Raw genomic sequence first — 57,671 nt, 5'->3', positions numbered from 1 at the left:
AGGCCCGGTCGCCATCGCGGCGGATCACCGCCACCAGCGTATTCAGGGCGTTGAACAGGAAATGCGGGTTCACCTGCGCATGCAGCAGTTTGATTTCCGACTGGGCCAGCAGCTGTTTATGGCGCTCATATTGCCCGGCCATGATTTGCGCCGACAGCAGGCTGGCAATCCCTTCCCCCAGCGTGCGGTTGATGGTGCTAAACAGCTTGGTCTTGGGTTCATACAGTTTGATGGTGCCAATCACTCGCTGATTTTCACCACGCAGTGGGATCACCAATGTCGAACCTAGTTTGCAATTGCCGTTGATGGAGCAGCAGTAAGAAAGCTCGTTGCCGTCGGCATACACCACCTCGTTGTTATCGATAGCGCGATGGGAGTGGACCGAGGAGATCGGCGTGCCCGGCAGATGGTGGTCGTCACCAATGCCGATAAAGGCCAGCAGCTTGTCACGATCGGTGATCGCCACGGCGCCGATGCCCAGTTCCTGATAGACCACCCGCGCCACCTTCATGCTGTTTTCCTGGTCAAACCCCTGGCGCAGAATACCCTCGGTACGTTCGGCAATCTTCAACGCCTTGGAGGAGAAGGCACTGGTGTATTTCTCAAACATCGCCCGCCGATCAAGCAGGATCTGCATAAACATGGCGGCACCGATAGTATTGGCGATCAGCATCGGCAGGACGATATGCTCCACCAACAGCACCGCTTCGGGGAACGGACGCGCAACGATCAGGATAATCGCCATTTGCAGCACTTCCGCCACCAGCGCAATCCCGGCGACAAACAGCGGGTTGAACAGCAGATCGATACGCCCACGCCGCATGGCAATGCTATGCACAATGCCGCCAACCAGCCCTTCGGCCACCGTGGAGATCGCACAGGCAACGTCCGTCATGCCACCCAGTGTATAACGATGTAAGCCGCCTGTTAGGCCAACCAGGAAACCAACGGAAGGCCCACCCAGCAGCCCGCCCAACACGGCACCGATAGCGCGGGTATTGGCGATGGAGTCCTGAATATGCAGGCCAAAATAGGTGCCCATAATGCAAAACACCGAGAAAATGACGTAGCACAGTAGCTTGTGCGGCAGGCGGATGGTCACCTGCATCAGCGGAATAAACAGCGGCGTCTTGCTCAGCAGATAAGCAATGACGAGATACACGCACATCTGCTGTAGCAGCAGTAACACCTGGTTAAATTCGTACATAAAAACGGCTCATCCTGAACAACGGGGGCGATCAAATAAGTGCCGGGTATCCGGTCTGGTTTTAGGCGGGCAATTAAATCACGTGGGATCGAAAAAAACAGTGATGCAGGCAAACATTCAGGAGGGAAAAGCAGGCCGGCCCCCAGCTAGAGACCGGCTTGGGTGATTTATGGCAGCACTTTGGCCGACAGGATCACGATAGGTTTGCTCGGGACATTCTGGTAAGGACCGACGTTGCCAGTGGGTACCTGGGAGATTTTATCTACCACGTCCATCCCTTTAACGATCTTGCCAAATACCGCGTAGCCAAAATCACGCTGGCCATGATCGAGGAACGCATTGTCTGCCACGTTCAGGAAGAACTGGCTGGTGGCGCTGTCTTTATCGGCGGTACGCGCCATGGAAATGGTGCCACGCAGGTTACGCAGGCCGTTGTCGGCTTCGTTTTTGATCGGTGCATTGGTGGTTTTCTGCTGCATATCCGCAGTAAAACCGCCGCCCTGAACCATGAAACCCGGGATCACGCGGTGGAAAACGGTGTTGTTGTAGTAACCGCTGTTCACGTAGTCAATAAAGTTCTTGGTTGAGACCGGTGCCTTCTGACTGTCGAGCGCCAATTCGATATTCCCTGCCGAGGTGGTCAGCATGACGTGGGTTTCACCGGCGGCAAATGCGGCGGGTGCCATGGCTGTCAGTGAACACAGCGCAACGAAGGTCACTAAAGTACGTTTGAACATGAACGGGTCCTTTCTTTGAGATACAAACAACGGAAAGCGCTTTGATTCTAAAGAGCTGCGCCCGGCAGCGCCAGCCATTTACCTATATTTACTCAATTGCCGGACGTTTCTGAGTGCGCCCGGTTTTTTCCTGCCGACAGTATGATCCCCGTACTGATTTTTGCCAAGCCGATCACGCATTATTTGCCCATTTTCGCCCTTCATCGTTTTTTGCGACACAAATCCCGGTTTGGTTCTGCAATCCAGCTAGGCTAAATAAATGAGAGCGCTCTCATTTGCGCTGATAACAATAATACTGGAGAGCAATGATGAAGAAGATAGTGCTGTGCTGTGCCGCGGGGATGTCCACCAGCATGCTGGTCAAACGCATGCAAACCGAAGCGCAAAAGCGCGAACTGGCCGTGGAGATTGTGGCGGTAGCGGCTGCGGATTTCGAAGCCGAGTTGCCAACCGCCAGCGTGGTGCTGCTAGGGCCACAGGTGAAGTACGAACTGGCCCGCTTCAGCCAGCTTGCAGAGCCGCATGGCCTGCAGGTTGCCGTCATCGACATGATGGATTACGGCACCATGCGCGGTGACAAGGTATTAGACAAAGCCCTCAGCCTGATCGCCTGACGCCGCGGAGAACCCCATGAGCCTATACGCTTCCCTGATGCGCGTGGTCGAAAGCCATATCGCACCACTGGCTGGCCGGATCGGTAGCCAGCGCCATATTATTGCCATTCGTGACGGTTTTATCAGCGCGATGCCATTTTTGATCGTCGGCAGTATCATGCTGATCGTCGCCAACCCGCCTTTTGATGCGACCACCACCTCCAGCTTCGGGCAAGCCTGGTTAGGGTTCGCCAAAAAGCACTGGGACACCATCACCATGCCGTTCTTTATGACCATGGGGTTGATGAGCGTATTTGTCTCTATTGGTACCGCCTACAGTCTGGCAAAACACTACGGAATGGACGCCCTGACCGCCGCGCTGCTGTCGCTGATGGCATTCCTGCTGGCCTCTGCGCCACAGGTCGACAACAAGATGTCCCTAGATTTTCTGGGTGGCCAGGGGGTATTCACTGCCCTGATCTGCGCCATTTGGTCAGTCGAACTGATCCGTCTGCTGAAAAAGTACAACATCACCATTCGCATGCCGGAACAGGTTCCCCCTGCCATTGCCCGTTCGTTTGAACTGCTGTACCCGGTGGTGGGCATTCTGTTGACGGTCTACCCCGTCAGCCTCCTGATGCAGAGCGAATTCCAGCTGCTGCTGCCCGCCGCGATTATGCAGGTGTTCCAGCCGCTGATTTCCGTCGGCGATACGTTGCCAGCCATCCTTTTGGCGGTGCTGATTGCCAACCTGCTGTGGTTTGCCGGTATTCACGGTGACAACATCGTGACCGGCCTGCTGAACCCGATCTTTATGGCTAACCTGGCCACTAACGCCGCGCTGGTCGCCAACGGTGCCGCCATGACCCAAACGCTGACCGCGCCATTCTGGTCATTCTATGTCTGTATCGGCGGTTCTGGATCCACGCTGGTGTTGGCCTTCCTCTACCTGCGCAGTCGCTCCATTCATCTTCGCACCATCGGTAAGCTGAGCGTGGTTCCGGCGGCTTTCAATATCAATGAACCGCTGCTGTTCGGTTCGCCGGTGGTGATGAACCCAACGCTGTTTATCCCGTTGATTGTGGTGCCGATGGTTAACGCCACTCTGGCTTATTTCGCCTTGCACTGGGACATGGTGGAGAAAATGGTGGCGATGGCCCCCTGGACCGCTCCGGCACCGCTGGGAGCGATGATCTCCGCCTCCTGGGATATCCGTGCCGCCATATTGGTGCTGGTGCTGATGGTGATAGACCTGGCGATCTGGCTGCCGTTCTTCAAGGTGTATGAAAAACAACTATTGGCGCAGGAACACGAGCAGGCCGAGGCTGAACGTGAAGCCAGCAACGCCGCCGCCGCGCAGTAACAGGAGAGATAACGTGACTGAACTGATGGCTGAAGTCAGCCAGGATTTTGAAAGCACCATTATGGAGCTGCTGGTATTTGCCGGTAGCGCCCGCAGTAGCGCGCTGATGGCTTTGCAACAGGCCCGTGCCGGTGATTTCACCGGCTCCGCCGAACATATGGCCGAATCCAAGCAGGCGGTGAAGCAGGCCCACCGTATTCAGACCCAACTGATCGGCATGGACGAAGGCTGCGGCAAACTGGCCATCACCCTGATCACCGTACACGCGCAGGATCACTTGATGAACGCCATGGTCATTCAGGATCTGGCCGATGACATGATCGAACTTTATCGCCGTCAGGCACTGCAGGAGGCCCGCTCATGAGTTCATTAAAAATCGCCATTATTGGCGGCGGCAGCAGCTACACGCCGGAGCTGGTGGAAGGCCTGATCCTGCGAATTGAAGAGTTGCCGGTGACCGAGCTGGCGTTGGTGGACGTTGAGCCTGGCCGGGAGAAGGTCGAGATCATTGCCGCATTAACCCAGCGAATGTTGGCTCGTAACGGCCTGGAGCAGGTGAAGGTCAGCGTGCATTTCGACCTGGACGAGGCCATTCGCGGTGCCAGTTTCGTCCTCACCCAGTTCCGCGTGGGTCAGTTGCCTGCCAGGGCCGCCGACGAGCGCCTGGGGCTGAAATACCAACTGATCGGCCAGGAAACTACCGGCGTTGGCGGTTTTGCCAAGGCGCTGCGCACCATCCCGGTGATGCTGAATATCGCCCGCAAGGTTGAACAACTGGCACCCGATGCCTGGATCATCAACTTTACCAACCCGGCTGGCATCGTGACCGAAGCCGTTTCGCGCTATACCAAGGCGAAAATCATCGGCCTGTGTAACGTGCCGATCAGCATGCATCACATGATCGCCAATATGCTGAAGGCCCCTTACGCCGAGGTGCAGCTGCAATTCGCCGGGTTGAACCACATGGTGTGGGTCCACCAGGTGCTACAAAACGGCGAGGACGTGACCGGCAAAGTGATCGACATGCTGTGTGACGGTGCCGCGCTGACCATGAACAACATCAAGGAAGAGCCTTGGCCGCCAGAGTTCCTGCGCGCCGTTGGGGCGATCCCCTGCCCTTATCACCGCTATTTCTACCAGACCAAAGAGATGCTGGAAGAAGAGATTGCCGCCGCAACCGAACGCGGTACCCGTGCCGAACAGGTAATGAAAGTAGAGAAGGAGTTGTTCGAGCTGTATGCAGACCCGCATCTCGACAGCAAGCCCGAGCAGCTCAGTTTCCGTGGCGGTTCCTTCTATTCCGAAGTGGCGCTGGAGCTGATCCGTGCCATTCACAACAATCTCGGTACGCAATTAGTGGTCAATACCGCAAACCGTGGCGCTATTCGCGGTTTGCCAGACGATGCTGTGATAGAAACCAACTGTATCGTCGATGCCCAGGGCGCTCATCCGCTGACGTTTGGCCAACTGCCGGATTCAATGCATGCGCTGACCCAGCAGGTTAAAGCCTATGAACGGCTGACGATAGAAGCCGCCGTGCATGGCGATCGCCGCAGTGGGCTGCTGGCACTGGTCACCAATCCCCTGGTCGCCAACGCCCAAATTGCCCAGCCGCTGCTGGAAGAAGTGCTGGAGGTGAATAAAGCCTATTTGCCGCAGTTTAACGCATAACCATCAACATTGGGTTCGGCTCGCCGGGCCCACTTATCTCCTGTAATCTGATCAAGTGGGGGGATAAGCCCGTAATCAGGAGCAGCAAAATGGTGACACTGGAAGATGTCGCAGCGATAGCGGGTGTATCCCGCGCGACTGTGTCACGCGTGGTCAACGGCGATAACAAGGTCAAAGCGCTCACCCGCGAGAAGGTCAAACGGGCGGTGGCCGAACTGGGCTATACCCCCAACCCGGCGGCCAGGGCGTTGGCATCCAGCCAAAGTAACACCTTGGGCCTGGTCACCACCTCATACCGAGGCGGCTTCTTTGGTGCCCTGATGGATTTCGTCCAAACCGAAGCCGAGTCCAACGGTAAACAGCTGTTGGTGACCCAAGGCCGCAATAGTGCGGAAAATGAACTGCTGGCGATCCAACGCCTGTTCAGCCTGCGTTGCGACGGCGTGATCCTGCATGTGCGCTGCCTCAGCGACGATCGGCTACGCCAGTTGGCTGCCGAACAGCGCTCCTTTGTGTTGCTGGATCGCCTGGTCCCGGGCCTGGAAGATCGCTGTGTCACCTTCGATCACATTTACGCCAGCCAGCTTGCTACCCAGCAGTTGATCGATGCCGGTCATCGGCGCATTGCCTGTATCAGTGGCCCAGCCCAACGAGCCTCCAGCCAACAGCGGTTACAAGGGTTCCTCAATGCGATGCAGGCCGCCAATCTGCAACCGCTAGGCTGCCCGGAAGGGGTGTATGACCTGGAAAGCGGCTACCAGTGCGCTGACCAACTGCTGCGCAGCAAAGCGCTGCCTACGGCGATTTACTGCTGCAACGAAGAAATGGCGATTGGTGCCCTGCTGGCGATTAATGAGCGGCATTTGCGCGTACCACAGGATATCTCGCTAATCTGCTACGACAGCGGCGAGCGAGCGCCGTTTGTCCGCCCGGCGCTCACCAGCGTGCATTTCCCCATTACCGAGATGGCGCAATATGCCGCTCGCCTGCTGATAGATCCACAGACCGCACCGGTGAGCTTTGAGCCGACCATCATCCAGCGCGATTCGATCGCCACACCGGTAGCTGATCACATAAAAATCTAAAAACCTTTCATCCCTTGCATCAAAAAATCGATGCTCGTCACATAAACTCCCGTTGTCTATGCTAGGATCCGCCTCCTGGTGGCCTGATCGGGATCTTTTCCAGTTTTTACCAGGAAAAACCTGCGGCCTTATGCCAGCTTTAAACCCCAGGGATCTCAGGTTTCGGTCTGACGGCCCACGGGTATAAACCACAACAAAGATAATCAGGCCTATATACATGAATGACAGCAACCGCATCCGGCTAACCTGGATCAGCTTCTTCTCTTATGCGCTGACCGGTGCATTAGTGATCGTCACAGGGATGGTGATGGGAAACATCGCAGAGTATTTCAATCTGCCGGTTTCCAGCATGAGCAATACCTTTACCTTCCTTAACGCGGGTATTTTGATTTCAATCTTCCTCAATGCCTGGCTGATGGAAATCATTCCGCTGAAACGTCAGCTGATCTTTGGCTTTATCCTGATGCTGCTGGCCATCGCCGGGCTGATGGTAGGCAAAAGCCTGACCCTGTTCTCGCTGTGCATGTTTGTGCTCGGCGTGGTCAGCGGTATCACCATGTCGATCGGCACCTTCCTGATCACCCATATGTATGCTGGCCGTCAACGCGGTTCACGCCTGCTGTTTACCGACTCCTTCTTCAGCATGGCCGGGATGATCTTCCCGATCATCGCCGCAATGCTGCTGGCGCGTAGCATTGGCTGGTACTGGGTTTACGCCTGCATTGGGGTGTTGTACCTGGCCATCTTCGTGCTGACGCTGTGTTCCGAGTTCCCGGTTCTGGGTGACAAAGGGGAGAAAAGCAGCGAGCCGGTGGTGAAAGAGAAATGGGGTGTCGGCGTGCTGTTCCTGGCTATCGCCGCGCTGTGCTACATTCTTGGCCAGTTGGGCTTTATCCAATGGGTACCGGAATACGCCACCAAAACCTTCGGCATGAATATCGACCAGGCAGGCAAGGTGGTCAGCAATTTCTGGACTTCTTACATGATCGGTATGTGGGTGTTCAGCTTCGTGCTGCGCTTCTTTGACCTGCAACGCATCGTCACCGTGCTGGCTGCGCTGGCAACGGGTGCCATGTACCTGTTTATCAGCACCGATAATCCTGAGTACCTGAGCTACTACATCATGGCTCTGGGCTTCGTCTCCAGCGCGATCTACACCACGCTGATCACGCTCGGTTCGCAGCAAACCAAGGTTTCCTCACCGAAACTGGTCAACTTTATCCTGACCTGCGGCACCATCGGCACCATGCTGACCTTCGTAGTTACCGGCCCAATCGTTGCCAGCAGCGGAGTCCATGCCGCGCTGACTACGGCCAACGGCCTGTATCTGGCCGTGTTTGTGATGTGTCTGCTGCTCGGTTTTGTGACCAAGCACCGCAACCATGGGCATACCACGCACTAACTGCTGCTAGTTTTCCCCATGAGGGTTCTGCCAACGCAGAACCCTTTTTTTTATGTCTAACGCCTGAAGTCGACCTGCTCTTCCTGCTCCAGATACAGCGTAGTTTGCGCAGGCTGGGTGGCCGCGATGACCGCACCAGCACGGATCGAATAGCGTACCGGCGTCTGGCGGCGTACTGCGTCAAAACCGCTGTCTGCGGGTAAGATCACCAAATCGGCACTATTGCCTGCACACAAACCGTAATCCGTCAGATTCAGGGTTCGTGCGCTGTGGGTGGTGATCAGATCCAATCCGTCATCGATCTGGCCATAGCCCATCAGTTGGCAGACGTGGAGCCCCATATGCAGCACCTGCAACATATTAGCGGTGCCCAGCGGATACCAGGGGTCAAACACGTCGTCATGACCAAAGCAGACGTTGATGCCCGTCTCCAGCATCTCCTTCACCCGGGTGATGCCACGCCGCTTAGGATAGGTATCGAAACGTCCTTGCAGGTGAATATTCACCAACGGGTTGGCCACGAAGTTGATACCGGACATTTTCAGCAGCCGGAACAGCCTTGAGGTATAGGCCCCATTGTAGGAATGCATCGCGGTGGTGTGGCTGGCAGTGACCTTGCCGCCCATCTCCAACTTCAATGCCAGCGCGGCCACGGTCTCCACAAAGCGGGACTGCTCGTCGTCAATCTCGTCGCAGTGCACGTCCACCAGCCGATCATATTTCTGTGCCAAGGCAAAAGCCTTGTACAGCGACTCCACGCCGTATTCGCGGGTGAATTCAAAATGCGGGATAGCCCCGACCACATCCGCCCCGAGCCGTAATGCCTCCTCCAGCAAGGCTTCCCCATTGGGATATGACATGATCCCTTCCTGAGGAAAGGCCACGATCTGCAGAGTGATCCAAGGAGAGACCTCCTGCTTGACCTCCAGCATGGCGCGCAGCGCGGTCAGTGTAGGATCGGATACGTCAACATGAGTGCGCACATGCTGCACGCCGTTGGCGATTTGCCATTTCAGCGTCTGCCACGCGCGCTGCTTTACGTCTTCATGGGTGAGCAGTGCTTTGCGCTCTGCCCAGCGTTCAATGCCTTCAAACAGCGTGCCGGACTGGTTCCATGCGGGCTGCCCGGCGGTTTGCGTAGTATCCAGGTGGATATGCGGCTCGATAAACGGCGGCAGCGCCAGCCCGCCTTCGGCATCCAACACGTCGCTGCGCCACTCCAGACCCTCAGGCTGTGGAATGATATGCGCGATCCGCCCCTGCTCAATAGCCAGTTGCCATAGCCCCTCATGCCCGCTCAGGCGCAGGTTATCGATAAACTTGACCGGATTGTTCGCCATTTTTTTACCTCTGCTCGGCTCACCATTTCTTTCATCATACTGGGCAATGACGAGCTGACAAAATCGCCGCTTGGCACCTCCCCCCTTTAGCTACTCCCCAAGGAGTACTTTCCCCATTAACTGGCTCGATTCAGCTAAAGTTGAGTAAAAACCGCAACTTATCAAATATCGATAAAAATCATAGATATACCACCTTAGAGGTATATAAAGGCTAACTTGACCTGCATCAATAAATTGCCTTCTGGGAGGAATAAGGTACATCCAGGAAATCAGAATTTTGAGGCAATAATGAGCAGAGTCCAACTCGCGGTCATCGGCAATGGCATGGTCGGCCACCGCTTTATCGAAGATCTGCTGGAAAAGGCAGACAAAGACCAGTTCGACATCACCATCTTTTGTGAAGAGCCGCGCATCGCCTACGACCGCGTGCATCTCTCCTCCTATTTCTCCCACCACACTGCCGAAGAACTTTCGCTGGTCCGCGAAGGCTTCTACGAAAAACAGGGCGTCAAAGTGCTGGTGGGCGAGCGCGCGATCACCATTAACCGCGCAGAGAAAGTGATCCACTCCAATACCGGCCGCACGGTATATTACGACAAGCTGATCATGGCGACAGGCTCCTATCCGTGGATCCCGCCGATCAAAGGTTCAGAGACGCAGGACTGCTTCGTTTACCGCACAATTGAAGATCTTAACGCTATCGAATCCTGCGCCCGCCGCAGTAAACGTGGCGCAGTGGTGGGCGGTGGTCTGCTCGGCCTGGAAGCGGCTGGCGCACTGAAAAGCCTGGGCGTGGAAACCCACGTGATCGAGTTCGCGCCGATGTTGATGGCAGAACAGCTCGATCCGATGGGCGGCGACCAATTGCGCCGCAAGATCGAACGCATGGGTGTCAAAGTCCACACCGGCAAGAACACCACCGAAATCATCAACGGCGGCAAAAGCGCACGCAAAACCATGCACTTTGCCGACGGCAGCGAGCTGGAGGTCGACTTTATCGTCTTCTCCACCGGCATCCGTCCGCAGGACAAACTGGCTCACCAGTGCGGGCTGGCTACCGCCCCACGCGGTGGCATTGCGATTAACGATAACTGCCAGACCTCCGATCCGGACGTTTACGCCATTGGTGAATGCGCCTCCTGGCAGCAGCGCACCTTCGGCTTGGTAGCGCCGGGCTACAAGATGGCTCAGGTCGCCGCCGACCATCTGCTGAGCCGTGAAAACAGCTTCCAGGGTGCCGATATGAGCGCCAAGCTGAAGCTGCTGGGGGTCGATGTTGGGGGTATTGGTGATGCGCACGCCCGTACCGAAGGCGCCCGCAGCTACGTCTATCTGGATGAAAGCAAAGAGGTATATAAGCGCCTGGTCGTCAGCGCGGACAACAAAACGTTGCTTGGTGCGGTGCTGGTCGGCGATACCAGCGACTACGGTAACCTGCTGCAGCTGGCACTCAACAACATCGAACTACCGGAAAATCCGGACAGCCTGATCCTGCCAGCCCATGCCGGCAGCAAGCCTGCCATCGGCGTAGATTCGCTGCCAGAAACCGCACAGATCTGTTCCTGCTTTGACGTCAGCAAGGGCGATATCATCAAAGCGGTGAATATGGGCTGCCATACCGTGGCGGCGATCAAGTCCGAGACCAAGGCCGGTACTGGCTGCGGCGGCTGTATTCCACTGATCACCCAGGTGCTGAATGCCGAACTGAGCAAACAGGGCATCGAGGTTAACCATCACCTGTGCGAACACTTTGCCTATTCCCGCCAGGAGCTATATCACCTGATCCGGGTTGAAGGCATCAAGACCTTCGACGAGCTGTTGGCGAAATACGGTAAGGGTTACGGCTGCGAAGTCTGTAAACCGACCGTTGGTTCACTGCTGGCCTCCTGCTGGAACGAGTATGTGCTCAAGCCGCAGCACACGCCGCTGCAAGACACCAACGACAACTTCCTGGGCAACATCCAGAAAGACGGCACCTACTCGGTGATCCCACGCTCTGCCGGTGGTGAAATCACGCCGGAAGGTCTGATCGCCGTCGGCCAGATTGCCAAAGAATACAACCTGTACACCAAGATGACCGGCTCGATGCGTATCGGCATGTTCGGTGCGCAGAAAGACGATCTGCCCGCCATCTGGAGCAAGCTGATCGCCGCCGGCTTCGAAACCGGCCACGCCTACGCCAAGGCGCTGCGGATGGCGAAGACCTGCGTCGGCAGTACCTGGTGCCGCTATGGCGTGGGTGACAGCGTTGGCTTTGGCGTACAGCTTGAACACCGCTACAAAGGCATCCGTACTCCGCACAAGATGAAGTTTGGCGTTTCCGGCTGCACCCGCGAGTGTGCCGAGGCGCAGGGGAAAGACGTTGGCATTATTGCCACCGAGAACGGCTGGAACCTGTATGTCTGCGGCAACGGCGGGATGAAACCGCGCCATGCCGACCTGCTGGCAGCCGATCTCGACAACGAAACGCTGATGCGTTACCTCGACCGTTTCATGATGTTCTACATCCGCACCGGCGATAAGTTGCAGCGTACCTCGGTCTGGCTGGAAAGCCTGGAAGGCGGCATCGATTATCTGCGCAAGGTGATTATCGACGACAAGCTGGGCATCAACGCACAGCTGGAAACCGAAATTGCCCGCCTGCGTGAAGCGGTGATCTGCGAATGGAAAGCAACTGTCGAAAATCCTGCATCGCAGGTGCGTTTCGCTCACTTTATTAACAACAGCCAGCGCGATCCTAACGTTCAGGTCGTGGCCGAGCGCGAGCAACATCGCCCAGCACGCCCGGATGAACGCATTCCCGTCACCTTGCTGGAAACCGAGGAGAACAACGCATGAGCCAGTGGATCACCGTTTGCCCCATCGCCGATATTCTGCCCGCGACCGGCGTCTGTGCGCTGATCGGCACCCAGCAGGTGGCGATATTCCGCCCCTATGCCGACGAGCGGCTGTTTGCCATCAGCAATATCGACCCGTTTGCCCAGGCCAGCGTGCTTTCTCGCGGCCTGATTGCCGAGCATCAGGGTGAATTGTGGGTCGCCAGCCCGCTGAAAAAACAGCATTTCCGCCTGCATGACGGTTTCTGTCTGGAAGATGAGAGCCGCTCCGTGGCCAGCTTCGCCAGCCGGGTAGTCGACGGCCTGGTTCAGGTGGCGGCTAAGTAATCCTTCGCCCCTCACCGTAACCCTCTCCCAAGGGGAGAGGGTGCTGCACAGGGCAAGCGGTTAGCCCATGCAGCTACGGAAAGTAGGGAGTAAGAACCACAAAGGCAAGGTTCAACTAGCTCGATCGGTCCCCTCTTCCTGTGGGAGAGAGTTAGGGTGAGAGCGTCTCTTTTTGCCTAACTGACCGGTATTACCCTTACAAACACACTTTTTATTATTTATTTCCAGGGAAATCTATGTTCACCGACACCATCAACAAATGCGCTGCCAACGCGGCACGCATCGTCAAACTGGCCAAAGAGAGTCCGCTTGGCTTTTGGATCAGTTCCGCTATGGCCGGGGCCTATGTCGGCCTTGGTATTATCCTGATCTTTACCCTCGGCAACCTGGTGGATCCGTCCATCCGTCCGTTGGTCATGGGTGCCACCTTCGGTATTGCACTGACACTGGTGATCATCGCCGGTTCAGAGCTGTTCACTGGCCACACCATGTTTCTGATGCTGGGCGTCAAGGCCGGTACCATCAAGCACCGCCAGATGTGGGCCGTACTGCCACAAACCTGGCTAGGAAATCTGCTCGGTTCGGTGCTGGTCGCGCTGATGTATTACTACGGCGGTGGTAGCCTGCTGCCGATTGATACCAGCCTGGTGCATACCGTAGCGCTGGCCAAAACCACCGCCCCTGCAGAAGTGCTGTTCTTCAAAGGCGTACTGTGTAACTGGCTGGTTTGCCTGGCGATCTGGATGGCGTTGCGTGTTGAAGGCGCGGCCAAGTTCATCGCCATCTGGTGGTGTTTGCTGGCGTTTATCGCTTCCGGTTACGAACACTCGGTGGCTAACATGACGCTGTTTGCCTTGTCCTGGTTCGGCCACCACAGCGAAGCCTATACCCTTAGCGGTATCGGTCATAACCTGCTGTGGGTGACTCTGGGCAACATGTTCTCTGGTGCCGTGTTTATGGGCCTCGGTTACTGGTATGCCACGCCACGTGCCCAGCGTCCACAGGCTGAGATTTCAGCTGCTCGCCAAACCGCATAATGCTTTTGGGTGTGAACGATGGCCCCCGTTTACCACTTCCCCGAGGATTGCCGATGGATTACTTACCCATTTTCTGCCAACTGCAACACAAAGCCTGCCTGCTGGTCGGCGGCGGGGAAGTCGCTGAACGTAAGGCTCGCCTGCTGCTGGAGGCCAGTGCGCAGTTAACCGTCAACTCGCTTGAGTTCAGTGAGCAATTCCTGATCTGGGCCGAACAGGGCCAGGTGACGCTGGTAGAAGGTGAGTTTTCTGCCGACTTGCTGGCCGAGAAATGGTTAGTGATTGCCGCAACCGATCGGGTGGAAGTCAACGCCCTGGTCTATCAGTGCGCCAACCAACGGCAGGTGTTCTGCAACGTGGTGGACGACCCCAAACGCGCCAGCTTTATCATGCCTTCGATTATCGATCGTTCGCCGATTATGGTAGCCGTTTCTTCCGGGGGCAAAGCCCCGGTGCTGGCACGTCTGCTACGGGAAAAACTGGAAGCCATTCTGCCGCAGCACCTGGGCCAACTGGCTCAGTTGGCGGGTTCATTGCGCCAGCGGGTGAAGCAGGAGTTTGGCAGCATTGGCGCTCGTCGCCGCTTCTGGGAAAGGTTGTTCGTACACGACAGGCTGGCGCAGTCCCTGGCCAACGGCGATACCCCGCAGGCCAACCAGCAGGTTGAAAAGCTGTTCGCCGATCGTCCTGAAGAACAGGGCGAAGTGGTGCTGGTAGGTGCAGGTCCCGGTGATGCTGGCCTGCTGACGCTGAAAGGTCTGCAACAAATCCAACAGGCTGACGTGGTCGTTTACGACCGCCTGGTCTCTGAAGAAATTATGGCCCTGGTGCGCCGCGATGCCGAGCGTATCTTTGTGGGCAAGCGTGCCGGATACCATTGCGTACCACAGGAACACATCAATCAGATCCTGGTGGAACAGGCCAGGCGAGGCATGCGTGTCGTCAGGCTGAAAGGGGGCGATCCCTTCATCTTTGGCCGTGGTGGCGAAGAACTGGAAACGCTGGCCGAAGCGGATATTCCCTTCTCGGTAGTACCAGGGATCACTGCGGCTTCGGGGTGTTCGGCCTACAGCGGCATTCCCCTCACCCACCGCGATCACGCGCAAAGCGTGCGTTTGGTGACGGGGCATGCCAAAGCCGACGGCGGATTGGACTGGGCACAGCTTGCCGCCAAGCAGCAAACGCTGGTGTTCTATATGGGGTTAACTCAGGCGGCAGAAATCCAGCAGCAGCTGATCGCTCACGGTATGGCTGCCTCGATGCCCGTGGCGCTGGTCGAAAACGGCACCTCAACTCACCAACGAGTGATCGAAGGCCAGCTGGCACAACTGGGTGAGCTAGCAAAACAAGCTGAGAGCCCAAGCCTGATTATCGTTGGCAGCGTCGTCAGCCTGCGCAGCAAGCTGAACTGGTTTGCCAGCCGGAAAACACCGGCAGACCTGAGCAAAATAGCATAAAAAAAGCGACCCTTTGGCCGCTTCAGATTGGGAGCAATGTTGCTAAGCTTGTAGTTTCGATCCTAGGGGCGCCGCATGCTGCGCCCCTACCTGGGAACGGGTTGAGACGGTGTCTGCCCCCATTAAGGATGCGGTACAAAACCTACGGCTTCATACACCTTCGCCAAGGTTTCCTGCGCACGAGCACGGGCTTTCGCCGCGCCATCACGCATCACCTGCTGTAACAGAGCCTCATCGTTGCGGAAACGGTGATAACGCTCTTGCAGCTCGACCAACATACCAGACACGGCCTCTGCTACTGCGCCCTTCAGGTGGCCATACATCTGGCCCTCAAACTCGGCTTCCAACTGGGCAATGCTCTTGCCGGTCACACCGGACAGGATATCCAGCAGGTTGGACACCCCCGCTTTATTGGCAACGTCGTAACGAATGACCGGCGGATCCTGGGAATCGGTCATCGCACGTTTGATCTTCTTGGTCACCGCCTTCGGATCTTCGAGCAGACCAATCACGTTGTTACGGTTATCGTCCGACTTGGACATCTTCTTGGTCGGCTCTTGCAGCGACATCACGCGCGCGCCAGATTTCGGAATAAACGGCTCCGGCACCTTGAACACGTCGCCATACAGCGCGTTGAAGCGCTGGCCAACGTCACGGCTCAGTTCCAGATGCTGCTTCTGGTCTTCACCGACCGGCACCTGATTGGTCTGGTACAGCAGAATGTCTGCCGCCATCAGCACCGGATAACTGAACAGACCGGCGTTGATGTTTTCCGCATAGCGCGACGACTTGTCTTTGAACTGGGTCATGCGGCTCAGTTCACCGAAATAGGTGTAGCAGTTCAGCACCCAGCTCAGTTGCGTATGTTCCGGCACATGAGACTGCACGAAGATGGTACTTTTCTCTGGATCGATACCACAGGCCAGGTAAAGCGCCAGCGTATCCAGGGTGGCTTTACGCAGCTGTTGTGCATCCTGACGCACGGTGATGGCATGCAGATCGACGATACAGTAGATGCAATCAAACTCGTCCTGCAGCTGCACCCACTGGCGCAGCGCCCCCATGTAGTTGCCGATAGTCAGTTCACCGGACGGCTGCGCGCCGCTGAAAACGATGGGCTTACTCATAGTTAAATTTCCCGATCTTCTAAAGATGACAGCCCAAGTGCGGGCAACAAATCGGCGAAGCGCTCCAACACGCGGTCGGGGTGGCTCAGGGCGATCGCTTCACCGTAGTTATATCCGTAAGTCAGACCGACGCTCGGGCAACCTGCCGCCTGCGCCGCCTGAATATCATTGCGCGAATCCCCGACGAACAGCACTTCACCGGCCCGCAGGCCAAGCTTGCCGAACACCAGATATAGCGGGGCAGGATGTGGCTTTTTCTCCACCACGTCGTCACCGCCGATGATCAGCGAGAAAAAGTCGATAATGCCGAGCGACGTCAGCAAAGGGGCCACAAAGGGTGTCGGTTTGTTGGTGACCAGCGCCAGCGGGTAGCCAAGCTTGGCCAACTGAGCCAGCGTATCTATTACCTGTGGGAACAGGCGGCTACCGCTTTCTACGGTTTGCCCATAGAAATGGTCGAAACGTTGACGCATTTGCAAACACCGCTCCGGCGTGGCTTCCACCTCTGCCCAGCGCAGCGCACGCTGGACCAGCACATCGGCACCGTTACCAATCCAGGTGCCAACACGGGCCTCACCGGCCTGCGGCAGACCCATTTCCGCCAACGCCATATCAATGGCCGCCGCCAATCCCGGCGCACTGTCTACCAGCGTACCGTCAAGATCGAAGGCCAGACCACGGATGGCGCTAAAATCAGCCATGACTCACCTTTGCCAGCTCACTGCGCATCTGATCGATCACCGCACGGTAATCCGGTTTGCCAAAGATGGCGGAGCCTGCCACGAACATGTCCGCCCCCGCTGCTGCGATCTCTGCAATGTTGTCGACCTTCACGCCGCCGTCCACTTCCAGGCGAATATCGCGGCCGCTTTCGTCGATCAGTTTGCGAACCTGACGCAGCTTGTCCAACGTGCCATGGATAAAGGATTGACCGCCAAAACCGGGGTTGACCGACATCAGCAGGATCACGTCGATCTTGTCCATCACGTAATCGAGATAGCTCAACGGCGTCGCTGGGTTAAACACCAGACCCGCCTTGCAGCCGTTCTCTTTGATCAGTTGGATGGTACGGTCGACGTGTTCAGAAGCTTCGGGATGGAAAGAGATGTAGGTTGCCCCAGCCTTGGCAAAGTCCGGCACGATGCGATCGACCGGTTTTACCATCAGATGGACGTCAATCGGTGCGGTAATGCCGTAATTGCGCAAGGCTTCGCACACCATTGGCCCGATCGTCAGATTAGGCACGTAGTGGTTATCCATCACGTCAAAATGCACCACGTCGGCGCCGGCGGCCAACACTTTGGCAGTATCTTCACCCAGGCGGGCAAAATCTGCAGACAGAATGGACGGGGCAATCAAAAACTTTTTCATCCGCTTCTCCAAACGTAGGGGTCGAGTTATTCAGCTTTTTTATACAGCGCCAGAAGTTCGTTCACTTTACTGCGGCCTAAAATATTGCGGCTGATGGTGCGGCGAGCCTTCACCACATGCAGCGAAGCATGCTGATACCAGTCACGCGTCAGCTCGGTGTCATGGTTGGAAATCAACACCGGCACCTGGCTTTCAACCGACAGCTGATGCGCAATGCGCGCCAGCCCTTGCTGATCGGCCAGGCTAAAGCTGTTGGTGTGATAAGCGGTAAAATTCGCCGTTGCCGACAGAGGAGCATATGGCGGATCGCAATAGACCACCGCACCTTGGGTCGCCTTCACCATGGTATCGTGATAGTGCTCGCAGACAAAAGTGGCATTGCGTGATTTTTCAGCAAACCAATACAGCTCTTCTTCCGGGAAGTAGGGTTTCTTGTAACGCCCGAACGGCACATTGAACTCACCACGCAGGTTATAGCGGCACAGGCCGTTATAGCAGTGGCGGTTCAGATACAGGAACAGTAGTGCGCGCCGATACTCATCGGCGGTGGTGTTGAACTCTTCGCGCAGCAGGTAGAACTGCTCAGAGTTATTGAATTCGTCGGTGAAAAGCAAGCGGGCATCGCGCACGAAATCATTCGTGCGCAGCTTAACGATGTTATACAGGCTGATAAGGTCGCTGTTGATATCGGCGAGAATATAAGCCTCATACTCTGTGTTCAGGAAGACTGAACCCGCGCCCACGAAGGGCTCGATTAAGCAGTTACCCTCTGGTAAATGACGACGGATCTCGTCTATCAGCGGGTATTTTCCACCAGCCCATTTTAAAAAAGCGCGGTTTTTCTTCATGCCGTCAGTTAGCTACTTATTACAATTCAGAGCGGCGGATATGTACTCTGCTTCAGACAGCACATCAGCGCACAAAATTAATGATTATTTTTTCAGGTCTTGCTGTACTTGCTGTACAGGACGGACCCATGGTTTTTTCGCCTGAACTTCCGCCGGCAGCGTGGCGATGGCACGCTTGGCCTCCGCCGAAGAAGCGTAGTTGCCGCTCACTAACACATACCAGGGTTTACCATCACGCTTGGTCTCGTACACCATAAAGTGTGGCAAATTCTGTTGCTTGGCAAAGGCATTCAACGTATCGGAGCGTGAGGCACTGCTCAACTGCAGCGTGTAATGGCTACCCGGTGCGGTTTTCAGTGAGCTTCCGCTGCCGCTCACCACACCACTCTTGCCTTTGGCCGGTGGGGTGTAAACCGTGGTGGTGGTCGCAGAAGGTTTGACCGATGCTGTCGGCTTGGTTGCTGCTGGTTTGGTGGCAGGCGTTTTATGCGGCTGCGTCGCAGCAGTTGCATTGCCATTCGCCGCCGGGCGCGCGGCAGCACCGTTCATCACGGTCGCCGGAGCGGTTGGTAAAGTGGAAACCGGGGCATTGATACTTTGCGCGGCAGCAGCATCAACCTGACCTTGTTGTGAAGATAAGGCATCGGCCATGTTGCCTGGCAGATCGACACGCTCACCAGCACCGCCCTGTGGCGCTACAGCTTGTGCTTCGGTCGGCGTGCTGGAGATAGGTGGGACGCTAACAGTCTGAGGCTGAGAGGTGCTGACACCGTTGTTATCGTTGGTATCCGTAGTGCCGCCCGCAACGCCATTGTTGCTGGTGGTCAGCGACGATGAGCCCGACAGATTGATGTCACGGGTTGCCCCTTGCTGTTGCGCTGCCTCGTGTTTAGTAGGTGCCTTCAGCGCCGAACCGATACCGATGATCAGCAACAACAGCACCAAAATGCCTATCCCAATCATCATATGCTGGCGTGAAACGGCAAAACGAGGCCCAGTTGCGGCTGGCCGACGTGAACGCGAAGGACGGCGATCGCTGGTATCAGGCCTGAGATCGTCTTCTGGTTTAAATTCATCCATCTGAAACCCTCCAACTAGAGGCAAAATCTCGCCACCCAGGTGGTTCGAGACTATTAACCCGATGATGGCAAAGCGACATCTGTCTCGCCCTGCGCACAATTTTTATAGAGTCTAACAGCAGCCAAGCTACTGTTATAGCCCGCAAGCTCAAGCGCTGTCGACCTGCGTCAAATTACGCCATCCATGGAATTGCCCGGTGGGCAAGGTACAGCCCGGATAGCAGCAGAGAAACGGCTGCATATCGACCTGGCGAAACGTTAACGCTATTGAGTGTAACCGACTTACGCGCGCTGTGTTGGTAAACAGTCGGCGATGGATGCCAGCACCAGCTCATGGGCGACACCGCCACGAACTTCTGCTTCACCAATGCCCTTCGGCAATACCAAACGCAACGCCCCCGCCAACACTTTTTTATCACGCAGCATGTGTGGCAGATAGGCCTCAGGCGTCATTTCCTGCGGCCCGCAAACCGGCAACCCGGCACGCAGCAGCAGCGCCTTGATCCGTTCGATATCGTCAGCCGAGAACTGACCCAGGCGGCGTGCTGTTTCAGCAGCCATCACCATGCCTGCCGCCACCGCCTCACCGTGCAACCAGACACCGTAGCCCATTTCGGCTTCGATGGCATGGCCGTAGGTATGGCCCAGATTGAGCAACGCCCGCAGACCGTTCTCACGTTCATCTGCGGCCACCACTTCGGCCTTCAATTCGCAACAGCGGCGGATGCAGTACGCTAACGCGTCCATATCCAGCGCAACCAGCGCATCAATATTATTTTCCAGCCAGACAAAAAAATCACCATCGAGAATAATCCCGTACTTGATCACTTCCGCCAGACCAGAGGAGAGTTCACGCGCCGGTAAAGTACGCAGGCAGTCCAGATCTACCACCACCGAAGCCGGTTGGTAGAAGGCGCCGATCATATTTTTACCGAGCGGATGATTGACGGCGGTTTTGCCGCCAACGGAGGAGTCCACCTGCGAGAGCAGCGTGGTAGGAACCTGGATAAAACGCACACCGCGTTGATAGCACGCTGCGGCAAAGCCGGTCAGATCGCCAATAACGCCGCCGCCGAGGGCAATTAGCGTGGTATCGCGACCGTGGGGCTTTTCCAGCAGCGCCGAGAACACCTGCTCGAGTACGGCCAGAGATTTATACTGTTCGCCATCAGGTAGAATCACCTGATCCACCACTACGCCGCCCTGTTCCAGCACCGACCGGATACGCTCCAGATACAAGGGTGCCAAAGTCTGGTTGGTGACCAGCATGACCTGTTCACCCGCCTTTAGCGGCATAAAAGAAGCCGGATCGTCAAACAATCCGGCGGCTATGGTAATCGGGTAGCTACGCTCCCCAAGCGTTACGGTAATTCTCTCCATGTCGCGCTCAGTTCTCGGTGTGGTTTATCCCCGCCAACGCGGGGAACACAATCAGAATTTCCGCATTTGCCCGCGGCCAACACGGAACCCGCTATCAGTTACTTTCCAGCATGTTGATAATCTGGTTGGCAACCACTTTAGCGCTTTGATCGTCGGTGCGGATAGTGACATCTGCAATTTCTTCGTACAACGGATTGCGCTCTCTAGCCAGCGCTTCCAGCACCTCACGCGGAGGAGAGTCTACCTGCAGCAGCGGACGCTTCTTGTCGCGCTGAGTACGGGCCAACTGCTTCTCGATAGTGGTTTCCAAATAGACCACGACACCACGCGCCGACAGGCGGTTACGCGTTTCACGCGACTTAACCGAGCCCCCGCCGGTAGCCAGCACAATCCCTTGCTTTTCCGTCAGTTCATTAATGACTTTTTCTTCACGATCGCGGAAACCTTCTTCCCCTTCCACGTCGAATACCCAGCCCACGTCAGCTCCGGTACGTCGCTCAATTTCTTGATCGGAGTCGAAAAACTCCATATTGAGTTGCTGAGCTAACTGACGGCCAATAGTGCTTTTGCCGGCACCCATAGGCCCAACCAGAAAGATATTGCGTTTCTCTGCCATGTTTTTCGGTATTACTAAGACAATTCGTTAATGATAACCCGCCCCGCCAATCAAATTAGCGGCGGGACCTAAACTGAAACCTCATGAGCGATAGTGCGAGATCAGACGAAAAATTATCTCAACACTCTTGGTAGTTTGGCAACCGAATAAATCACTATCCACGCCGCAGGAGGGAAACCATACGTTTTTAACGGCGTCTTATACCCTATGGATCCCAGGTTTCAGCCTGGAAGACGACGGGTACAGCATTAACAAAAAAACCTCGGTGCTCAATTCGGTAACCCTTGTAAGCTAAATCGGCCGCAGCGTCAAACTCAGATGCCTCTAAGGCACGAAAAAAAGTGCATTTGCTTGCCAACTTTTAAGCGTTTTCAACGGCTAGGATTTTGGACTGAGACCTCATGAACCGAGCATTGCAGCGAGATCTCCGCTTGGAGTTTATCTGAAAAAGTAACGGGATGTCGCGATTTGGCAGATTAACGCTAACTTTCGTCGGTTTCCCTCATTTGGCCTTGGCGTCATCACTGCACCAAACATCACCATCGAGACAATTTAGACTTTAACCAGTGTGGGCGTGATGAAAATCACCAACTCGCGCCTTTTATGCTGTTGATTGCTGTGTTTGAACAGCGATCCCAGCAACGGGATATCGCCCACGCCAGGGACTTTATCGGTCACCTGGTTACGCTGACGCTGAAAAATGCCCCCTAAGACAATGGTTTCACCATCTTTCACCGTCACCTGGGTTTTAATCTCCTGCTTGTCGATCGCCAGCGCCTCTCCTTCGCCCTGTTTGATCGAACGCCCGGGCATATTCTGGCTGATCTGTAACGCCAGGGTGATGCGGCCATTGGGTAAAATCTTGGGCGTGACCTCCATGCCCAGCACCGCGTCCTTGAACTCGATTGAGGTGGCACCGCTGGAGCCGCTCGACACTTCGTAGGGGATTTCCGTGCCCTGTTTAATGCTGGCGGTTTGCAGATGTGCGGTGAGCAGGCGCGGGCTGGCGATAATCTCCACCTGATTTTCCTGCTCCAGCGCCGACAGCTCCAGATCCAGAATGCGCCCGCTGATGCGTGCCAGGTGGAAACCGGCCGTTATGGCGCTGTTTTCTACCGGCAGGCCAACGCTGAAATTGTCTATCCGCAACGTTTTGGCTGGCCTTTCTTCTGCTGCCAACCCCCACCTTACGCCAAGCTCCCGCAAATTCTCGCTGCTGATGGTGACAATATGGGCAGCCAGCTGCACCTGTTCCAGCGGGGTATCCATCTCTGCCACCCAGGTTTTCAACTGGGCCAGCGCCTGAGCGGTGTCACGCAGCAACAACGCGTTGCTGCGTTTATCCACCACGACGCTGCCACGCTCGGTCAATAATTTGCCGCGTTGGCTATCCAGGCTCTGCGCTATCTCGCTGGCCTCCGCGTTTTGCAGCGTGATCGTCAGGTTGTGCAGCGGCTCCTGCTGCGCCAACGCCCGCTGCCGACGAAGCAGCTCCGGCTCATCCGGCTGTGGGAAAACCATCATCACATTGCCCTCCAGCGTCATCGTCAGCTTGCCCATGCGTAACACCACTGCCAACGCCTGCTGCCAGGGAACATTGTCCAAACGCAGTGTCAGATTGGTATCGACACCCTCGGCTGCGACCAGGTTCAAGTCTTGATACTCCGCCAGCGCCTGTAAAATCAGGCTGGCCGGGGTATCATGGAATGCCAGCGACACCGGCTTTTCCTGCTGCACGCCTGCCATCACCGCCAAAGGGAGAGCCAGCCATCCCACCAAAAGCCACTGATATCCTTTCATCGCTTTTCCTTACGTTTTCTTTCCCAACGTGAGCACCACACTGCCCGTGTGTGGCCGACAGGCTTCCGCCCTATCCTGCGCGACGAGTTCAAGCTGCCGGGGCTGGATCTGCATCACTTGCCAATCCCCATCCAGCACCCGCTGCCGGGGCAATAACCCCAACCACTGCCCCTGCGAGGTGACCACCCAGCCATAGCGCAAATCCGGCGTGCCAATAACCCCTTTCAGCCGCCAGCCCTCCGGTGAAATGGCAGGATCGGCGCAGGCCGCCGTTAGCGGTGGCTGGAACGGATCGCGATACTGTTCAGCCCACAGCGGGGCCGAGAACAACAGCCAAAACCACCACGCCTTATTCATCCGCCGCCTCTTCTAAGCTAATCAGAGTCAGTTGAGTGGTTAACCCTTCGGGCTGCCTCTCGACCTTCATTTGCCCAATCCTGCGGGTGGATGGCAGCGCCTCCAACAAGCGCAGCAAGCCCCCGAAATCTAGCTGTAACCATAGCTTTTGCTGAGCTGGTTTCCCCTGCTGCTGGAAACGTAGCAGCCGCCCCCCAAGCTGATAGAGCTGAGTCCCCAAGTCCCCCGGCTCATCAGGCACGATCAACACCTGCTGCCCCAACCGCTGTTCAAGCTCTGCTAGCGGCGGTAGCCGGCTAAGTTGCTGCTGACGCTCTGCAATCTGGTGTTCCAACTGCTGACGCTGCTCATCCAGCCTTTCCCACCGCTGCCATTCCCCCGAGATCGGCCCACTGCCGGCCAACAGCCCAGCCCCGGCTAATACCAGCCATTGAGCCGCCAGCAGTTGCCAACCAGGCCGGGCGAGCCAGGGGAGCAGCCAGTCTGGCAGGGGCTTATCCATCTTGCCCCCAGCGTGCCGTTAGAGTGAACGCCAACCCTCCCTCCTTGCGTTGCGTGACTTCAACCAGACGACAGCCCTGCAACAAAGGTAGCCCGGCCAACCGCCGCTCAAAGGTGACAATCTCCTCATACGCCCCACCTTGCCCCCGCAGCAAGATCCCCTTGGCGTTCTCTTCAAAATCCGTGAGCCACAGGGTTTCAGGCAGCGTTACCGAGAGCTGCTGCAATAACGACAGGTAACGCAGGTTCTGCGCACGATTGTGCTGGTAACGGGCACTTTCTGCGGCCAAACGGGTCAATTCGGCCATCTTTTGCTGCGTCTGCTGAATACGCCCTGTCAGCTCAGTGTGTTGCTGCGTTAAGCCCTGTAATATCGAATGTTGCCTGGCCTGTTGGTAGAACAGCAAAAAGTAGACCGCCGTGAGCATAGCCAGCATCAACAGCAATTGAGCAACGAAGCAGCGTAACCAGAAGGTGTAGCGTTGCCGCTGCCATCTGAGGCGCCAGGGCAACAGATTGACCTGATACATCAGGCATCCTCGCGGCGCAGAGCCAACCCGCCAGCCAGAGCAAACGCCATCGGCTGAGCAGGTAGCGGCGGGTATAAGCGGCTGAAAGCCGTGAACGGTGACCAGGGCATGGTGCCTTCTGGCGCGGCCTCGTCCAGCACGCTGCTGTAATACACCTCTTTAGCCCCCATGGCTGGGCAAGCTGAACGCAGTGCTGCCAACGCCTGCTTGACGCCGACGGCTTCCCCCGCAGGCAAGACGCCATAAGCAAAGGGCATCGCTTGCGGTGCTACCCATAGCCATTCCGACTCCAGGCGATGCAGCAGCCCGGCATCGGGAGCCAAGCCAGCAAATGCGGCCATCATGCTTAGCGCATTCGGTGCGATATCGATCACCTGGGGATGCAGATCCGCCAGTTGCAGGCATTGCAGCCATTGTCGCAGCTCCTGCTGGCGGGCCGCGGTGAGCAGCAACTGATGGGTATTGGGCTGCGCCTGGCGGTAATCCATTACCAACGTCTGGCTGTCTAACGGGAACTGTTTCAGGCCCTGGGTGGTGATGTAGTCATGGCGAACCGGCTCCTGTAAGCGCAGGTCTGGCAGGGGCAACGTCTGCTGTAAAACCCGCTGTGCGGGTAAAGCAATGCGTAAGGAAATATGTCTTGGTAACCGGCTACGCCACTGCTTGAGTACCGTCACCAACATTGCAGAACTCTCTAAATGCCCCGCCCGCAGCGCCGGGTAGGGCAATGCCTGTTGCCACCAATGGCGCAATTGCCAACCGTTACGCCGACGCTGCGCAGCCAGCGCTCTGATGCAGTGATCCTGGATATCCAACCCCACCTGCCACGTTTGAGAAAACATATTTCACCCCACCTCCGTACCCTCAGATAACAAAAGAACATATCCATGTTGCAGGCTTGCCTTTATACTACCGCGCGGTTGTTTATAAACTGCCCAATTGACATGAAATGGGAAATCTCAGGTGAAGTTCGTAAAGTATCTTTTAATCCTTGCAGTGTTTTGCATCGTGCTGGGAGCAGCCTCGATTTTTGGCTTGTACAAATATGTCGAGCCACAGCTGCCCGATGTCGCAACGCTGAAAGACGTGCGGCTACAAATCCCGATGCAGGTTTACAGCGCGGAGGGCGAACTGATCGCCCAATATGGTGAAAAACGCCGTATACCCCTCAAGCTGGACCAAATTCCACCAGTGATGGTGCATGCCTTCATCGCCACGGAGGACAGCCGTTTCTATGATCATCACGGGGTCGATCCCGTTGGTATCTTCCGTGCTGCATCGGTCGCGCTGGTTTCCGGCCACGCTTCGCAGGGGGCCAGTACCATCACCCAGCAGTTGGCCAGAAACTTCTTCCTGAGCCCGGAACGCACCTTGATGCGCAAAATCAAGGAAGCCTTCCTGGCGATCCGCATTGAACAGATGCTGACCAAGGATGAAATTCTTGAGCTGTATCTGAACAAAATCTATCTGGGTTACCGCGCTTATGGCGTGGGTGCTGCCGCGCACGTCTATTTTGGTAAGGATGTCAGCCAACTGACGCTGAGCGAAATGGCTACCATTGCCGGGTTGCCCAAAGCACCTTCCACCTTTAACCCGCTATATTCCCACGATCGCTCCGTAGCGCGTCGTAACGTGGTGCTATCGCGGATGCTGGATGAGCGCTACATCACGCAGGCGCAGTACGATCAGGCCCGCAGTGAACCTTTGGTAGCCAATTACCATGCGCCGGAAATCAGCTTCTCCGCCCCTTATCTTTCAGAGCTGGTGCGTCAGGAGATGATCAAGCGTTACGGTGAAAACGCCTATACCGACGGTTACAAGGTGTACACCACCATCACCAAGCGGCTGCAACAAGGTGCGCAGGAGGCGGTGCGTAACAACATCCTCAACTACGACATGCGCCACGGCTATCGCGGCCCGTCAAACGTGCTGTGGAAAGTGGGTGAACCGGCCTGGGATCAGAAACAGATTGTCGATTCCCTCAAGAACCTGCCGAACTACGGCCCGCTGTCTCCTGCAGTGATCCTGCAGGCGGATGCCGAACAGGCTACCGCCATGCTGGCCGATGGCAGCCGCATTGCGCTCCCGATGTCTGGCATGCGCTGGGCACGTGCGTTCAAGAGCGACACGGTGCAAGGTCCTACGCCGAAGCGCGTCACCGACGTGGTGCAGCCGGGCCAACAGATCTGGGTGCGTAAAGTTAACGACAACTGGTGGCTGTCACAGGTGCCGGACGTGAACTCGGCGCTGGTGTCGCTCGATCCTAATACTGGCGCTATCAAGGCGTTGGTCGGCGGCTTCGATTTCAACCAGAGCAAGTTCAACCGTGCGACCCAGGCGCTGCGCCAGGTGGGTTCCAACATCAAGCCGTTCCTGTATACCGCGGCAATGGATAAGGGCCTGACGCTGGCCACCATCCTCAACGATCTGCCGATCACCCGTTGGGATGCCGGTGCCGGTACCGACTGGCGGCCGAAAAACTCGCCACCTACTTACGACGGTCCTATCCGACTACGCCAAGGCCTAGGCCAATCGAAGAACGTGGTGATGGTGCGGGCAATGCGCGCCATGGGCGTGGACTATGCCGCTGAATATCTGCAACGCTTTGGTTTCCCGGCGCAAAACATCGTGCATTCGGAATCGCTGGCGCTCGGTTCAGCTTCGTTCACCCCGCTACAGGTGGCACGCGGCTATGCCGTATTGGCCAACGGTGGCTATCTGGTTGACCCGTACTTCATCACCAAGATCGAAGACGATACGGGTAAAGCGATATTCGAGGCCAAACCGAAAGTGGTTTGCGATAGCTGCAACCTGCCGGTGATCTACGGCGATACGCATCGTTCAGCCATGCTTTCCGACGATAACGTCGAGAACGTGGCGGTATCGCAGGAAGGCAACAATGCCAACGTCCCGATGCCACAGCTTGAGCAGGTAACCCCGGCACAGATGCAGCAGGATAACGACCAGCAGTATGCACCACACGTGATCAGCACCCCGCTGTCGTTCCTGATCCGTGATGCGTTGAACACCAATATCTTCGGTGAGCCGGGCTGGATGGGCACCGGCTGGCGCGCAGGCCGCGATCTTAAACGCCATGATATCGGCGGCAAAACCGGTACCACCAACAGTTCGAAAGATGCCTGGTTCTCCGGCTACGGCCCAGAAACAGTGACATCGGTGTGGATCGGTTTCGACGATCACCGCCGCAATCTTGGCCGTGCCTCCGCTTCGGGTGCCATCCCGGATCAGATTTCCGGTGGTGAAGGTGGGGCGAAAAGTGCTCAACCGGCTTGGGATGATTTTATGAAGGTGGCGCTGGAAGGCCTGCCAGAGCAGAAAGTCACGCCACCACCGGGGATTGTCAGCGTAACCATCGACAAGAGCACCGGCAAGCTGTCCAACGGGGGTGGAGGTAGCCGTTCCGAGTACTTTATCGAAGGCACTCAACCCACGGAGTTCTCGGTACATGATGCCGGAACCACCTTGACAGACCCTGGTGGCGAAAGCCACGAGCTGTTCTAAAAACGACAATGGCCAGAGCAATCTGGCCATTTTTTTATCTTGACCGGCGGGCACGGCATGTTCTGAGTCCGGTGAGGGTTTGTCAGCGGTGGAATCGATGGGGGGTTAGCGCGAACCGCGCAGGAATGCCTCTGCCAGGAACAATGCGCTGACATTGCGCGCCTCACGAAAGTCCGGTTCCGCCAGCAGTGCCATCATGTTGGCTATCGGCCAACGCACCTGGGGTAACGGCTCTGGCTCATCCCCCTCCAGGCTTTGCGCATAAAGGTCGTGTGCCAGCACGATATTCATCTGGCTGGAAAAATAGGAAGGTGCCATCGTCAGTTTGCTGAGGAAATCAAAGCGCCCGGCCCCAAAGCCGACTTCTTCCATCAGTTCGCGGTTAGCGGCTTCCAACACCCCTTCACCAGGATCGATCAGCCCTTTGGGGAAGCCCAGCTCATAGGATTCGGTGCCCACCGCATATTCACGGATCAGCAGCAAATCATCCCCTATCACCGGCACAATCATCACCGCTTCGCGTTCCGAAGGGCGCATACGCTCATAGACCCGCCGCACACCGTTACTGAACTCCAGATCGACCGACTCAACGTTAAATAAACGCGAGCGCGCGACCGTTTCTACTTTCAGAATTTTAGGTTTTTGCAGCTGTTTATCCATGATGGCCTCAAATAGGTTAACCGCCTAATACACTGAATACTCAGTACTCTCAGGCAGGTAACCAGGATAATAATATGCGCGTTGTGGCAGACAGCAAAAAGGGTCAACCACTGGCTAAATTCGATCTTGATCACATTGTGCGTTAATGGGAACCATTTTCGCAACGAGCTTAGCCTGTAATTTACTTTTTTTTAACAAACCTGACCAGCAGCTATCCTGGTGGATAAAAAAACAGGTAGGCAAATAGGATAATCCTGATATCCGCACACCATGAGGATTGCTATGCTCATGCAGGTTAAAAAATCGTACGGTAAATGCCTAACGATAGCCATGAATGAGAGCCGGATAACAACTAAACGGTGGGTCATTCTATCTCTGGGCGGTTAACTCCGTATAATGTCTGGCTTTGCGTAAGATTGGCGGTTTCATGGGTGTGGGACGAGAATAGCATGAGCACAATAGCGTTGATATTGGCCTTAGCGCTAGCCTGCCTGATCGCTGCTGGCCTTTACTTGTGGTTTAAATTCCGCCCCCAGCCAGCCTTGGCAGGTATCCTGCCGTTCGTCAAACCTACCCGCCGCAAACTGACCGCACCAGAGCGGGCAGCTATCGAGTATTACCTCAATCAACAGAACCGCCTGGGCAACAAACTGCTGTCAGGTTCCGCTTCCCTGCCTTCTGCCAGGCTGGCGTTGACCGCACAGAGCGATAACGTTTACCCGATCACCCATGCCATCACCCGCTATGGTCTGGCCAGCGATGAGCCCAACAACTGGCGCTACTATCTCGACTCGGAAGAAATCCATCTGCCTCCGTTCTGGGAGCAGTACATCAGCGCCGATAACCATGTCGAAGTGATCAAGACCCAGACGCTGCCGCTGGTGATCTCTCTCAACGGCCATTCGCTGCTGGATCATATTTACGACAGCCCACCTTCGCCAGTAGTGACTGCAGCCCCGACAAGGAACGCCTCCATCCGCAAAGAAGAGAGCGAACATATTGAGCTGGTTAACATTCGCAAGGAAACCCGCGAGGAACATGAGCTTAACCGGCCGAACGGCATCAAGGAAGCTGCCCTCATCTCTGCTGCCCTACTGCTGCTATTCCTCAGCCTGATCAGTCCAGTGGTAGTGATCCCCTGGATCATTCTGGTGGCGGTGCTAATGATCGTCTGGGGCTGCTGGCATCTGTTGCGCCGCCCGAGCGAAAAAGAGCTGAAAGAGGTGCACTGTCTACGCGGCACGCCAAAGCGCTGGGGGTTATTCGGTGAGTCCAATCAGGGGCAAATCAGTAATATCTCTTTTGGCATTATCGATTTGATCTATCCCCCGCACTGGCTGCCTTACCTGAATGCGGACCTGGGTAAAACCACCAATGTGGATATCTACCTCAACCGGCAGGTGGTGCGCCAGGGGCACTATCTTTCCCTGCATGACGAAGTGAAGAACTTCCCCTTGCAGCAGTGGGGCAAGAACGCCGTATTAGCGGCCAGTTCGCTCGTGGTGCTGTTGTTACTGTTAATCTACATTCCACTCAGCCTGCCCGCTAAATTGAGCACCGCGTGGTTACAGGGCACGCAGAAAACGGAAGTCACCAGCGTTCAGGCACTGGAGGCCATTCCACTGCATATCGGCGATAGGCTGAAAATTCAGGGCAACGGCATGTGCTACGTTCCTTCGGGCAACAACAGCGCCACTGCGCCGAGCTTTATGCCTTTCGATTGTTCGGGGATCTACTGGAATACGGCTACCCCGCTGCCACAGCCCGAATCGGAAGTGATCGATAAAGCGGCTGCGCTGATGGCCACCATCAACCGGCAACTGCACCCAAGCGGTGCCGAGCAGAAAGTGAACCCGCAGTTGGCCAGTGCCATTGAAAAGTCAGGCATGATCCTGCTGGATGACTTTGCAGATATCGTATTGAAAACGCAGGATCTGTGCGGCACGGAGGCCGACTGTGTGCGTTTGAAGAACGCATTGGTCAATCTGGGTAACGTCAAGAACTGGGCCAATCTGGTGAAACGGGCCAAGTCCGGGGCGCTGGAAGGCGTCAACGTTCTGCTGCGGCCGGTCAGTGCTGAATCGCTGGAGAACCTGAGCAACGCGGCTACCTCTGCCTTTGTGGTGCGGGAAACCCGTCAGGCCGCTGCGGCCCTCAACAGTCCACCGCCGGGCGGTTTCTTGATCACCAGTGACGAAGGCAAGCAGTTGGTGGATTATCCCTTGCCCACGCAACCGCTGAACGAATACAACTCACTCGACCAATGGAAAGAGCTACAGCGTCTTAGCAGCATGCTGCTACATACGCCGTTCCGGGCAAACGGGGTGATCACCAATATCTTTGTCGATGCCAACGGCACTCGGCATATCGCCCTGCATAGTGAACCAGATATCGTGACCCTGTGGCGCTATCTTGGCACCAGCCTGCTGTTGCTGGTGTTGGTCGTCGTGCTGGGTTACAACTCCTGGCGGCTGGTACAACGCTGGCGCAAAAACCAACATCGCCTCGCCGATATCCAGCGCTATTACGACAACTGCTTCAACCCGCAGCTCACCCCGATATCCATACGCCCAATGGCGTAGCCTCCGCCCTGCCATCCGCCTATACTAGGCTGTATGTTTTTTTATCATCTGCGGGATACCGCTATCCCGCCTATGGAGTTGGTACATGGTTCCTGAGTTTGACTGGCACGATATTGATACCGTACTGCTGGATATGGACGGCACCCTGCTGGATCTTGAATTCGACAGCCATTTTTGGCTAACGCTGGTACCGCAGGCGTTGAGTGAGCAACGGGACATTCCCTTCGACGACGCCAGCAACATCATTCACCAGGAATACCTGGCCGTGCAACACACCATGAACTGGTATTGCTTTGATTACTGGAGCGAACGCCTTGGGCTGGATATCTACCAAATGACCAGCGAAGTCGGTAACCGCGCTCGGCTGCGTGAAGATACCCAGCCGTTTTTGCAGGCGTTACGCGATGCCGGGCAACGCACTATCCTGCTCACCAACGCGCATCCACACAGTCTGGCGGTGAAGGTTGAGCACACCGGTTTGGATCGACACCTTGATTTATTACTTTCCACCCACACATTTGGTTATCCGAAGGAAGATCAGCGTCTGTGGCAGGCCGTTCAGCAGCAAACCGGCTTTGACCCGCAGCGCACGCTGTTCGTGGATGATGGTGAACCGATCCTGGATGCCGCCCGCAAGTTTGGTATCCGCTACTGTCTTGGTGTGCAAAACCCGGATTCCAGTATGGCGAGCAAAACTTTCCAGCGTTATCCGTCGATGAGCGACTACCGCCAGTTGATACCGGCGTTGGAACGGAGGGAGCAATGAAAGCCAAAGCAACACCGGATGAGGCCGTCCGCCTGGATAAATGGCTGTGGGCCGCCCGATTTTACAAAACCCGCGCACTGGCCCGCGACATGATCGATGGCGGCAAGGTGCACTACAACGGGCAGCGAGGCAAGCCGAGTAAAGCCGTTGAAATCAACGCCGAAATCAAGCTGCGTCAGGGCAATGACGAACGCACTGTCATCGTGCTGGCCATCAATAGCCAACGGCGTGGAGCCGATGAGGCGCAGCTGATGTATCAGGAAACCGAGGCCAGCATTGCCAATCGCGAAAAAGTGGCGCTGGCACGCAAGATGAATGCGCTGACCATGCCGCATCCGGATCGTCGTCCGGACAAGAAAGAGCGGCGCGATTTGATTAAATTTAAATTTGGCGAGCAGGAATAATCCCTCGCCTCACTGAGAGAAAACTATGTCCAACCATGACCAATTGCACCGTTACCTGTTCGAAAACTACGCGGTGCGCGGTGAGCTGGTTACCGTCAGCGAAACCTATCAGCACATCCTGACCAACCATGATTATCCGGCACCGGTACAAAAACTGCTGGGCGAGTTGCTGGTAGCCACCAGTCTGCTGACCGCCACGCTGAAGTTCGACGGTGACATTACCGTTCAGGTGCAAGGTGACGGCCCGCTGAAACTGGCGGTGATCAACGGCAACAATCGCCAAGAAATGCGTGGTGTAGCCCGCGTCGAAGGCGAGATTGTGACCGACAGCACCCTGCACCAGATGCTGGGTAACGGCATTATGGTGATCACCATCAGCCCGTCTGAAGGTGAACGCTATCAGGGCGTGGTGGGTCTGGAAGGCGAAACGCTGGCCCAGTGTCTGGAAGGATATTTCCGCCAGTCCGAACAGTTGCCAACGCGCCTGTTTATCCGCACCGGCGAAGCCGAAGGTAAACCAGCGGCCGCTGGCATGCTGTTGCAGGTGCTGCCAGCGCAGGATGGCAATGCCGATGATTTCGACCATCTGGTACAGCTGACCGCCACCATCAAGGATCACGAGCTGTTCACCCTGCCAGCTAACGAAGTGCTGTATCGCCTCTATCATCAGGAAGAGGTCACACTGTACGAACCCCAGGACGTGATCTTCCGCTGCACCTGTTCACGCCAGCGCTGTGCCGATGCCTTGATCACGCTGCCAACAGAAGAAGTGGCCGACATGCTGGAACAGGACGGCAACATCGATATGCACTGTGATTACTGTGGTAATCATTATGTATTCGATGCGTTAGACATCGCAGCCCTTCACAACGGCAATGCCGACAGCAGCACCCAACTGCATTAAGCAAAACCGCGGTGTGACGTGCGTCGAGTTGTGACGCACGTCAGCCCCCGCCGTTTGCACGCTTGCTTTATTCCGTGGTCTACATCTCATAACGTAACTAAAAAACGTTTAATACGTTAAATATTTGATACCTATCGCGGTTACATCGCCATGGATCCCTACAATTGTCGCCAGAAATTCTGTGATCAAGGAGTAGTGACATGCGTGTTAATGGTATAACCCACCAGGATCTTGCCGCTTATGGAATTCATAACGTAGGTGAAATCGTTCACAATCCGAGTTATGAATTACTGTTTAAGGAAGAAACAGACCCTTCACTGCAAGGGTTTGAACGTGGTGTAGTAACCAATCTGGGTGCCGTTGCCGTCGATACTGGCATCTTCACCGGCCGTTCGCCAAAAGATAAGTACATCGTTCGTGACGATATCACCCGGGACACCGTCTGGTGGGCCGATCAAGGTAAAGGCAAGAACGATAACAAACCCCTCAGCCCTGAAGTCTGGGCAGACCTGAAAAAACTGGTCACCGAGCAGCTTTCCGGCAAGCGCCTGTTCGTGGTCGATACCTTCTGCGGTGCTAACGCAGACTCCCGCCTGAAAGTCCGCTTTATCACAGAAGTGGCCTGGCAGGCGCATTTCGTCAAAAACATGTTTATCCGCCCGAGCGATGAAGAACTGCAGGGCTTTGAGCCTGATTTCGTGGTGATGAACGGCGCCAAGTGCACCAACCCGAACTGGCAGCAGCAGGGAATGAACTCGGAAAACTTCGTGGCATTCAACCTGACCGAGCGTATGCAGCTGATCGGCGGCACCTGGTACGGCGGCGAAATGAAAAAGGGTATGTTCTCCATCATGAACTACCTGCTGCCGCTTAAAGGCATTGCCTCCATGCACTGCTCGGCCAACGTGGGCGAGAAAGGCGACGTGGCGGTATTCTTCGGCCTGTCTGGCACCGGTAAAACCACCCTGTCCACCGATCCGAAACGCCAATTGATTGGCGATGACGAACACGGCTGGGATGACGATGGCGTCTTCAACTTCGAAGGCGGCTGCTACGCCAAGACCATCAAGCTGTCGGAAGAAGCCGAGCCAGATATCTATCACGCCATCAAGCGTGATGCGCTGCTGGAAAACGTCACCGTATTGGCCGACGGTACCGTGGACTTCAACGACGGATCGAAAACCGAGAATACCCGTGTTTCCTATCCGATCTATCACATCCACAACATCGTCAAGCCGGTATCCAAAGCGGGCCACGCTACCAAGGTGATCTTCCTGACTGCGGACGCCTTCGGCGTACTGCCGCCGGTATCACGCCTGACGGCCAACCAGACCCAGTACCACTTCCTGTCCGGTTTCACCGCCAAGCTGGCCGGTACCGAGCGTGGCGTTACCGAGCCAACGCCAACCTTCTCTGCCTGCTTTGGCGCGGCATTCCTGTCACTGCACCCAACCCAGTATGCCGAAGTGCTGGTCAAGCGCATGCAGGCAGCCGGAGCCCAGGCTTACCTGGTGAATACCGGCTGGAACGGCACCGGTAAGCGTATTTCGATCAAAGACACCCGCGGCATTATCGACGCCATCCTCAACGGTGAAATCGATAAGGCAGAAACCATCACGCTGCCAATCTTCGATCTGTCGATGCCAACCGCCCTACCAGGCGTTGATCCAGCCATCCTCGACCCACGTGCCACCTATGCCAACATAGAACAGTGGGAAGAGAAGGCGCACGATCTGGCGAACCGCTTTATCACCAACTTCGACAAATACACCGATACCCCGGCAGGTGCTGCACTGGTCAGCTCGGGTCCGAAACTGTAATAGCGTTGATTAACCACCTAAGAAAAGGCGCGGAATTCCGCGCCTTTTCTATTTGTGGCTGATTTGCACTTGAGGTGGGTTTGCCTTCATGGCTGACTTGCACTTGTGGACGATGTTCAGGGGCGCAGCACGCAGCGCCCGTTAACAAACAGGCCACAGTGCTGTGGCCTCAAGTCAGGATATCAGGCGTTCTCTTTGGCTGGAGGAGTCCCGCTGGCAGTTTCTTTCTTCTCGATCGGTAATGGGAGGTAAGCTCGGATACGCAGCCCACCGCGCTCGCTGGTGCCGATATCCAGCACGCCAGCATGAGCGTCAATGATGCGCTGCACGATCGCCAGCCCCAACCCGGTGCCGCTGGTGCTACGCGCACTGTCGCCACGTACAAAAGGTTGGAACAGGTGCTTCAGCTCTTCCGGCTTGATACCGGGGCCATCATCCTCCACCTGGAACCAGCCGCGCTGCAGTTCGTGCCCGCTGCTGACCTTGATCCAGCCGTTGCCATAGCGCGCCGCATTCACCACCATGTTCACCACCGCACGTTTGATCGATAGCGGATGCACGTCCACCATCAGCTCACCCGGCAGAATATCGGTTTCAATCACCCGCTCGTAGCCGCTTTCGGTGGCCACCACTTCGCCCAGAATGGAGTTCAAATCGCAAATTTCGGTTTGCATCTCCTGGCCGGTACGCAGGTAATCAATAAATTGCTCGATGATGGCGTTACATTCTTCGATATCTTTATTGATCGACTCCGCCAGATAACCGTCTTGCTCGCTCATCATTTCCGTCGCCAGACGGATGCGCGTCAACGGTGTGCGCAAGTCGTGACTGACTCCCGCCATCAGCAGCGTGCGATCGTCGGCCAGCAACTTCACCCCAGAGGCCATCTGGTTGAAGGCCCGGGTTACCGAGCGCACCTCAGAGGCACCATACTCACGTAGCGGCGGCGGAATAATACCTTTACCTACCTGCAAGGCAGCATGCTCAAGCTCCACCAGAGGGCGGTTCTGAATGCGAATAAACAGCCAGGCGCCGCCTATCGCCAGCAACATAATCGCCAAGGTGTAGCGGAACAGCGGCGAGAAATCGCCTTGATGGATTTCGGTGAGCGGAACGCGTACCCAGATATCCGGCTGCAACCAGGTTTTCAGCCAGACCACCGGGGAGTTTTTGTTCACCTCGACGCGGACGTCGGTCGGGCCACCCAGTTGCTGCGCCATCTGCTGGCTAAGGAATTGGTAGTGTTGCGCCCAGCGCAGGCCGCTCTCTTCTGCAGCCGCGTTGGTATAAAGCGAAATGCCCAGCTCGCGATAGATCTCGCGGCGGAACGCTGGCGGCACCTCCAGCAAGGTACCGTCCTCCAATTGCAGCCGATCGGTCATCAGCATACGAACTTCGTACGCCAATACCTTATTGAACTGCTGCAGACTGGGCAGGATGGCGAAGTTAAGCACCACCAGATAGGTCGTCACCAGGCTGACGAACAGCAAGGTGACGATCAACAGCAAAGTTCGGGCAAACGAGCTACGCGGTGAAAAGCGTAATCGCCTCATGCCTTACTGCCGTCCGGGACGAAGACGTAGCCAAGACCCCAAACGGTCTGGATATAACGTGGATGTGCCGGATCTTCCTCAACCATGCGGCGCAGGCGCGAGATTTGCACGTCGATGGAACGCTCCATCGCGCTGTATTCGCGGCCACGGGCCAGGTTCATCAGCTTATCGCGCGACAATGGTTCACGTGGGTGGCTGACCAGGGCTTTCAGCACGGCGAACTCACCGCTGGTTAATGGCATAGGTTCATCTTCACGGAACATCTCGCGCGTGCCGAGGTTCAGTTTGAATTTACCAAAGGCGATCACCGCCTCTTCTTGAGAAGGCGCACCCGGCAGTTCGTTGGCCTGGCGGCGCAGCACGGCACGGATACGAGCCAGCAGTTCACGTGGGTTGAACGGCTTAGGGATATAGTCATCGGCACCGATTTCCAGCCCGACAATACGGTCCACTTCTTCACCCTTGGCGGTCACCATAATGATCGGCATCGGGTTGCTTTGGCTGCGCAGGCGACGGCAAATGGACAGCCCGTCTTCACCCGGCAACATCAGGTCTAATACCATCAGATGGAAAGACTCACGCGTCAGCAAACGATCCATTTGCTCAGCGTTGGCAACGCTGCGAACCTGGAAGCCCTGTTCGGTTAAGTAACGCTCTAAAAGCGCACGCAGGCGCATGTCATCATCGACGACCAGAATCTTGTGATTCTCTTGCATTGTCTGACTCCCAAAGGCTGTATTGCCTGATTCTAGACTGTGGCCCGCACTTATGCATTGGCACCGCTGGCGGCTATTTGGCAACAGCCTCGTATTGTTCAAAAACTCCATCATTACTGACAGCGTTTAATGGTATATATTCTAGACGAAATTGTTACAAAGATTATTCTTTTGCCCAAATATCAACAATTTTCACTTAAGCCGGGGCCGATGATCGGTAAAAACTTCCCGCTGCGTATGATGTACACTCTTGGCAGAAAACCGCAAGACTGGCGAATTGGCAGTGTACCTCAGGTTTATAAAAAAAACGCCAACGGATATGGTGGCTGCTTTATGCGAGAATGCCCACTGCTCCTGTGATTCGATGATGGATAACAATGAAAACATTGCTGATCACCCGTGAGGGTTACAACAAGCTCAAAAAAGAACTGGATTTTCTGTGGCGTGAAGACCGCCCGGAAGTGACCAAGAAAGTCACCTGGGCCGCCAGCCTGGGCGACCGAAGTGAAAACGCCGATTACCAATACAATAAAAAGCGGCTGCGTGAGATCGATCGCCGGGTGCGCTATCTCACCAAGTGCCTCGAGCAGCTGAAAATTGTCGATTATTCGCCACAGCAGGCGGGCAAAGTGTTCTTTGGGGCCTGGGTAGAGATCGAGAATGACGATGGCGATACCAAACGCTTTCGCATCGTGGGTTACGACGAAATCTTTGGCCGTAAAGACTACATCTCCATCGACTCACCAATGGCCCGCGCCTTGCTGAAAAAAGAGGTGGGGGATACGGCCACGGTTGAGACCCCGGCGGGGATTGCCTACTGGACGGTCAACGAGATCGAATATATCAAAGACGTAGAATAGTTGAGACCGTAGGGGCGCTGCATGCTGCGCCCGTCAAAACCTCGGCCCTCTGGACTGGCATTTTCCCCCTGCAAAACGTATAACTATCCCCCTATCGATTATCGCTGCTAACAGATACCTGACTTATGACTGATCCACTGAGCCGCATTATTGCAACCGAACTGCAGGCCCGCCCGGAGCAAGTTGACTCCGCCATCCGTCTGCTGGATGAAGGTAATACCGTGCCGTTTATCGCACGCTATCGTAAGGAAGTCACCGGGGGCCTGGATGATACCCAACTGCGTCAGTTGGAGACTCGTCTGGGCTATCTGCGTGAACTGGAAGATCGCCGCCAAACCATCCTCAAGTCCATTGAAGATCAGGGTAAACTGACCGAACAGCTGGCGGGGGCAATCAACGCCACGCAAAGCAAAACCGAACTCGAAGACCTTTACCTGCCCTACAAACCGAAACGCCGCACCCGTGGGCAGATCGCTATTGAAGCCGGTCTGGAGCCGCTGGCAGACTCCCTGTGGCAAGATCCGCAACAGCAGCCAGAACAGCTGGCAGAAGGGTTTGTCGATGCCGAGAAGGGCGTGGCAGACGTCAAAGCGGCGCTGGACGGCGCACGCTACATCCTGATGGAACGCTTTGCCGAAGACGCGACCCTGCTGGCCAAGGTGCGTGACTACCTGTGGAAAAACGCCCATCTGGTGTCCAAGGTTGTCGAAGGTAAAGAAGAGGAAGGCGCGAAATTCCGCGACTACTTCGATCATCACGAACCGATTGCACAAGTGCCTTCGCACCGTGCACTGGCAATGTTCCGTGGCCGCAATGAAGGCGTGCTGCAACTGGCGCTGAATGCCGATCCGCAGTTTGAAGAAACCCCGCGTGAAAGCCAGGGCGAGCTGATTATCACCAACCATCTCAACCTGCGCCTGAACAATGCGCCGGCAGATGCCTGGCGTAAATCCGTGGTTAACTGGACGTGGCGCATCAAGGTGTTGCTGCATCTGGAAACCGAGCTGATGAGCACCCTGCGTGAGCGCGCGGAAGACGAAGCGATCAACGTTTTCGCCCGCAACATGCACGATCTGCTGATGGCCGCCCCGGCTGGTATGCGCGCGACCATGGGCCTGGATCCTGGCCTGCGCACCGGCGTTAAAGTGGCGGTGGTGGATGCCACCGGCAAGCTGGTTGCCACCGATACCGTCTATCCGCACACCGGGCAGGCAGCCAAAGCCGCTGCGGTCGTTGCCGCGCTATGTATCAAACACAAGGTTGAGCTGGTTGCCATCGGTAACGGTACCGCGTCCCGCGAGACCGAGCGTTTCTTTGCCGAGCTGCAACAGCAGTTCCCAGAAGTAAAAGCCCAGAAAGTGATCGTCAGCGAGGCCGGAGCTTCGGTGTATTCCGCTTCCGAGCTGGCCGCGTTGGAGTTCCCAAACCTCGACGTTTCGCTGCGCGGTGCGGTTTCCATCGCCCGCCGTCTGCAGGATCCGCTGGCCGAGCTGGTGAAGATCGATCCGAAATCTATCGGCGTAGGCCAATACCAGCACGACGTCAGCCAAAGCCAGTTAGCCAAGAAGCTGGACTCGGTGGTGGAAGACTGTGTGAACGCCGTTGGCGTTGACCTGAACACCGCCTCCGTACCGCTCTTGACCCGTGTAGCTGGCCTGACGCGTATGATGGCGCAGAATATCGTCACCTGGCGTGATGAGAATGGCCGCTTCAGCAACCGTGAACAGTTGCTGAAAGTAAGCCGTTTGGGGCCAAAAGCCTTCGAGCAGTGTGCGGGCTTCCTGCGCATCAACCACGGCGATAATCCGCTGGATGCGTCAACCGTTCACCCGGAAACCTACCCGGTGGTAGAACGCATTCTGGCCGCAACCCGCCAGGCTCTGCAAGATTTGATGGGCAACCCGAGCGCGGTACGCAGCTTGAAAGCCAGCGACTTTACCGATGAGAAATTCGGCGTACCAACGGTCACCGACATCCTGAAAGAGCTGGAAAAGCCGGGCCGCGACCCACGCCCGGAATTCAAAACGGCTACCTTCGCCGAAGGGGTGGAAACCCTCAACGACCTGCAGGTGGGCATGATCCTGGAAGGCTCGGTCACCAACGTCACCAACTTTGGTGCCTTTGTTGATATTGGCGTCCATCAGGACGGCCTGGTGCACATCTCGTCATTGGCAGACAAGTTCGTTGAAGATCCGCATACCGTGGTGAAAGCCGGCGATATCGTCAAGGTGAAGGTGATGGAGGTGGATCTGCAGCGTAAGCGTATCGCGCTTAGCATGCGCCTTGATGAGCAACCGGGTGAAGGTTCACCACGCCGTGGCGGGGGCAATAATAGCGCTCCAGCTCGCGATAAAAACTCACGCCCTGCAGCTAATAAGCCTAAACCACGCAACAGCACTCCGGCAGGTAATAGCGCTATGGGTGACGCGCTGGCCGCTGCATTTGGCAAGAAATAATGAGCTGAGGGGATAAACCCTTATCCCCTCCTTCGGCTGTCTCTTGATCGGTTCTGCGATCAAGAGACAGCGCGGATTTATTACGGTCGATGAGATACATGTATTCAACTATGGACTTCTGGGATTCGTAGGTAAGTTAGTCATCAATCCACTAGCTCGGGGATGACATCCCACCTTACATAGCACCAGCAAAATTGCTCTCTTCATTTACACCAGCCATAGATTACCCAGTAATATACGGATACTAACGACAAGGAATGTGAAATGAGTTATCAAAATCAAGACGTAAGCAAGTTTTTAAGCTATGTATTACGCCACCAACCAGAATCTATCGGTTTAACGCTAAACAGTGAAGGATGGGCGAATCTAGACTCGCTTATCGCCTGTGCAGCTAAAAAGGGTAGGATACTTGATCGGCCTCTAATCAGATCGGTTGTAGAGAACAGTGACAAGAAGCGCTTCTCTATTTCTGATGATGGTGGTTATATCCGCGCTGTACAGGGGCATTCCTCAAAACAGGTTGATATCCGCTATGAGGAACAGACCCCGCCACAGTACCTTTACCATGGCACGGCAACACGTTTTATCGCTTCAATTCATCAAGACGGATTGCTCGCTGGCTCCCGTCAGTATGTGCATCTATCCGCTGATATCACTACAGCGACCGCCGTTGGCCAACGGCATGGCAAGCCTGTTGTGTTAACCATTGATGCCCTGGCAATGTACCAAAATGGCTTTAAATTTTATCAGGCTGATAATGGGGTCTGGTTGACGACGGCTGTGCCAGTGACGTTTATTGGTGAGTGATGGCAGAAATGAAGGCATTTTTGCCAGTTGTCCTTCTAGCGCCACCCCGACAATTTTGACCTGCCGCAATAAAATGGCGATTTTTTTGTCGTCCTGTTTCGCGTCATCGCCTTCATCTCCCACTCCGGTAAAAATACCCCGCTGTTAACACCCTCATTAACACCGCCGTTTCAGACCGTCGATTGTGCCGTAAACACAAATACTTACCCCTCTCATTTACAGCAAGCGATGTTGCCAGATCTGCCCCATGAAACTTTCAGCCGCACCAAAAGGGCTACAACTGTTTCATTACCGCAAGAAAATGCACAAATTTGCAACTTAATTAACCTTTTGCGCTCATTTGCAGTACGTTGGGCTTAGTGCTAAAACTAGGGCTGGCAAGGCGTACATTGCAGATATGACAGCATTTACAATTGCCCATACATTCCGTATTGAATACGATAATTGTTATCACTATGATTCTGTGTATTCAGTGCTCTGTTTTTGGCTCGGCGCTCCTGGCCCCATACACCTTTTCACAGGTAGTCTGGGCAGCAAATGTTCTGAAGGTGGCATTCCCGTAGGAATTCCCAACTCATTGAGAAGGCGATATGCAGCTGCTTCCTAAACATACCTATAAAATCACCGGCTTCTCCAACGAGATCAGCCCGGCCTACCGCCAAAAATTACTGTCGCTTGGCATGCTGCCCGGCTCGCAGTTTGACGTGGTACGCGTGGCACCGTTTGGCGATCCAATAGAAATAAAGACTCGCCGCGTTAGCCTGGTACTGCGGAAAAAAGATTTAGACCTGATCCTGCTAGATAGCCAAGCGTAACGCGCTGTCCCCGCCTCAGGCAGTTGCCGTGTGCAAACACGGCCGATACTTAATTCACTGATATCACGTTGGTTTATGAAAAAAATCACTATTGGCTTAATCGGTAACCCGAACTCGGGCAAGACGACGCTGTTCAACCAGCTCACCGGAGCACGCCAGCGGGTCGGTAACTGGGCTGGGGTGACGGTTGAACGTAAAGAGGGCCAGTTTACGACGCCGCAGTCGCAGGTCACGCTGGTGGATTTACCAGGCACCTACTCGCTCACCACCATCTCCGAACAAACCTCGCTGGATGAGCAGATCGCCTGTCACTACATCCTGGGCGGCGATGCGGATATGCTGATCAACGTGGTCGATGCCTCCAACCTGGAGCGCAACCTCTACCTGACGCTGCAACTGCTGGAGCTGGGTATTCCGTGCATCGTGGCGTTGAACATGCAGGATATTGCCAAAAGCCAGAATATTGAGATCGATGTCGTCGCCTTGGCCGAGCGCCTTGGCTGCCCGGTGGTATCCATGGTTTCTACCAAGGCCGACGGCATTGGGCTGCTGAAACAGACCATCGACAATCACCGTTTCAACCAGTTAAAAGCGCTGGTGACCTATCCGCCGTTGCTGCTGGACGAAATCGCTACGCTGACAGAGGCCATGCCTCAACAGTTGCCCACCGAACAGCGGCGCTGGTTGGCCCTGCAAATGCTGGAGGGCGACATCTATAGCCATCAGTTAGCCGGGAAAGCCACCGAGCTGCTGGCACATTCCAGGTTAGCGTTGCAACAACAGCAGCAGGAAGATCCCGCGCTGGTGATTGCTGATGCCCGCTACCAGTCGATCGCCACTATCTGCGATGCGGCCAGTAACTCCAAGCTGGCGTTGCCAAACCGCCTGACGGAAGTGCTGGATCGGGTGATCCTCAACCGCTGGCTGGGGGTGCCCATCTTCCTGCTGGTGATGTACATCATGTTCGTATTGGCGATCAACATCGGCGGCGCACTGCAACCGATCTTCGATCTCGGTTCGGCGGCCATCTTTATTCAGGGCATCCAGTGGGTCGGTTATACCCTGCATTTTCCGCAGTGGCTGACCGTTTTTCTGGCGCAGGGCGTGGGCGGCGGTATCAATACCGTGCTGCCGCTGGTTCCCCAGATCGGCATGATGTATCTGTTTCTGTCATTCCTGGAAGACTCCGGCTATATGGCACGAGCGGCTTTTGTGATGGACCGCCTGATGCAGGCGCTCGGCTTGCCGGGTAAATCCTTTGTGCCGCTGATCGTCGGCTTTGGCTGTAATGTGCCGTCCATTATGGGCGCACGCACCTTGGATGCCCCACGCGAACGCCTGATCACCATCATGATGGCCCCTTTTATGTCCTGCGGCGCACGTTTGGCAATTTTTGCCGTATTCGCCGCGGCCTTCTTCGGCAAGGATGGCGCGGGCGTGGTGTTCTCACTGTATATGCTAGGCATCGTGGTGGCTATCCTCACCGGCCTGGTGCTGAAATACACCATTATGCGCGGCGAAGCATCGCCGTTCGTGATGGAGCTGCCGGTTTATCACGTGCCACATCTGAAAAGCCTGCTACTGCAAACCTGGCAGCGCCTGAAAGGCTTCGTGCTGCGCGCCGGGAAAGTGATCGTCATTGCCAGCATCTTTATTGGCGGCTTGAACAGCTTCTCGTTCAGCGGCCAGCCGGTAGACAGCATCAATGATTCAGCGCTGGCCTCAGTCTCCAAGGTGTTGACCCCGCTGTTGCAACCTATGGGCGTACACAGTGATAACTGGCAGGCGACCGTCGGGCTGGTGACAGGGGCGATGGCCAAAGAAGTGGTGGTCGGGACGCTCAACACGCTGTACACCGCAGAGAACATCACCAATGAGCACTTTGATGCCGCCAACTTCAATCTGCTTGATGAGCTCGGTGCCGCCGTCAATGAAACCTGGCAGGGTCTGAAGCACACCTTCAGCCTGAGCGTACTCTCCAACCCTATCGAAGCCAGCAAGGGCGATGGTGAGATGGGCGTGGGCTCAATGGGCGTCATGAGTAGCAAATTTGGCACCTCAATCTCTGCCTACAGCTATCTGATTTTCGTGTTGCTGTACGTTCCCTGCGTCTCAGTGATGGGAGCCATTGCACGTGAATCCAGCCGGGGTTGGATGACCTTCTCCATCCTGTGGGGGCTGAACGTGGCCTATTCGCTGGCAACGCTGTTCTATCAGGCAGCGACCTTCAGCCAACATCCACAATACAGCGCGACGGCGATCCTGATCGTGCTACTGTTCAATGCGCTGGTGCTCTTGGGCTTGCGCAAGGCACGTAGCCGCGTAACGATCCGTTTGCGTAGCGCCACCTCGGCGTCCTGTTGTCAAAGTTCGGGTGACTGCCACTGATGGCGAGCCTGCTGCAAATCCGTGATGCGCTTGCCCTACGGGGCAGCGCTCAGGCGCAACAGCTGAGTCAGCAACTGGCAACGCCCTTGCCATTGGTTGAGGCAATGCTGCAACGTTTGACCGCAATGGGGAAAGTTGAACGTATTGAACTCGATAGCAGCGAATGCCTGAGTGGCGGCTGCAAAAGTTGTCCGGAAGGGTTGGCTTGTCAAACGGTGATTTATCGTTTGAAGGAGTGAATACAGGGGCGCGATAGTTACCTGCGCCCCTCGTTTGAGGATTATTTCTTGTCTTTATACACTTCAGCTACTGCGCTGAACTTACCGTGTTCGCGAGCCGCCAGCACGACATAGTATTGGCCCCCTTTCTCATCGGCCAGCTTGGACAGCTCTTCTTTCAAGTCCATTGGGTCTGTCGCCTGAGCGGTCGACGTCACAGTACCAATTTTCTCGTACTTGCTCGGATCCTTAGCCAGGTCTTCCTTGGTCAGCAAAGTTGCAGCCATCGAACCGAAAGACACTGAACCTACAATCAACGCCGCAACGATCATCTTCAATGATTTCATGATAATACCTCTCAATGGATAAACTAGTTTTTATGAAAGCGACTAACAAGAAATGCGTCATCGAGCTTGGCTACTGCGACGTCTAACAGCTTCGTTGCTTTCCCTGGCGAAGCTCTCTCTGCCCAGAAACAAATCGCCAAGGTGAAAATTGATAAGCCCATATTCACCTTGTAGCCACGCATTTACCCCTTCAAGTATCGAACAGGTTTAGTTTTTATCCACTTATTGGTTAATAATTTACCGCCGTTTTGTGCTTTTATAATCTGTAATCAATGAGATATCGCCGCCAGACCGCGCCATTACTCGGTTACAACAAATTGATTAATAATGTTAGCGAATGCTTCTGGGTGAGAGATAAACGGCGCATGGGACGCTTTGGCGATCACCTCCGAGGTGGAATTCGGCCACAATTCGTCCAGCAGGCTAGCCACTTTGCGTGGCACCAGCCCGTCAAGGTAGCCATAAATACGCAGTACCGGCATCGTCAGTGCCGCCATTGATTGGCGTTGATCCACCGTACGTAGCATCTCCAGGCCCCCGTTAAGCACCTCAACGCCCGGCATCGGCTGGTTGAGCACCACGGTTTTCAACTGGCGCGCATCTTGGCGAGCGCTTTCCGTGCCCAACGTTTGCAACGCCAGGAAGCGCTCCACGGTGCGCTGGAAATCATGGCTGAGCTGCTGCTGAAAGCCACTGAGCACCTCTGGACGGATCCCAGGCCACGGATCGTGTGCCGTAAAGCAAGGCGAAGAAGCCACGGTGATCAGTCCGGTTACCCGCTCAGGCTGCATAAGGGCAATTTGCCCGGCTACCAGCCCGCCAAGTGACCACCCCAGCCAATAAGCCTGCTTGGGCGCGGCGGCCAGCAGTATCTCCGCCATCTCCGTTAATGAGACGGCCCCATAGCCCTGGCTGCGGCCATAGCCAGGCAAGTCCACCAGGTGTAGGCGAAAATGCGGAGCCAATCGCTCCAACGTGCAACCCCAGACTTCGGCATTCAGTCCCCATCCGTGCAGCAACACAAGATCGCGATCGCCTTCACCCAAGGTTTGCCAATACAGCTCTGTCATCAGTTATTGTCCTGGCTCATCGCCTTTCAAGCGGTTGCGTTTTACACAACTCGAAATTCATTGAGTATTAAAAAGGGGGAGGTGACTATGCTACCAATCCACAGCCGCTGTTGGCTATGCCGGCAACCATTACGGCTGATGCAACAGGGCATCTGCAGCTACTGCCTGCGTACGTTGCCCACCAAACCTTGTTGCTGCCCAGTTTGCGGCTTGCCCAGTGGCGATCCCCATCAGCCTTGCGGGCGATGTCTGCAAAAGGCGCCCCCTTGGCAAGCCTTGGTCTTTGTTTCGGATTATCGCCCGCCCATCAGCACCCTGGTGAAAAATTTCAAATTCCAGCAGACACCCGCACTGGCTCCCACTCTGGCTCGTTTGATCCTGCTGCATTGGCTGCAAGCGCACCGAGAGCAACATCTGAACAGACCGGAGGTGATTTTAGCGGTACCCTTGCAGGATAAACGCTGTTGGCGGCGTGGCTATAACCAAAGCGATCTGCTAGCCCAGCCACTAGCCCGCTGGTTGGGCTGCGAATATCGCCCTGCAGCATTGCGCCGCATCAGGGCAACCGCGCCACAACAGCAATTGATAGCGCGTCTGCGGCGGCGTAATCTGCGTGGTGCTTTCCGTTGTGATGATAACCTGGCAGGGATGCATGTGGCACTGCTGGATGATGTGGTTACTACTGGCAGCACCATGGCAGAAATCGCTACACTATTACAGAAGCAAGGCGTCGCATCGTTGCAGATTTGGTGCGTTTGCCGCACGTTGTAGTACCACGGCAATGGGCGTATTATAACCTACTATAGAAGTCAACTATTGAGCTAATGCTATGATCCGTATAACAGATGCTGCACAGGAACACTTTGCCAAGCTGTTGGCAAGCCAAGAAGAAGGCACCCAAATCCGCGTATTCGTGATCAATCCGGGTACGCCGACGGCCGAATGCGGTGTCTCTTATTGCCCGCCAGACGCGGTGGAAGCGACAGATACCGAACTCAAGTTCGAGAAGCTGTCCGCTTACGTCGATGAGCTGAGCGCGCCTTATCTGGACGACGCCGAAATCGACTTCGTCACCGATCAGCTCGGCTCACAGCTGACGCTGAAAGCGCCGAACGCTAAAATGCGCAAAGTGGACGACGATGCGCCACTGATGGAGCGCGTAGAATACGTGCTGCAATCGCAGATCAACCCGCAGCTGGCTGGCCACGGTGGCCGCGTGACGCTGATGGAAATCACCGACGACGCGCTGGCCATCTTGCAGTTCGGCGGCGGTTGCAACGGTTGTTCAATGGTCGACGTCACTCTGAAAGAAGGGATCGAGAAAGAGCTGCTGCAAAAGTTCCCGGAACTGAAAGGCGTGCGCGATCTCACCGAGCACCAGCGCGGCGAACACTCCTACTACTGATAAATATCAGGGCGCAATTCCGTTCTGCGCCCTGCCTATCGCCATCGGGGTCGGTTAATCCGCCCCCGATGCATTTAGCCTACCGAAACCTTTCTGCGTCGCTTATCCAAATCCTTCAATAAACGGTTGACCTCAACATCGTCAAACATCGCTTCCAGGGTATGGCTCAGCTTACGCCGCCAGTTCGGGTACTGATCGCTGGTGCCTGGAATATTCACCGGTTCCGCCATATCCAACCAGTCTTCCGGTTGCAGACCCAGTAACGCGCTGGCACTGTCTGCCACATAGCGTTGCAGACCCCGGTTCAGCAACGGACTCATGCTCAACAATGACGCTTTCTTGCCGACCTTTTGCGGTACGCAGCCGTAGCGATGCAGCCCGTCCAGTAGCCCCTGTTTGGCCCGTTCACGATCGGCAAACAGCTCCTTGAGCACTTCCGCATCCGGGTATAACCCCAGTCGCTTGCCGAGCGTCAGGTCTCCGCTTTGCCAATAGCCACGCAGCGTTGGCAGATCGTGGGTGGTAATAGTCGCCATTGCCTGCACCGGATAAGACTGCGGCGCACGGAACTGCTTCTCCGCATCGTGCTCGAAGTACAGTACCTTGTAGGAATAGACGCCGCTATCACGCAGTTTGCCGACGATCTCCACCGGCACGGTCCCTAAATCCTCCCCAATCACCATGCAACGATGGCGCTGACTCTCCAAGGCCAACAGCGCCAGCAGATCGTCAACCGGGTATTTCACATAGGCGCCGTGATCGGCCGTTTCACCATAAGGGATCCACCATAAACGCAGCATCGCCATCACGTGATCGATACGCAAGGCGCCACAGCTGGTCATGTTGGCGCGTAGCAAATCGATAAACGGCTGATAACCCCGCGCGACCATCACATGTGGATCCATCGGCGGCAGGCCCCAGTTTTGCCCCAGCGGACCAAGAATATCCGGCGGAGCACCCACCGAGGCTTGCATGCAATACAGCTCGCGTTCACACCAGGTTTCCGCCCCGCCCTCTGCCACCCCGACCGCCAGATCGCGGTACAGGCCAATCGGCATCTGGCACTGCTGGCTTTGGCCAAAGCACTCGGCAAACTGGCTGGCCGCCAACCATTGCAGCCACAGGTAGAAGGTAACCTCATCCTCATACTGCTTACAGAAGGTTTCCACTGCCGGGCTGTTGCCCTGTCGATACTCCTCCGGCCAGGCTGGCCATCCCCACATAGTGCTGTCTTTGGCACTGAGATGGGCATGTAACGCGTCGAACGTTGCCTGTTGATACAGGCTACTGCCCCCTTCGCCGACGAAGCGTTCAAATTCCTGCTTCAGCGCATCCTGCGGCTTGCGGGCCTGGAAGTGCGGGAAAGCCAGCTTCAACGCCGCCAGCTTCAACTGCGTTACCGTGCTGTAGTCCACCAGCTCACTACTACGCGCTTTGGCCAACAGCTTCTGCGTCGCAGCCTTCTGCCACCATTTTTGCGCGGCCTGGCTGAGCTGGAAATCCTCCACCACGTTGACGTCGATATACACCACGTTCAACCAGCGGCGCGAAGACGGGCTATAAGGGCTGGCGCTTTCCGGGCTGGCCGGATAGAGCGCGTGGATCGGGTTGAGCCCAATAAAGGCGCCGCCGCGTTCAGCCACCTCACCGACCATTGCCCGTAAATCGCCAAAGTCGCCAATACCCCAGTTACGCTCGGAACGCAGCGTGTAGAGCTGTACGCAGGCTCCCCACAGCTTCTTGCCGGTCAACAATGCATCCGGCTCGTAGCAACGCTTGGGGGCGACAATCAGCCGACAGGCCCATTGCTGCTCCCCCTGTGACAAAGTGAGCTGGTGATAACCCAGCGGTAACTTGCCCGGCAGGGTTAGGGTTTTATGCGCACTGGCGCGGCCCTCTTGCTGGCTACCGTCCTCACGCAACAATACCCACTGAAACTCGCCCTCCCCCCCCAGCGGCAGCGCCACCGGGTTGCCATGATAAAAGACTTTAACCAACGGCAAGGGAGCCGTTGACGGCTGCAACGACGCGGGGTTCATCGCCGCCAACAGCTTGCGTTTGGTTTCCGGCGAAATTGCCTGCCGTTGGCCATGGGCATTGATGTAATCGGCAGCTATCCCAGCCTGGGCTGCTACCTGATCGATACCTTTACTCATTCGCACTCCTTAACGCTTGGCTTGCCAAATGCGTTGCTGATAGTCACGGATCGAACGATCCGAGCTGAACATGCCTACGCGCGCGGTGTTAAGGATAGTGCGGCGCGTCCATTCGTCGCGGTCACGGTACAGTTTGTCTACCTGCCGTTGAGCTTCGCAGTAGGAAGCAAAGTCCGCCAGCACCAGATACGGATCGCCGCCTTCCAACAGGCTGTGCAGCATCATATCGAAAGCGTGCTTGTCACCATGACTGAATGCGCCGCTGGCCAGTTCGTCCAGGATTGCTTTCAGGTGCTTGTCTTTCTTGCGATAGCTCAGCGGATCATAACCCTTGGCCAACAGTGCTTTAACCTGCTCCACGGTGTTACCGAAAATAAAGATGTTGTCCTCGCCGACCTGCTCGGCGATCTCGACGTTAGCTCCGTCCAGCGTGCCCACGGTCAGTGCGCCGTTCAGCGCCAGCTTCATATTCCCGGTACCCGACGCTTCTTTACCGGCGGTGGAGATCTGCTCGGAAATGTCCGCCGCCGGGATCATCAGTTCAGCGACAGAAACGCGATAATCAGGAATGAAGGCCACTTTCAGGCGATCTTTGACGATCGGATCGTTATTGATCTTCTCTGCGGCCTGGTTAATCGCATAGATGATGTTCTTCGCCAGGTAGTAACCTGGCGCAGCTTTGGCACCAAACAGGAATACGCGTGGCACGATGTCCAGATCCGGGTTATCCCGCAACTGGCGATACAGCGAAAGAATGTGCAGCAGATTCAGATGCTGGCGCTTGTACTCGTGCAGGCGTTTGATCTGCACGTCGAAGATCGCATCTGGATTGAGCGTCAATCCCATTACGCTGTGCACGTAGTTGGCCAGGATCACCTTGTTATCACGCTTGATCTGCTGATACTTCTCGCGGAAAGCGGCATCTTCGGCGTATTTTTCCAACCCCTTCAGCGCATCAAGATCGTTGGCCCACTCCACTTTCAGGGTGGTATCGATCAGGCCTGACAATGCCGGGTTACACTGCTTGAGCCAGCGGCGCGGCGTAATGCCGTTGGTGACGTTGTGGAATTTGTTCGGCCACAGTTGGTGATATTCCGGGAACAGATCTTTGACTACCAGATCCGAGTGCAACTGAGCCACACCGTTCACCGCAAAACCGCTGACCACGCACAGGTTGGCCATGCGCACCTGCTTGTTGTGGTGCACTGCCAGCTTGGCCCACACCGCCTCATCGCCCGGCCAGTGTTGGTCTACCAACCGCTTAAAGTTGGCGTTGATCTGCTTGATGATAGAGAAGTGGCGCGGCAGCAGGCTGCGCACCAGTTTCTCATCCCAGCACTCCAAGGCTTCCGGCATCAGGGTGTGGTTGGTATAGGCAAAGGTCTTGCTGGTGATCGCCCAGGCTGCATCCCAATCCAGTTGGTGCTCATCGAGCAGAATACGCAACAGCTCTGGAATGGCGATGGTTGGGTGGGTGTCGTTGAGTTGGATCACTTCGTACTTCGGCAACTCTTCAATCTTGCGCCCGGCCAGATGGTGTTTACGCAGAATATCGGCCACCGAGCAAGCACACTGGAAATACTGCTGCATCAGGCGCAGGCGTTTGCCAGCCTGATGGTTGTCATTCGGATAGAGCACCTTGGTCAGCTTGGCGGCTTCTACGCCCTGCTTTTCCGCCTGCAGGAATTTGCCGTCGTTGAAATCCCCCAGATCGAATGGATGACTATGCGTTGCCTGCCACAGACGCAGCGGCTGGGTGACCCCGTTACGGAAGCCCAACACCGGCAGATCCCAAGCTTCCCCACGCAGGGTAAACTGCGGGTGCCACAGCTCGCGGCCATCGGCCAGTTTCTCTATCTTGCCACCAATCCCGACATCCACCGCCAACGCAGCATTATGGCGGAACCACGGGTAGCTCTCGCGCTGCCAGTTATCCGGTGCCTCTTGCTGATGGCCCTCTTTGAACGACTGACGGAACAGCCCGTATTGATAGTTCAGCCCATAGCCGGTAGCCGGTTGCTCCACCGTGGCCATCGAGTCCAGGAAGCAAGCGGCTAAACGCCCCAGCCCACCGTTACCCAACGCCGGATCGGTTTCCTGCTCCAACAAATCTGCCAACTTGACGTCTTGCTCTGCCAACGCCGCCTCAACGGTGTCATACCAGCCGAGGTTGATCAGGTTGTTGGCAGTCAGGCGGCCAATCAGGAATTCCATCGAGATGTAGTTTACATGGCGCAACGACTTGCTGCTTTTACGCGGCGCAGGCTGCGCGGCCAGCTGTTCGGCGAGAGCGGCACTTACGGCCTCCCACCATTGATGCTGAGTCATCTGCTGTGCGGAGCTGAGGCCAAAACGCTGCCACTGACGAGTCAGTGCAGCCAGAAAAACGTCCTTTTTGAGCATAGGCTGTGACATAGGTAAAACTCTCTATCCGGTGTACCCGTCGTCTTTCAAGCGGCAACTTGAGTTCCATTGGGTAGTAAATGGGCCAATTTTTTCACTATCGTGCCGGGGAGAACCCGCAATGGCATCATCCCGCCTGGGGATTAGCTGGGGAGGAGGATTGGGGCGTAGCTGAAACTGTGATCTCAGGCACTTTTTAAGCCCCCTTGCGTGCGGTAAGAAAGCCCATCGATATCACCGGTGAGCATAAAATCGACGGCAAACCTCAGGACGTTAGCACAGTTATGATAGCTGATGAAGTTTTGTACTTGTCCACTAACAACCGAAAAACAGGGTAATTTCTGAGGGTAATCAGGCGCGATGTAAAGCGCAGTTAGAGCGGAACCGGGGGCAAACATAAAAAAGTGTGATCAATAGCAATTTAACTTCAAGCCAAAGCGCAAGCTTGTTGCATTACCGTTGACGATGTTCGAAGTTAAAGAGGGGGATTAATTACGAGCTACAAAATAATTAACTCAACCCGGTCCCGAGACTGGAACACGGTAAAATAAATTCCTTCGGGCAGTCCTTCGGCGGCGGGAACCGCACTTTACACCTGGAATATTATGCTGATCCCATCAAAACTGAGCCGTCCGGTACGGCTGCAAAATACCGTGGTACGCGATCGTCTGCTGGCGAAGCTGGCCGGTGCGGCGAACTATCGCCTGACATTGGTCAATTGCCCGGCAGGCTACGGTAAGACCACGCTGGTGGCACAATGGGCTGCGGGCAAATCGGATCTGGGATGGTACTCCCTGGACGAGAGCGACAACCAGCCGGAGCGCTTCGCCAGCTATCTGATCGCTGCGCTGCAACAGGCCACCGCTGGCCACTGCGTGAAAAGCGAGGCATTAAGCCAAAAACACCAATACGCTAATCTTTCGGCGCTATTTGCTCAGCTGTTTATCGAGCTGTCTGACTGGCACCTGCCGCTGTACCTGGTGATCGACGATTACCACCTGATCACCAATGACCAGATCCATGAGGCGATGCGCTTCTTCCTACGCCACCAGCCCGAAAATCTGACGCTGCTGATCCTTTCCCGCACCCTGCCTCCCCTGGGGATTGCCAATCTTCGCGTACGCGACCAGCTGTTAGAGCTGAGCACGCGCCAGTTGGCTTTTAATCACCAGGAGGCGAAACAGTTCTTTGACTGCCGCCTTACCTCCCCACTGGAGCACAATGACAGCAGCCGTCTGTGTGACGAAGTGGAAGGCTGGGCAACCGCCTTGCAGCTGATCGCACTCTCCGCCCGTCAGTCCACCTCTTCCGCTCAGCAATCTGCCAAACGTCTGGCCGGGCTGAACGCCAGCCACCTGTCCGATTATCTGGTGGATGAGGTGCTGGATCGCGTCGATGCCGATGCCCGCGCATTTCTGTTACGTTGCTCGGTGCTACGTTCGATGAACGACGCGTTGATCGTTCGCCTGACCGGGGAAGACAACGGCCAGCAGCGCCTGGAAGAGCTTGAACGCCAAGGCCTGTTTATTCACCGCATGGACGATACCGGCGAATGGTTCTGTTTCCATCCGCTATTTGCCTCGTTCCTGCGCCAGCGTTGCCAGTGGGAATTGGCGCTGGAACTGCCAGGCCTGCACCATGCGGCAGCGGAAGGTTGGTTGGCGCTCGGTTACCCGGCGGAAGCCATTCACCATGCGTTGGCGGCCAGCGATGTCAGCATGCTGCGCGATATCCTGTTGCAACATGCCTGGTCGTTGTTCCATCACAGCGAACTGGCCTTGCTGGAAGAGTGTCTGAATGCTCTGCCGTACGAACGGCTGATCCAGAACCCGAAACTGGCCCTGCTGCAAGCCTGGCTGGCACAAAGCCAGCACCGTTACAGCGAAGTGAACACCCAGTTGGAACGCGCCGAACAGGCCATGCTCCAGCAAAAGATCGTCATTGACCAGACTCTGCATGCTGAATTTGACGCGCTGCGTGCTCAGGTGGCGATCAACGCCGGTAAACCGGAAGAGGCCGAACGCCTGGCCACCGAGGCGCTGAAATTCCTGCCGCTATCCAGCTATTACAGCCGCATCGTGGCCACCTCCGTCACCGGTGAGGTTCACCACTGCAAAGGAGAGCTGGCACGGGCTCTGCCCATGATGCAGCAGACCGAACAGATGGCTCGTCGCCATCAGGCTTACCACTATGCGCTGTGGGCACTGTTGCAGCAGAGCGAAATTCTGATCGCGCAAGGGTTCCTGCAAGCCGCCTATGAAACGCAGGATAAGGCCTTCGAACTGGTGCGTGAACAGCATCTGGAGCAGTTACCGATGCACGAATTCCTGCTGCGCATCCGCTCACAGGTGCTCTGGTCATGGTCACGGTTGGACGAAGCCGAAGAAGCCGCACGTGAAGGGCTGAAGGTGTTGGCTAACTACCAGCCGCAGCAGCAGTTGCAATGCCTGGCGATGTTGGCGAAATGCTCGCTGGCGCGTGGCGATCTGGATAATGCCAATGCTCATCTGCTGCGCAGCGAAGTCCTGCTGCATGGCTCACAGTATCACCGGGACTGGCTGACCAATGCCGATAAACCAAGGGTGATCCACTGGCAGATGACCGGTGATACCACCGCAGCGGCCAATTGGCTGCGCCATACCGAAAAACCGGGGATGGCCAACAACCACTTTATGCAGGGGCAATGGCGTAATATCGCCCGCGTGCAGATCCTGCTTGGACAGTACGAAGAAGCTGAAGTGGTGTTAGACGAGCTGAACGAAAATGCCCGCCGCCTGCGGTTGGTGAGCGATCTCAATCGTAACCTACTGCTCAGCAACCAACTCTACTGGCAGATGGACCGCAAAGCGGATGCCCAGCGCGCGCTGATAGAATCACTTTCGCTGGCCAACCGTACCGGGTTTATCAGCCACTTTGTGATCGAGGGAGAGGCCATGGCGCAGCAACTGCGTCAACTGATCCAGCTCAACACGCTGCCGGAAATGGAACAGCATCGCGCCCAGCGCATTCTGCGCGATATCAACCAGCACCACCGGCACAAGTTCGCCCATTTTGACGAGAACTTCGTCGATAAGCTGCTAACTCACCCACAAGTGCCAGAATTGATCCGCACCAGCCCGCTGACACAGCGTGAATGGCAGGTGCTGGGCCTGATTTACTCCGGTTACAGCAACGATCAGATCGCCGGGGAACTGGCCGTGGCGGCCACCACCATCAAAACCCATATCCGTAATCTGTACCAGAAACTGGGGGTCGCACATCGGCAGGAAGCGGTGCAGCAGGCGCAGCAGTTGCTGAAAATGATGGGTTATGGTGCGTAGTTTTAGAGCAGATCAATAGGTTAAGCCAAGTGTAGCGCCCCTCACCCTAACCCTCTCCCACAGGGAGAGGGGACCGAACGCGCCACATTTTAACAACTGCGCTCAACCATAAATTCGCAAGGCGTCGTACTTGCCACAAATTGACTACTTTACCCTGCCTATACCATGCAACAGAATGACTCTTGTACCTAAACAAAGCCCCGCACCACCTCCCTCTCCCTGTGGAAGAGGGGACCGAACGCGCCACATTTTAACAACTGCGCTCAACCATAAATTCGCAAGGCGTCGTACTTGCCACAAATTGACTACTTTACCCTGCCTATTCCATGCAACAGAATGACTCTTGTACCTAAACGCAGCTCCGTACCAGCTCCCTCTCCCTGTGGAAGAGGGGGACCGAACGCGCCACATTTTAACAACTGCGCTCAACCATAAATTCGCAAGGCGTCGTACTTGCCACAAATTGACTACTTTACCCTGCCTATACCATGCAACAGAATGACTCTTGTACCTAAACACAGCTCCGTACCAGCGCCCTCTCCCTGTGGGAGAGGGTTGGGGTGAGGGGCAAGCATCATCCCCACAGTTGGGCGATAGTACGTTTGAACTCGCGAGCGGCGGCCACGGGATCAGCGGCATCGCGAATGCTGCGGCCAGCAATAAACACGTGAATAGGAATGCCCTTGAACAGCGGCAGATCTTCCAAGGCCAAACCGCCGGTCACGGTCACCTTGAAGCCCATGCTGGTAAGACGTTTGATAGCGGTGATATCCGCATCGCTCCATGCCACTCCGGCGGCCTGCGCATCGCGGCTGCGATGGTAAACCACTTGCTGGATCCCTGCGTCACGCCACTCCTGTGCCTGCTCCCAGGTCCAGAAACCGGTCAACTCGATCTGCACATCACCGTTAAACTCTTTGGCTACCGCCAGCGCCCCTTTGGTGGTGTTGATATCAGCGCAGCAGATCACCGTGACCCAGTCCGCATTAGCCTCAAAGCACATGCGCGAGAGGATTTTACCAGCGTCGGCGATTTTGGCATCCGCCAGCACGATTCGGTCTGGGTAAAGCGCTTTCAGATCGCGCACCGCACGTACCCCTTCGGCCACGCACAGAATGGTGCCAACCTCAATAATATCAACCTCATTGGCGATCAGACGCGTGGTGCGATAAGCGTCATCCATTGACTGGTTATCCAGCGCAACCTGCAACATTGGTAAAGTATTTGCCATCTTGCTTGCTCTCCTTAGTGGGCTGCCGCAGCGGCAGAAGTCAGGTTTATCAGATCCAGTACCTGCTGTGGTGTACGGCAGGCTCGCAAGCGATCGAAGTTGGCCTCATCCTCGAACAGGTTAACCACCTGCAGGATGCCGACCTCCTGATGCGTTTTGGCATCCACCGCCGCCATGGTGATCAGGATATCGATCGGGTCGTTGTCCTCATCGCCAAAACGAACCGGCGTTTTCAGCGTGACCAGCGCAAAACCGGTTTTTAACACCCCCTCCTCCGGCCTGCCGTGGGGCATTGCCAGCCCCGGGGCCAAGACAAAGTACGGGCCAAACTGCTCAACACCGGCCAGAATGGCATTGAAATAGCGAGGTTCTACCACACCGGCCTCCACCAACAGATCGACGCCGATTTTCACCGCCTGCTGCCAGTCTTGTGCCTCGGCCTGCAACAAAATCGACTTATTGTGCGCCAGCGAATCACTCAGCTTCATTGCCGTTGCCTCACTTGATGTCTTTGGGGAAATGAGTGCCGATCACGTCCATCAGCTTGGGGCCGAAATCGGCGGCAGACAGCATATTGCGCACCCCCACCACATACTTGTTGCC

The 57,671-nt window shown here is 55.9% G+C and carries 50 protein-coding genes (2 of these 50 running past the window's edge); 25 read left to right on the top strand and 25 right to left on the bottom strand.

Annotation, left to right across the window (positions count from 1 at the left end):
• Nucleotides 1-1,207: the 5' portion of a sensor histidine kinase gene (locus N6G83_RS36190; protein ID WP_260524115.1), read on the bottom strand. It extends 479 nt beyond the left edge of the window; the window shows 1,207 of its 1,686 coding nt (coding positions 1-1,207); it begins with the start codon at nt 1,205-1,207; its stop codon lies off the left edge, out of view.
• A gap of 167 nt (nt 1,208-1,374) precedes the next feature.
• Nucleotides 1,375-1,944 (bottom strand): peptidylprolyl isomerase A, encoded by a 570-nt coding sequence (ppiA, locus tag N6G83_RS36185; protein ID WP_024527555.1) that lies wholly within the window; start codon nt 1,942-1,944, stop codon nt 1,375-1,377.
• A 308-nt stretch (nt 1,945-2,252) separates the two neighbouring features.
• Here ppiA and N6G83_RS36180 point away from each other — a divergent pair, with 308 nt between their 5' ends.
• The 6 genes from N6G83_RS36180 (at nt 2,253) to tsgA (ending at nt 8,058) form a co-directional block, all read left to right on the top strand.
• Nucleotides 2,253-2,558, top strand: a complete 306-nt coding sequence (locus tag N6G83_RS36180; protein ID WP_024527556.1) for a PTS sugar transporter subunit IIB — start codon at nt 2,253-2,255, stop codon at nt 2,556-2,558.
• A gap of 16 nt (nt 2,559-2,574) precedes the next feature.
• The gene (locus N6G83_RS36175; RefSeq protein WP_024527557.1) at nt 2,575-3,900 is read left to right on the top strand and encodes a PTS sugar transporter subunit IIC; all 1,326 of its coding nucleotides are present in this window, start codon (nt 2,575-2,577) and stop codon (nt 3,898-3,900) included.
• A 25-nt stretch (nt 3,901-3,925) separates the two neighbouring features.
• Nucleotides 3,926-4,264: a PTS lactose/cellobiose transporter subunit IIA gene (locus tag N6G83_RS36170; RefSeq protein WP_029710868.1), complete on the top strand. Its 339-nt coding sequence runs from the start codon at nt 3,926-3,928 to the stop codon at nt 4,262-4,264.
• Entirely contained in the window at nt 4,261-5,571 is a 1,311-nt protein-coding gene (locus tag N6G83_RS36165) for a 6-phospho-beta-glucosidase (protein ID WP_074030295.1), read from the top strand. Before N6G83_RS36170 ends, N6G83_RS36165 begins: the two co-directional genes overlap by 4 nt.
• Before the next feature lie 89 nt (nt 5,572-5,660).
• Nucleotides 5,661-6,656: a LacI family DNA-binding transcriptional regulator gene (locus N6G83_RS36160; protein WP_211135822.1), complete on the top strand. Its 996-nt coding sequence runs from the start codon at nt 5,661-5,663 to the stop codon at nt 6,654-6,656.
• A gap of 217 nt (nt 6,657-6,873) precedes the next feature.
• Nucleotides 6,874-8,058 (top strand): MFS transporter TsgA, encoded by a 1,185-nt coding sequence (gene tsgA / locus N6G83_RS36155; protein ID WP_024482728.1) that lies wholly within the window; start codon nt 6,874-6,876, stop codon nt 8,056-8,058.
• 56 nt (nt 8,059-8,114) lie between these two features.
• On the opposite strand, the gene N6G83_RS36150 is transcribed toward tsgA, so the two are convergent.
• Nucleotides 8,115-9,398 carry a cytosine deaminase gene (locus N6G83_RS36150; protein WP_211135823.1) on the bottom strand — a complete coding sequence of 428 codons (1,284 nt, stop codon included), beginning with the start codon at nt 9,396-9,398 and terminating at the stop codon, nt 8,115-8,117.
• A gap of 288 nt (nt 9,399-9,686) precedes the next feature.
• Here N6G83_RS36150 and nirB point away from each other — a divergent pair, with 288 nt between their 5' ends.
• The 4 genes from nirB (at nt 9,687) to cysG (ending at nt 15,056) form a co-directional block, all read left to right on the top strand.
• Nucleotides 9,687-12,236, top strand: coding sequence for a nitrite reductase large subunit NirB (gene nirB, locus N6G83_RS36145; RefSeq protein WP_024527562.1), 2,550 nt, complete (start codon nt 9,687-9,689; stop codon nt 12,234-12,236).
• Entirely contained in the window at nt 12,233-12,562 is a 330-nt protein-coding gene (nirD, locus tag N6G83_RS36140; protein WP_024482730.1) for a nitrite reductase small subunit NirD, read from the top strand. The genes nirB and nirD overlap by 4 nt, the downstream gene beginning before the upstream one ends.
• Before the next feature lie 236 nt (nt 12,563-12,798).
• On the top strand, nt 12,799-13,599 hold the full coding sequence (gene nirC / locus N6G83_RS36135) for a nitrite transporter NirC (RefSeq protein ID WP_024527563.1): 801 nt from the start codon (nt 12,799-12,801) through the stop codon (nt 13,597-13,599).
• A gap of 53 nt (nt 13,600-13,652) precedes the next feature.
• Nucleotides 13,653-15,056, top strand: a complete 1,404-nt coding sequence (gene cysG, locus N6G83_RS36130) for a siroheme synthase CysG (RefSeq protein WP_211135824.1) — start codon at nt 13,653-13,655, stop codon at nt 15,054-15,056.
• Between the two features lie 122 nt (nt 15,057-15,178).
• On the opposite strand, the gene trpS is transcribed toward cysG, so the two are convergent.
• From trpS to pilM, 12 genes are all read right to left on the bottom strand, one after another.
• Nucleotides 15,179-16,183, bottom strand: coding sequence for a tryptophan--tRNA ligase (gene trpS, locus N6G83_RS36125; RefSeq protein WP_021181695.1), 1,005 nt, complete (start codon nt 16,181-16,183; stop codon nt 15,179-15,181).
• Nucleotides 16,184-16,185: 2 nt separating this feature from the next.
• Nucleotides 16,186-16,884, bottom strand: coding sequence for a phosphoglycolate phosphatase (locus N6G83_RS36120; protein WP_211135825.1), 699 nt, complete (start codon nt 16,882-16,884; stop codon nt 16,186-16,188).
• Nucleotides 16,877-17,554, bottom strand: coding sequence for a ribulose-phosphate 3-epimerase (gene rpe / locus N6G83_RS36115; RefSeq protein WP_024482734.1), 678 nt, complete (start codon nt 17,552-17,554; stop codon nt 16,877-16,879). Before rpe ends, N6G83_RS36120 begins: the two co-directional genes overlap by 8 nt.
• Before the next feature lie 26 nt (nt 17,555-17,580).
• Nucleotides 17,581-18,402, bottom strand: a complete 822-nt coding sequence (gene dam / locus N6G83_RS36110; protein ID WP_024527566.1) for an adenine-specific DNA-methyltransferase — start codon at nt 18,400-18,402, stop codon at nt 17,581-17,583.
• Between the two features lie 84 nt (nt 18,403-18,486).
• Nucleotides 18,487-19,482 carry an SPOR domain-containing protein gene (locus N6G83_RS36105; protein ID WP_024527567.1) on the bottom strand — a complete coding sequence of 332 codons (996 nt, stop codon included), beginning with the start codon at nt 19,480-19,482 and terminating at the stop codon, nt 18,487-18,489.
• A gap of 281 nt (nt 19,483-19,763) precedes the next feature.
• Nucleotides 19,764-20,861, bottom strand: a complete 1,098-nt coding sequence (gene aroB, locus N6G83_RS36100; protein ID WP_024527568.1) for a 3-dehydroquinate synthase — start codon at nt 20,859-20,861, stop codon at nt 19,764-19,766.
• A gap of 94 nt (nt 20,862-20,955) precedes the next feature.
• Nucleotides 20,956-21,477, bottom strand: a complete 522-nt coding sequence (aroK, locus tag N6G83_RS36095; protein ID WP_005271698.1) for a shikimate kinase AroK — start codon at nt 21,475-21,477, stop codon at nt 20,956-20,958.
• Nucleotides 21,478-22,029: 552 nt separating this feature from the next.
• The gene (hofQ, locus tag N6G83_RS36090) at nt 22,030-23,277 is read right to left on the bottom strand and encodes a DNA uptake porin HofQ (RefSeq protein ID WP_211135826.1); all 1,248 of its coding nucleotides are present in this window, start codon (nt 23,275-23,277) and stop codon (nt 22,030-22,032) included.
• Between the two features lie 9 nt (nt 23,278-23,286).
• Nucleotides 23,287-23,634: a DNA utilization family protein gene (locus N6G83_RS36085; RefSeq protein ID WP_024527570.1), complete on the bottom strand. Its 348-nt coding sequence runs from the start codon at nt 23,632-23,634 to the stop codon at nt 23,287-23,289.
• On the bottom strand, nt 23,627-24,136 hold the full coding sequence (locus N6G83_RS36080) for a hypothetical protein (protein WP_211135827.1): 510 nt from the start codon (nt 24,134-24,136) through the stop codon (nt 23,627-23,629). The genes N6G83_RS36085 and N6G83_RS36080 overlap by 8 nt, the downstream gene beginning before the upstream one ends.
• Nucleotides 24,129-24,665 carry a PilN domain-containing protein gene (locus N6G83_RS36075; RefSeq protein ID WP_211135828.1) on the bottom strand — a complete coding sequence of 179 codons (537 nt, stop codon included), beginning with the start codon at nt 24,663-24,665 and terminating at the stop codon, nt 24,129-24,131. Before N6G83_RS36075 ends, N6G83_RS36080 begins: the two co-directional genes overlap by 8 nt.
• Entirely contained in the window at nt 24,665-25,507 is an 843-nt protein-coding gene (pilM, locus tag N6G83_RS36070; RefSeq protein WP_199062666.1) for a type IV pilus biogenesis protein PilM, read from the bottom strand. Before pilM ends, N6G83_RS36075 begins: the two co-directional genes overlap by 1 nt.
• 121 nt (nt 25,508-25,628) lie before the next feature.
• Between pilM and mrcA the strand changes: the two genes are divergently transcribed.
• Nucleotides 25,629-28,187: a peptidoglycan glycosyltransferase/peptidoglycan DD-transpeptidase MrcA gene (mrcA, locus tag N6G83_RS36065; protein WP_024527574.1), complete on the top strand. Its 2,559-nt coding sequence runs from the start codon at nt 25,629-25,631 to the stop codon at nt 28,185-28,187.
• 105 nt (nt 28,188-28,292) lie between these two features.
• Here the strand turns inward: mrcA and nudE are convergent, their stop codons facing one another.
• On the bottom strand, nt 28,293-28,847 hold the full coding sequence (nudE, locus tag N6G83_RS36060; RefSeq protein ID WP_021807462.1) for an ADP compounds hydrolase NudE: 555 nt from the start codon (nt 28,845-28,847) through the stop codon (nt 28,293-28,295).
• A 449-nt stretch (nt 28,848-29,296) separates the two neighbouring features.
• On the opposite strand from nudE, the gene N6G83_RS36055 reads away from it, so the two are divergent.
• The 5 genes from N6G83_RS36055 to pckA all read left to right on the top strand — a co-directional run bounded on the left by N6G83_RS36055 (nt 29,297) and on the right by pckA (nt 35,323).
• Nucleotides 29,297-31,429 (top strand): intracellular growth attenuator family protein, encoded by a 2,133-nt coding sequence (locus N6G83_RS36055; protein ID WP_211135829.1) that lies wholly within the window; start codon nt 29,297-29,299, stop codon nt 31,427-31,429.
• An 85-nt stretch (nt 31,430-31,514) separates the two neighbouring features.
• Nucleotides 31,515-32,195, top strand: a complete 681-nt coding sequence (yrfG, locus tag N6G83_RS36050; RefSeq protein ID WP_211135830.1) for a GMP/IMP nucleotidase — start codon at nt 31,515-31,517, stop codon at nt 32,193-32,195.
• Nucleotides 32,192-32,599 carry a ribosome-associated heat shock protein Hsp15 gene (gene hslR, locus N6G83_RS36045; RefSeq protein WP_021181711.1) on the top strand — a complete coding sequence of 136 codons (408 nt, stop codon included), beginning with the start codon at nt 32,192-32,194 and terminating at the stop codon, nt 32,597-32,599. Before yrfG ends, hslR begins: the two co-directional genes overlap by 4 nt.
• A gap of 25 nt (nt 32,600-32,624) precedes the next feature.
• Entirely contained in the window at nt 32,625-33,503 is an 879-nt protein-coding gene (gene hslO / locus N6G83_RS36040; protein ID WP_024527577.1) for an Hsp33 family molecular chaperone HslO, read from the top strand.
• A 200-nt stretch (nt 33,504-33,703) separates the two neighbouring features.
• Nucleotides 33,704-35,323 (top strand): phosphoenolpyruvate carboxykinase (ATP), encoded by a 1,620-nt coding sequence (pckA, locus tag N6G83_RS36035; RefSeq protein WP_021807458.1) that lies wholly within the window; start codon nt 33,704-33,706, stop codon nt 35,321-35,323.
• Between the two features lie 182 nt (nt 35,324-35,505).
• Here pckA and envZ read toward each other — a convergent pair whose 3' ends face one another.
• A complete protein-coding gene (envZ, locus tag N6G83_RS36030) occupies nt 35,506-36,876 on the bottom strand; it encodes a two-component system sensor histidine kinase EnvZ (RefSeq protein WP_211135831.1) in 1,371 nt (456 codons plus the stop codon).
• Nucleotides 36,873-37,592 carry a two-component system response regulator OmpR gene (ompR, locus tag N6G83_RS36025; RefSeq protein WP_004709363.1) on the bottom strand — a complete coding sequence of 240 codons (720 nt, stop codon included), beginning with the start codon at nt 37,590-37,592 and terminating at the stop codon, nt 36,873-36,875. The genes envZ and ompR overlap by 4 nt, the downstream gene beginning before the upstream one ends.
• A 377-nt stretch (nt 37,593-37,969) precedes the next feature.
• On the opposite strand from ompR, the gene greB reads away from it, so the two are divergent.
• The 6 genes from greB to N6G83_RS35995 all read left to right on the top strand — a co-directional run bounded on the left by greB (nt 37,970) and on the right by N6G83_RS35995 (nt 45,157).
• Complete coding sequence (gene greB / locus N6G83_RS36020; protein ID WP_024527581.1) at nt 37,970-38,452, top strand: transcription elongation factor GreB; 483 nt, start codon at nt 37,970-37,972, stop codon at nt 38,450-38,452.
• Between the two features lie 125 nt (nt 38,453-38,577).
• Entirely contained in the window at nt 38,578-40,908 is a 2,331-nt protein-coding gene (locus N6G83_RS36015) for a Tex family protein (protein ID WP_024527582.1), read from the top strand.
• Nucleotides 40,909-41,172: 264 nt separating this feature from the next.
• A complete protein-coding gene (locus N6G83_RS36010; protein WP_211135832.1) occupies nt 41,173-41,715 on the top strand; it encodes an RNA 2'-phosphotransferase in 543 nt (180 codons plus the stop codon).
• A gap of 590 nt (nt 41,716-42,305) precedes the next feature.
• The gene (feoA, locus tag N6G83_RS36005; protein ID WP_024527584.1) at nt 42,306-42,530 is read left to right on the top strand and encodes a ferrous iron transporter A; all 225 of its coding nucleotides are present in this window, start codon (nt 42,306-42,308) and stop codon (nt 42,528-42,530) included.
• Nucleotides 42,531-42,605: 75 nt separating this feature from the next.
• Nucleotides 42,606-44,918: a Fe(2+) transporter permease subunit FeoB gene (gene feoB / locus N6G83_RS36000; RefSeq protein WP_024527585.1), complete on the top strand. Its 2,313-nt coding sequence runs from the start codon at nt 42,606-42,608 to the stop codon at nt 44,916-44,918.
• Nucleotides 44,918-45,157, top strand: coding sequence for a FeoC-like transcriptional regulator (locus tag N6G83_RS35995; protein WP_024527586.1), 240 nt, complete (start codon nt 44,918-44,920; stop codon nt 45,155-45,157). Before feoB ends, N6G83_RS35995 begins: the two co-directional genes overlap by 1 nt.
• Before the next feature lie 41 nt (nt 45,158-45,198).
• On the opposite strand, the gene N6G83_RS35990 is transcribed toward N6G83_RS35995, so the two are convergent.
• Nucleotides 45,199-45,483 (bottom strand): YdgH/BhsA/McbA-like domain containing protein, encoded by a 285-nt coding sequence (locus N6G83_RS35990; RefSeq protein WP_024527587.1) that lies wholly within the window; start codon nt 45,481-45,483, stop codon nt 45,199-45,201.
• A 299-nt stretch (nt 45,484-45,782) separates the two neighbouring features.
• Nucleotides 45,783-46,553 carry a pimeloyl-ACP methyl ester esterase BioH gene (gene bioH / locus N6G83_RS35985; protein WP_024527588.1) on the bottom strand — a complete coding sequence of 257 codons (771 nt, stop codon included), beginning with the start codon at nt 46,551-46,553 and terminating at the stop codon, nt 45,783-45,785.
• 87 nt (nt 46,554-46,640) lie between these two features.
• On the opposite strand from bioH, the gene gntX reads away from it, so the two are divergent.
• A complete protein-coding gene (gene gntX, locus N6G83_RS35980; protein ID WP_024527589.1) occupies nt 46,641-47,324 on the top strand; it encodes a DNA utilization protein GntX in 684 nt (227 codons plus the stop codon).
• Between the two features lie 58 nt (nt 47,325-47,382).
• Nucleotides 47,383-47,958 (top strand): Fe-S biogenesis protein NfuA, encoded by a 576-nt coding sequence (gene nfuA, locus N6G83_RS35975; RefSeq protein WP_065684007.1) that lies wholly within the window; start codon nt 47,383-47,385, stop codon nt 47,956-47,958.
• Nucleotides 47,959-48,032: 74 nt separating this feature from the next.
• On the opposite strand, the gene malQ is transcribed toward nfuA, so the two are convergent.
• Together malQ and malP are read right to left on the bottom strand one after the other, a co-directional pair.
• Nucleotides 48,033-50,114: a 4-alpha-glucanotransferase gene (gene malQ / locus N6G83_RS35970; protein WP_211135833.1), complete on the bottom strand. Its 2,082-nt coding sequence runs from the start codon at nt 50,112-50,114 to the stop codon at nt 48,033-48,035.
• 9 nt (nt 50,115-50,123) lie between these two features.
• The gene (gene malP, locus N6G83_RS35965) at nt 50,124-52,529 is read right to left on the bottom strand and encodes a maltodextrin phosphorylase (protein ID WP_024527592.1); all 2,406 of its coding nucleotides are present in this window, start codon (nt 52,527-52,529) and stop codon (nt 50,124-50,126) included.
• Nucleotides 52,530-53,122: 593 nt separating this feature from the next.
• On the opposite strand from malP, the gene malT reads away from it, so the two are divergent.
• A complete protein-coding gene (gene malT / locus N6G83_RS35960; RefSeq protein ID WP_024527593.1) occupies nt 53,123-55,837 on the top strand; it encodes an HTH-type transcriptional regulator MalT in 2,715 nt (904 codons plus the stop codon).
• Between the two features lie 574 nt (nt 55,838-56,411).
• On the opposite strand, the gene N6G83_RS35955 is transcribed toward malT, so the two are convergent.
• The 3 genes in view from N6G83_RS35955 to ulaB are tightly spaced (at most 14 nt apart) and all read right to left on the bottom strand, a layout consistent with a single transcriptional unit that may run on beyond the window.
• Nucleotides 56,412-57,068 (bottom strand): 3-keto-L-gulonate-6-phosphate decarboxylase UlaD, encoded by a 657-nt coding sequence (locus tag N6G83_RS35955; RefSeq protein ID WP_029710879.1) that lies wholly within the window; start codon nt 57,066-57,068, stop codon nt 56,412-56,414.
• A gap of 14 nt (nt 57,069-57,082) precedes the next feature.
• Nucleotides 57,083-57,556 (bottom strand): PTS ascorbate transporter subunit IIA, encoded by a 474-nt coding sequence (gene ulaC / locus N6G83_RS35950; protein WP_024527595.1) that lies wholly within the window; start codon nt 57,554-57,556, stop codon nt 57,083-57,085.
• 10 nt (nt 57,557-57,566) lie between these two features.
• Nucleotides 57,567-57,671 carry the end of a PTS ascorbate transporter subunit IIB gene (gene ulaB / locus N6G83_RS35945; RefSeq protein WP_024527596.1) on the bottom strand. It continues 201 nt past the right edge of the window, so only the last 105 of its 306 coding nucleotides appear in the window; its start codon lies off the right edge, out of view; its stop codon occupies nt 57,567-57,569.

This window comes from Serratia sp. PL7 (assembly GCF_945957435.1).
Note: the sequence above shows the minus strand (reverse complement) of the source record. Positions and strands in the feature narration are given on the sequence as shown.

Excerpts from the sequence above, each read along its gene's own strand:
- N6G83_RS36075 (WP_211135828.1), bottom strand. The coding sequence starts at position 24,665 with ATGTATCAGGTCAATCTGTTGCCCTGGCGCCTCAGATGGCAGCGGCAA.
- malQ (WP_211135833.1), bottom strand. The coding sequence starts at position 50,114 with ATGAGTAAAGGTATCGATCAGGTAGCAGCCCAGGCTGGGATAGCTGCC.
- N6G83_RS36055 (WP_211135829.1), top strand. The coding sequence starts at position 29,297 with ATGAGCACAATAGCGTTGATATTGGCCTTAGCGCTAGCCTGCCTGATC.
- nirD (WP_024482730.1), top strand. The coding sequence starts at position 12,233 with ATGAGCCAGTGGATCACCGTTTGCCCCATCGCCGATATTCTGCCCGCG.
- N6G83_RS36015 (WP_024527582.1), top strand. The coding sequence starts at position 38,578 with ATGACTGATCCACTGAGCCGCATTATTGCAACCGAACTGCAGGCCCGC.
- aroB (WP_024527568.1), bottom strand. The coding sequence starts at position 20,861 with ATGGAGAGAATTACCGTAACGCTTGGGGAGCGTAGCTACCCGATTACC.
- N6G83_RS36150 (WP_211135823.1), bottom strand. The coding sequence starts at position 9,398 with ATGGCGAACAATCCGGTCAAGTTTATCGATAACCTGCGCCTGAGCGGG.
- nudE (WP_021807462.1), bottom strand. The coding sequence starts at position 28,847 with ATGGATAAACAGCTGCAAAAACCTAAAATTCTGAAAGTAGAAACGGTC.
- hslR (WP_021181711.1), top strand. The coding sequence starts at position 32,192 with ATGAAAGCCAAAGCAACACCGGATGAGGCCGTCCGCCTGGATAAATGG.
- cysG (WP_211135824.1), top strand. The coding sequence starts at position 13,653 with ATGGATTACTTACCCATTTTCTGCCAACTGCAACACAAAGCCTGCCTG.
- nirB (WP_024527562.1), top strand. The coding sequence starts at position 9,687 with ATGAGCAGAGTCCAACTCGCGGTCATCGGCAATGGCATGGTCGGCCAC.
- N6G83_RS35990 (WP_024527587.1), bottom strand. The coding sequence starts at position 45,483 with ATGAAATCATTGAAGATGATCGTTGCGGCGTTGATTGTAGGTTCAGTG.
- greB (WP_024527581.1), top strand. The coding sequence starts at position 37,970 with ATGAAAACATTGCTGATCACCCGTGAGGGTTACAACAAGCTCAAAAAA.
- N6G83_RS36175 (WP_024527557.1), top strand. The coding sequence starts at position 2,575 with ATGAGCCTATACGCTTCCCTGATGCGCGTGGTCGAAAGCCATATCGCA.
- yrfG (WP_211135830.1), top strand. The coding sequence starts at position 31,515 with ATGGTTCCTGAGTTTGACTGGCACGATATTGATACCGTACTGCTGGAT.
- feoB (WP_024527585.1), top strand. The coding sequence starts at position 42,606 with ATGAAAAAAATCACTATTGGCTTAATCGGTAACCCGAACTCGGGCAAG.
- N6G83_RS36170 (WP_029710868.1), top strand. The coding sequence starts at position 3,926 with ATGGCTGAAGTCAGCCAGGATTTTGAAAGCACCATTATGGAGCTGCTG.
- hslO (WP_024527577.1), top strand. The coding sequence starts at position 32,625 with ATGTCCAACCATGACCAATTGCACCGTTACCTGTTCGAAAACTACGCG.
- ompR (WP_004709363.1), bottom strand. The coding sequence starts at position 37,592 with ATGCAAGAGAATCACAAGATTCTGGTCGTCGATGATGACATGCGCCTG.
- pilM (WP_199062666.1), bottom strand. The coding sequence starts at position 25,507 with ATGTTTTCTCAAACGTGGCAGGTGGGGTTGGATATCCAGGATCACTGC.
- N6G83_RS36085 (WP_024527570.1), bottom strand. The coding sequence starts at position 23,634 with ATGAATAAGGCGTGGTGGTTTTGGCTGTTGTTCTCGGCCCCGCTGTGG.
- ulaC (WP_024527595.1), bottom strand. The coding sequence starts at position 57,556 with ATGAAGCTGAGTGATTCGCTGGCGCACAATAAGTCGATTTTGTTGCAG.
- nfuA (WP_065684007.1), top strand. The coding sequence starts at position 47,383 with ATGATCCGTATAACAGATGCTGCACAGGAACACTTTGCCAAGCTGTTG.
- hofQ (WP_211135826.1), bottom strand. The coding sequence starts at position 23,277 with ATGAAAGGATATCAGTGGCTTTTGGTGGGATGGCTGGCTCTCCCTTTG.
- N6G83_RS35995 (WP_024527586.1), top strand. The coding sequence starts at position 44,918 with ATGGCGAGCCTGCTGCAAATCCGTGATGCGCTTGCCCTACGGGGCAGC.
- N6G83_RS36105 (WP_024527567.1), bottom strand. The coding sequence starts at position 19,482 with ATGGATGAATTTAAACCAGAAGACGATCTCAGGCCTGATACCAGCGAT.
- aroK (WP_005271698.1), bottom strand. The coding sequence starts at position 21,477 with ATGGCAGAGAAACGCAATATCTTTCTGGTTGGGCCTATGGGTGCCGGC.
- bioH (WP_024527588.1), bottom strand. The coding sequence starts at position 46,553 with ATGACAGAGCTGTATTGGCAAACCTTGGGTGAAGGCGATCGCGATCTT.
- N6G83_RS36010 (WP_211135832.1), top strand. The coding sequence starts at position 41,173 with ATGAGTTATCAAAATCAAGACGTAAGCAAGTTTTTAAGCTATGTATTA.
- nirC (WP_024527563.1), top strand. The coding sequence starts at position 12,799 with ATGTTCACCGACACCATCAACAAATGCGCTGCCAACGCGGCACGCATC.
- trpS (WP_021181695.1), bottom strand. The coding sequence starts at position 16,183 with ATGAGTAAGCCCATCGTTTTCAGCGGCGCGCAGCCGTCCGGTGAACTG.
- N6G83_RS35955 (WP_029710879.1), bottom strand. The coding sequence starts at position 57,068 with ATGGCAAATACTTTACCAATGTTGCAGGTTGCGCTGGATAACCAGTCA.
- N6G83_RS36080 (WP_211135827.1), bottom strand. The coding sequence starts at position 24,136 with ATGGATAAGCCCCTGCCAGACTGGCTGCTCCCCTGGCTCGCCCGGCCT.
- tsgA (WP_024482728.1), top strand. The coding sequence starts at position 6,874 with ATGAATGACAGCAACCGCATCCGGCTAACCTGGATCAGCTTCTTCTCT.
- rpe (WP_024482734.1), bottom strand. The coding sequence starts at position 17,554 with ATGAAAAAGTTTTTGATTGCCCCGTCCATTCTGTCTGCAGATTTTGCC.
- malP (WP_024527592.1), bottom strand. The coding sequence starts at position 52,529 with ATGTCACAGCCTATGCTCAAAAAGGACGTTTTTCTGGCTGCACTGACT.
- ppiA (WP_024527555.1), bottom strand. The coding sequence starts at position 1,944 with ATGTTCAAACGTACTTTAGTGACCTTCGTTGCGCTGTGTTCACTGACA.
- malT (WP_024527593.1), top strand. The coding sequence starts at position 53,123 with ATGCTGATCCCATCAAAACTGAGCCGTCCGGTACGGCTGCAAAATACC.
- N6G83_RS36120 (WP_211135825.1), bottom strand. The coding sequence starts at position 16,884 with ATGGCTGATTTTAGCGCCATCCGTGGTCTGGCCTTCGATCTTGACGGT.
- envZ (WP_211135831.1), bottom strand. The coding sequence starts at position 36,876 with ATGAGGCGATTACGCTTTTCACCGCGTAGCTCGTTTGCCCGAACTTTG.
- pckA (WP_021807458.1), top strand. The coding sequence starts at position 33,704 with ATGCGTGTTAATGGTATAACCCACCAGGATCTTGCCGCTTATGGAATT.
- N6G83_RS36165 (WP_074030295.1), top strand. The coding sequence starts at position 4,261 with ATGAGTTCATTAAAAATCGCCATTATTGGCGGCGGCAGCAGCTACACG.
- N6G83_RS36180 (WP_024527556.1), top strand. The coding sequence starts at position 2,253 with ATGAAGAAGATAGTGCTGTGCTGTGCCGCGGGGATGTCCACCAGCATG.
- gntX (WP_024527589.1), top strand. The coding sequence starts at position 46,641 with ATGCTACCAATCCACAGCCGCTGTTGGCTATGCCGGCAACCATTACGG.
- N6G83_RS36160 (WP_211135822.1), top strand. The coding sequence starts at position 5,661 with ATGGTGACACTGGAAGATGTCGCAGCGATAGCGGGTGTATCCCGCGCG.
- feoA (WP_024527584.1), top strand. The coding sequence starts at position 42,306 with ATGCAGCTGCTTCCTAAACATACCTATAAAATCACCGGCTTCTCCAAC.
- dam (WP_024527566.1), bottom strand. The coding sequence starts at position 18,402 with ATGAAGAAAAACCGCGCTTTTTTAAAATGGGCTGGTGGAAAATACCCG.